The 57,036-nt window shown below is 65.4% G+C and carries 49 protein-coding genes (1 of these 49 only partly in view); 11 read left to right on the forward strand and 38 right to left on the reverse strand.

Going from position 1 to position 57,036, the window contains the following annotated elements; translation table 11 throughout:
• Positions 1 to 1,690, reverse strand: a 1,690-nt coding sequence (locus tag HMPREF3014_RS05230) for a methyl-accepting chemotaxis protein (RefSeq protein WP_070753824.1), incomplete at its 3' end; no start/stop codon positions are given.
• 258 nt (positions 1,691 to 1,948) lie between these two features.
• On the opposite strand from HMPREF3014_RS05230, the gene HMPREF3014_RS05235 reads away from it, so the two are divergent.
• From HMPREF3014_RS05235 to HMPREF3014_RS05245, 3 genes are all read left to right on the forward strand, one after another.
• Positions 1,949 to 3,274 (forward strand): Na+/H+ antiporter family protein, encoded by a 1,326-nt coding sequence (locus tag HMPREF3014_RS05235; protein ID WP_003113382.1) that lies wholly within the window; start codon positions 1,949 to 1,951, stop codon positions 3,272 to 3,274.
• Positions 3,275 to 3,387: 113 nt separating this feature from the next.
• Positions 3,388 to 5,073, forward strand: coding sequence for a methyl-accepting chemotaxis protein (locus tag HMPREF3014_RS05240; RefSeq protein ID WP_010895628.1), 1,686 nt, complete (start codon positions 3,388 to 3,390; stop codon positions 5,071 to 5,073).
• Positions 5,074 to 5,232: 159 nt separating this feature from the next.
• Positions 5,233 to 6,291 (forward strand): AI-2E family transporter, encoded by a 1,059-nt coding sequence (locus HMPREF3014_RS05245; RefSeq protein ID WP_003113380.1) that lies wholly within the window; start codon positions 5,233 to 5,235, stop codon positions 6,289 to 6,291.
• Between the two features lie 47 nt (positions 6,292 to 6,338).
• On the opposite strand, the gene HMPREF3014_RS05250 is transcribed toward HMPREF3014_RS05245, so the two are convergent.
• From HMPREF3014_RS05250 to HMPREF3014_RS05385, 28 genes are all read right to left on the reverse strand, one after another.
• Complete coding sequence (locus tag HMPREF3014_RS05250; RefSeq protein ID WP_003116715.1) at positions 6,339 to 7,742, reverse strand: RtcB family protein; 1,404 nt, start codon at positions 7,740 to 7,742, stop codon at positions 6,339 to 6,341.
• Between the two features lie 119 nt (positions 7,743 to 7,861).
• Positions 7,862 to 8,671, reverse strand: a complete 810-nt coding sequence (locus HMPREF3014_RS05255) for a class I SAM-dependent methyltransferase (protein WP_023087240.1) — start codon at positions 8,669 to 8,671, stop codon at positions 7,862 to 7,864.
• Between the two features lie 114 nt (positions 8,672 to 8,785).
• Entirely contained in the window at positions 8,786 to 10,246 is a 1,461-nt protein-coding gene (gene nuoN, locus HMPREF3014_RS05260) for an NADH-quinone oxidoreductase subunit NuoN (protein WP_023087241.1), read from the reverse strand.
• Between the two features lie 7 nt (positions 10,247 to 10,253).
• Positions 10,254 to 11,783 carry an NADH-quinone oxidoreductase subunit M gene (nuoM, locus tag HMPREF3014_RS05265; RefSeq protein WP_003097684.1) on the reverse strand — a complete coding sequence of 510 codons (1,530 nt, stop codon included), beginning with the start codon at positions 11,781 to 11,783 and terminating at the stop codon, positions 10,254 to 10,256.
• Positions 11,784 to 11,810: 27 nt separating this feature from the next.
• Entirely contained in the window at positions 11,811 to 13,658 is a 1,848-nt protein-coding gene (gene nuoL, locus HMPREF3014_RS05270; RefSeq protein ID WP_003097681.1) for an NADH-quinone oxidoreductase subunit L, read from the reverse strand.
• The gene (gene nuoK / locus HMPREF3014_RS05275; RefSeq protein ID WP_003090475.1) at positions 13,655 to 13,963 is read right to left on the reverse strand and encodes an NADH-quinone oxidoreductase subunit NuoK; all 309 of its coding nucleotides are present in this window, start codon (positions 13,961 to 13,963) and stop codon (positions 13,655 to 13,657) included. The genes nuoL and nuoK overlap by 4 nt, the downstream gene beginning before the upstream one ends.
• A gap of 45 nt (positions 13,964 to 14,008) precedes the next feature.
• On the reverse strand, positions 14,009 to 14,509 hold the full coding sequence (nuoJ, locus tag HMPREF3014_RS05280; protein WP_003090473.1) for an NADH-quinone oxidoreductase subunit J: 501 nt from the start codon (positions 14,507 to 14,509) through the stop codon (positions 14,009 to 14,011).
• A gap of 11 nt (positions 14,510 to 14,520) precedes the next feature.
• Positions 14,521 to 15,069, reverse strand: coding sequence for an NADH-quinone oxidoreductase subunit NuoI (gene nuoI, locus HMPREF3014_RS05285; protein WP_003090467.1), 549 nt, complete (start codon positions 15,067 to 15,069; stop codon positions 14,521 to 14,523).
• A gap of 11 nt (positions 15,070 to 15,080) precedes the next feature.
• The gene (gene nuoH / locus HMPREF3014_RS05290; RefSeq protein ID WP_003090465.1) at positions 15,081 to 16,076 is read right to left on the reverse strand and encodes an NADH-quinone oxidoreductase subunit NuoH; all 996 of its coding nucleotides are present in this window, start codon (positions 16,074 to 16,076) and stop codon (positions 15,081 to 15,083) included.
• A complete protein-coding gene (nuoG, locus tag HMPREF3014_RS05295; RefSeq protein ID WP_023087242.1) occupies positions 16,073 to 18,790 on the reverse strand; it encodes an NADH-quinone oxidoreductase subunit NuoG in 2,718 nt (905 codons plus the stop codon). Before nuoG ends, nuoH begins: the two co-directional genes overlap by 4 nt.
• A 131-nt stretch (positions 18,791 to 18,921) precedes the next feature.
• Positions 18,922 to 20,268 carry an NADH-quinone oxidoreductase subunit NuoF gene (nuoF, locus tag HMPREF3014_RS05300; protein WP_003097674.1) on the reverse strand — a complete coding sequence of 449 codons (1,347 nt, stop codon included), beginning with the start codon at positions 20,266 to 20,268 and terminating at the stop codon, positions 18,922 to 18,924.
• A complete protein-coding gene (gene nuoE, locus HMPREF3014_RS05305; RefSeq protein WP_003090460.1) occupies positions 20,265 to 20,765 on the reverse strand; it encodes an NADH-quinone oxidoreductase subunit NuoE in 501 nt (166 codons plus the stop codon). Before nuoE ends, nuoF begins: the two co-directional genes overlap by 4 nt.
• A 1-nt stretch (position 20,766) precedes the next feature.
• The gene (gene nuoC, locus HMPREF3014_RS05310; protein WP_003090458.1) at positions 20,767 to 22,548 is read right to left on the reverse strand and encodes an NADH-quinone oxidoreductase subunit C/D; all 1,782 of its coding nucleotides are present in this window, start codon (positions 22,546 to 22,548) and stop codon (positions 20,767 to 20,769) included.
• An 80-nt stretch (positions 22,549 to 22,628) separates the two neighbouring features.
• A complete protein-coding gene (locus HMPREF3014_RS05315) occupies positions 22,629 to 23,306 on the reverse strand; it encodes a NuoB/complex I 20 kDa subunit family protein (protein WP_003090455.1) in 678 nt (225 codons plus the stop codon).
• A gap of 10 nt (positions 23,307 to 23,316) precedes the next feature.
• Positions 23,317 to 23,730: an NADH-quinone oxidoreductase subunit A gene (locus tag HMPREF3014_RS05320; RefSeq protein ID WP_003090452.1), complete on the reverse strand. Its 414-nt coding sequence runs from the start codon at positions 23,728 to 23,730 to the stop codon at positions 23,317 to 23,319.
• A gap of 599 nt (positions 23,731 to 24,329) precedes the next feature.
• Positions 24,330 to 24,884: a DUF4442 domain-containing protein gene (locus HMPREF3014_RS05325; RefSeq protein WP_003143818.1), complete on the reverse strand. Its 555-nt coding sequence runs from the start codon at positions 24,882 to 24,884 to the stop codon at positions 24,330 to 24,332.
• A gap of 78 nt (positions 24,885 to 24,962) precedes the next feature.
• Complete coding sequence (locus HMPREF3014_RS05330) at positions 24,963 to 26,981, reverse strand: PhoX family protein (RefSeq protein ID WP_003097668.1); 2,019 nt, start codon at positions 26,979 to 26,981, stop codon at positions 24,963 to 24,965.
• A gap of 178 nt (positions 26,982 to 27,159) precedes the next feature.
• Positions 27,160 to 28,755 (reverse strand): isocitrate lyase, encoded by a 1,596-nt coding sequence (locus HMPREF3014_RS05335; RefSeq protein ID WP_003090447.1) that lies wholly within the window; start codon positions 28,753 to 28,755, stop codon positions 27,160 to 27,162.
• Between the two features lie 594 nt (positions 28,756 to 29,349).
• Positions 29,350 to 30,171, reverse strand: a complete 822-nt coding sequence (locus tag HMPREF3014_RS05340) for a secretin N-terminal domain-containing protein (RefSeq protein ID WP_023087243.1) — start codon at positions 30,169 to 30,171, stop codon at positions 29,350 to 29,352.
• Positions 30,168 to 30,788, reverse strand: a complete 621-nt coding sequence (locus tag HMPREF3014_RS05345; RefSeq protein WP_003097664.1) for a DUF7931 domain-containing protein — start codon at positions 30,786 to 30,788, stop codon at positions 30,168 to 30,170. Before HMPREF3014_RS05345 ends, HMPREF3014_RS05340 begins: the two co-directional genes overlap by 4 nt.
• Positions 30,789 to 30,794: 6 nt before the next feature.
• Positions 30,795 to 31,220, reverse strand: coding sequence for a GNAT family N-acetyltransferase (locus HMPREF3014_RS05350; protein WP_003090444.1), 426 nt, complete (start codon positions 31,218 to 31,220; stop codon positions 30,795 to 30,797).
• A complete protein-coding gene (locus HMPREF3014_RS05355) occupies positions 31,213 to 32,382 on the reverse strand; it encodes a ribosomal protein uL16 3-hydroxylase (protein WP_023087244.1) in 1,170 nt (389 codons plus the stop codon). The genes HMPREF3014_RS05350 and HMPREF3014_RS05355 overlap by 8 nt, the downstream gene beginning before the upstream one ends.
• A 59-nt stretch (positions 32,383 to 32,441) precedes the next feature.
• The gene (purB, locus tag HMPREF3014_RS05360) at positions 32,442 to 33,812 is read right to left on the reverse strand and encodes an adenylosuccinate lyase (RefSeq protein ID WP_023087245.1); all 1,371 of its coding nucleotides are present in this window, start codon (positions 33,810 to 33,812) and stop codon (positions 32,442 to 32,444) included.
• Between the two features lie 75 nt (positions 33,813 to 33,887).
• Positions 33,888 to 34,778: a DMT family transporter gene (locus HMPREF3014_RS05365; protein ID WP_003097658.1), complete on the reverse strand. Its 891-nt coding sequence runs from the start codon at positions 34,776 to 34,778 to the stop codon at positions 33,888 to 33,890.
• 2 nt (positions 34,779 to 34,780) lie between these two features.
• The gene (gene hflD / locus HMPREF3014_RS05370) at positions 34,781 to 35,401 is read right to left on the reverse strand and encodes a high frequency lysogenization protein HflD (protein WP_003090440.1); all 621 of its coding nucleotides are present in this window, start codon (positions 35,399 to 35,401) and stop codon (positions 34,781 to 34,783) included.
• A complete protein-coding gene (gene mnmA / locus HMPREF3014_RS05375) occupies positions 35,398 to 36,525 on the reverse strand; it encodes a tRNA 2-thiouridine(34) synthase MnmA (RefSeq protein WP_020750350.1) in 1,128 nt (375 codons plus the stop codon). Before mnmA ends, hflD begins: the two co-directional genes overlap by 4 nt.
• Before the next feature lie 43 nt (positions 36,526 to 36,568).
• Positions 36,569 to 37,039, reverse strand: a complete 471-nt coding sequence (locus HMPREF3014_RS05380) for an NUDIX hydrolase (RefSeq protein WP_003097654.1) — start codon at positions 37,037 to 37,039, stop codon at positions 36,569 to 36,571.
• An 86-nt stretch (positions 37,040 to 37,125) separates the two neighbouring features.
• Positions 37,126 to 39,351 carry an NADP-dependent isocitrate dehydrogenase gene (locus tag HMPREF3014_RS05385; protein WP_003116719.1) on the reverse strand — a complete coding sequence of 742 codons (2,226 nt, stop codon included), beginning with the start codon at positions 39,349 to 39,351 and terminating at the stop codon, positions 37,126 to 37,128.
• A gap of 358 nt (positions 39,352 to 39,709) precedes the next feature.
• On the opposite strand from HMPREF3014_RS05385, the gene icd reads away from it, so the two are divergent.
• Positions 39,710 to 40,966 carry an NADP-dependent isocitrate dehydrogenase gene (gene icd / locus HMPREF3014_RS05390; RefSeq protein WP_003090436.1) on the forward strand — a complete coding sequence of 419 codons (1,257 nt, stop codon included), beginning with the start codon at positions 39,710 to 39,712 and terminating at the stop codon, positions 40,964 to 40,966.
• A gap of 72 nt (positions 40,967 to 41,038) precedes the next feature.
• On the opposite strand, the gene cspD is transcribed toward icd, so the two are convergent.
• Positions 41,039 to 41,311 carry a cold shock domain-containing protein CspD gene (gene cspD / locus HMPREF3014_RS05395; RefSeq protein WP_023087246.1) on the reverse strand — a complete coding sequence of 91 codons (273 nt, stop codon included), beginning with the start codon at positions 41,309 to 41,311 and terminating at the stop codon, positions 41,039 to 41,041.
• Between the two features lie 225 nt (positions 41,312 to 41,536).
• Between cspD and clpS the strand changes: the two genes are divergently transcribed.
• On the forward strand, positions 41,537 to 41,905 hold the full coding sequence (gene clpS / locus HMPREF3014_RS05400; RefSeq protein WP_003097649.1) for an ATP-dependent Clp protease adapter ClpS: 369 nt from the start codon (positions 41,537 to 41,539) through the stop codon (positions 41,903 to 41,905).
• A gap of 27 nt (positions 41,906 to 41,932) precedes the next feature.
• Positions 41,933 to 44,209 carry an ATP-dependent Clp protease ATP-binding subunit ClpA gene (clpA, locus tag HMPREF3014_RS05405; protein WP_003090432.1) on the forward strand — a complete coding sequence of 759 codons (2,277 nt, stop codon included), beginning with the start codon at positions 41,933 to 41,935 and terminating at the stop codon, positions 44,207 to 44,209.
• An 81-nt stretch (positions 44,210 to 44,290) separates the two neighbouring features.
• On the opposite strand, the gene infA is transcribed toward clpA, so the two are convergent.
• From infA to trxB, 4 genes are all read right to left on the reverse strand, one after another.
• On the reverse strand, positions 44,291 to 44,509 hold the full coding sequence (infA, locus tag HMPREF3014_RS05410; RefSeq protein WP_002553999.1) for a translation initiation factor IF-1: 219 nt from the start codon (positions 44,507 to 44,509) through the stop codon (positions 44,291 to 44,293).
• Between the two features lie 104 nt (positions 44,510 to 44,613).
• A complete protein-coding gene (locus HMPREF3014_RS05415) occupies positions 44,614 to 45,321 on the reverse strand; it encodes an arginyltransferase (protein WP_003097644.1) in 708 nt (235 codons plus the stop codon).
• Between the two features lie 54 nt (positions 45,322 to 45,375).
• Positions 45,376 to 46,056 carry a leucyl/phenylalanyl-tRNA--protein transferase gene (gene aat / locus HMPREF3014_RS05420; RefSeq protein WP_003113368.1) on the reverse strand — a complete coding sequence of 227 codons (681 nt, stop codon included), beginning with the start codon at positions 46,054 to 46,056 and terminating at the stop codon, positions 45,376 to 45,378.
• 37 nt (positions 46,057 to 46,093) lie between these two features.
• Complete coding sequence (gene trxB / locus HMPREF3014_RS05425) at positions 46,094 to 47,044, reverse strand: thioredoxin-disulfide reductase (protein ID WP_003090421.1); 951 nt, start codon at positions 47,042 to 47,044, stop codon at positions 46,094 to 46,096.
• A gap of 227 nt (positions 47,045 to 47,271) precedes the next feature.
• Between trxB and ftsK the strand changes: the two genes are divergently transcribed.
• From ftsK to cysG, 5 genes are all read left to right on the forward strand, one after another.
• Positions 47,272 to 49,707 carry a DNA translocase FtsK gene (gene ftsK, locus HMPREF3014_RS05430; protein ID WP_003119977.1) on the forward strand — a complete coding sequence of 812 codons (2,436 nt, stop codon included), beginning with the start codon at positions 47,272 to 47,274 and terminating at the stop codon, positions 49,705 to 49,707.
• Between the two features lie 25 nt (positions 49,708 to 49,732).
• The gene (lolA, locus tag HMPREF3014_RS05435) at positions 49,733 to 50,359 is read left to right on the forward strand and encodes an outer membrane lipoprotein periplasmic chaperone LolA (protein ID WP_003090414.1); all 627 of its coding nucleotides are present in this window, start codon (positions 49,733 to 49,735) and stop codon (positions 50,357 to 50,359) included.
• Between the two features lie 9 nt (positions 50,360 to 50,368).
• Positions 50,369 to 51,694 (forward strand): replication-associated recombination protein A, encoded by a 1,326-nt coding sequence (locus HMPREF3014_RS05440; RefSeq protein WP_003097632.1) that lies wholly within the window; start codon positions 50,369 to 50,371, stop codon positions 51,692 to 51,694.
• 121 nt (positions 51,695 to 51,815) lie between these two features.
• Positions 51,816 to 53,096: a serine--tRNA ligase gene (serS, locus tag HMPREF3014_RS05445; RefSeq protein ID WP_003097631.1), complete on the forward strand. Its 1,281-nt coding sequence runs from the start codon at positions 51,816 to 51,818 to the stop codon at positions 53,094 to 53,096.
• 1 nt (position 53,097) lies between these two features.
• Positions 53,098 to 54,495 carry a siroheme synthase CysG gene (gene cysG, locus HMPREF3014_RS05450; protein ID WP_003160439.1) on the forward strand — a complete coding sequence of 466 codons (1,398 nt, stop codon included), beginning with the start codon at positions 53,098 to 53,100 and terminating at the stop codon, positions 54,493 to 54,495.
• A 4-nt stretch (positions 54,496 to 54,499) separates the two neighbouring features.
• Here cysG and HMPREF3014_RS05455 read toward each other — a convergent pair whose 3' ends face one another.
• From HMPREF3014_RS05455 to tusB, 4 genes are all read right to left on the reverse strand, one after another.
• Positions 54,500 to 55,474 (reverse strand): glutathione S-transferase family protein, encoded by a 975-nt coding sequence (locus HMPREF3014_RS05455; RefSeq protein ID WP_003097628.1) that lies wholly within the window; start codon positions 55,472 to 55,474, stop codon positions 54,500 to 54,502.
• 87 nt (positions 55,475 to 55,561) lie between these two features.
• Positions 55,562 to 56,545, reverse strand: a complete 984-nt coding sequence (locus HMPREF3014_RS05460) for a glycosyl transferase family protein (protein ID WP_003160436.1) — start codon at positions 56,543 to 56,545, stop codon at positions 55,562 to 55,564.
• The gene (locus HMPREF3014_RS05465; protein ID WP_003119979.1) at positions 56,542 to 56,877 is read right to left on the reverse strand and encodes a TusE/DsrC/DsvC family sulfur relay protein; all 336 of its coding nucleotides are present in this window, start codon (positions 56,875 to 56,877) and stop codon (positions 56,542 to 56,544) included. Before HMPREF3014_RS05465 ends, HMPREF3014_RS05460 begins: the two co-directional genes overlap by 4 nt.
• Positions 56,874 to 57,036, reverse strand: the 3' portion of a protein-coding gene (tusB, locus tag HMPREF3014_RS05470; protein WP_003090391.1) for a sulfurtransferase complex subunit TusB. 143 nt of this gene lie beyond the right edge of the window; 163 of the gene's 306 nt are visible here — the last part of the coding sequence; its start codon lies beyond the right edge, outside the window — the gene reads right to left on this strand; it ends in the stop codon at positions 56,874 to 56,876. The genes HMPREF3014_RS05465 and tusB overlap by 4 nt, the downstream gene beginning before the upstream one ends.

Here is a 57,036-nt window from a genome sequence, read left to right on the forward strand (position 1 = left end):
TGAGCGCCAGCAGGTTGGTCTGCTCGGCGATGGCGCGGATCACTTCCAGCACCGAACCGATTTCCTCGCTGCTGCTGGCCAGTTGCTCGACCTGGCCCATGGCGCTGGTCAGGTTGGCGGCCAGGCTGTCGATGCTCTGGGTGGTGCGGTCGATCAGCGCCAGGCCGTCGCGGGTCGCCTGGTCGGCACCGCGCGCGGCGTCGGCGGCCTGGGCGGCGCTACGGGCGACGTCCTGGGCAGTGGCGGTCATCTCGTGGGATGCGGTGGCGACCTGGTCGATCTCGCGGAACTGCTGCTGCATGCCGGCGCTGGTCTGGCTGGAAATCGCCGCCGACTGGTCGGCGGTACTGCGCGCATCGCGCACCGAGACCTTCACGTCGCGGATGATCGGCTGCAGCTTGTCGAGAAAACGGTTGAACCAACCGGCCAGTTCGCCCAGCTCGTCGCGCCCGGTGTGCGGCAGACGCTGGGTCAGGTCGCCTTCGCCGCTGGCGATGTCGCGCAGCATGTGGGCGACGCCGAGGATCGGCCGGGTCACGCCGCGGGCGCTCAGCCACAGCACCAGCAGGCCGAGCACCGCGGCGCCGAGGCCGAGGCCCAGTTCGACCCAGGTGCCTTCGCGACGCATGTCGTCCAGTTGCCGCTCCAGCGCCAGGGCCGGGCCGAGCAGGGCGCTCTTCGGCACTTCGAGGAGCACGCCCCAGGGCTTGGCGCCGGGAATCGGCTGCAACGGTTGCAGCACCTTGAGGTCGTCGTTCTCGTTGAACAACCGGCTCTTGCCGGCGGCCAGCAGTTGCAGGAGTTCGCCGGCGTGCTGCGGATCCGCCTTGGCCAGGTTCTTGCCGAGCAGGCCGGCGTCGCGGCTGTTGCCGGCGAACAGCCCGGCCGGGCTGAGGATGCCGACCTGGCCGACGCCGTCGTAGAGTTCGCGGTTGCCCTGTTCGCTGAGCGCCTGCAGGTTGCTCAGGTTGATGTCCAGGCCCATCACGCCGATCACCTTGCCATCCAGTTCGAGGGGAAAGGCGATGCTGGTCATCAGCAGTTGGCGTTCGCCGACCTTGTCGAAGTAAGGATCGAGCACGCAGGGTTGCCCGCTTTCCTTCGGGCAGGTGTACCAGGCGTTGTAGGCCGCGCCGCTGGGCCCGCTGCTGGTGTCGGCGAGTTCGGACTCGATCATCGACTCGGATTCCAGCTGTCCCGGCGTGGCCTGCGCCCAGTACAGGGAGAAGCGTCCCTTGTCGTTGCTGCCCAGGGCGGGCTGGTCGACGAACAGTTCGTCCTTGCCGTCCAGCGCATTGGGTTCGAAGACCACGTACAGGCCGAGCACCTCGGGATTGGCGGCGAGCGCGGTGCGCACCTGGCGGGTCAGGTCTTCGCGCAGGTCGTAGGCATCGAGGAAGCGCTTCTGCGCCTGGTCGCGGAGGAACAGGATCTGCCGGGAGAAGCCCTTGCCGTACTGGAAGGCATCCATGAAATAGCGCTGGATGCGTAACGCCTGCAATTCCCCGCGGGCTTCCAGGCGCAGGCGCGCCGATTCGTCGAGCATCTGTGTACTGGCGCTTTTCACCAGCACGCTGCTGTGCTGCATGCGGTAGACCGAAAGGCCGACCAGCAAGGCGACCACGCCGAGCAGGCAGAGCCCTGCCAGCAGGGTGATCTTCCATTGGATGGACAGGCGGCGAAGGAACATGGGAGGGGTCCTTGTACGAAGAAACTGCGGGGGCCCAAGGCTTATCGGCAGGGCTCGCCCATTCTTGACGACGGTCCGGTCGCTGGCGCCGGATTGCCGTCGTTCGGCGAATCGCACGCAAGAACCGTGCACAACGGTTTATAGCCAGGCGACATTCGCGCATGCGCGGCTTTGACAGGCGGGGATGGCTGTAGCAGAGTACGCCCCTTTTTTCGGCCGCAGACGGTCGAGTTCGTTTCATTTGCAAGGAGTTCAACGATGAACGCAGTGGTGCTGGCGGTGGGGCTGATGCTCGTCCTCAGCCTTTGCCGTGTGCATGTCGTGCTGGCGCTGATCATCGGCGCGGTGGTCGGCGGACTGTTCGGTGGCCTAGGCCTGGAGGGGACTCTCAAGGCCTTCAACGGCGGCCTCGGCGGGGGTGCCACGGTGGCCCTGTCGTACGCCATGCTCGGCGCCTTCGCCGTGGCCATCGCCCGCTCCGGCGTGGCCCATGCGCTGGCCGACAAGGTCCTGGCGCTGCTCGGCCGGCACGACGAGCAGGGCAAGGGCGCCGGTGCGTTCAAGTGGATCCTGGTCGGCCTGCTGCTCTGCGTGGCGGTATCCTCGCAGAATATCCTGCCGATCCATATCGCCTTCATCCCGCTGCTGGTGCCGCCGCTGCTCTATGTGCTGAGCAAGCTGCAGATCGACCGGCGATTGATCGCCTGCGTCATCACCTTCGGCCTGATCACCCCGTACATGTTCCTGCCGGTGGGCTTCGGCAACATCTTCCTCAATGAAATCCTGCTGGCCAACGTGGCGCGCAACGGCGTCGACGTCAGCGGGATCAACGTCACCCACGCCATGTTCATCCCAGCCCTGGGCATGCTCGCCGGGTTGCTCATCGCGGTGCTGTTCAGCTACCGCCGCAAGCGCGTCTACGACTTGCAGCGGATCGAGCAGGCCGAACGCGTCGATGTCAGCTACAACCCGAAGAGCCTGGCGGTGGCCGGGGTATCCATCGTCGCCGCGTTCGTCGCACAGCTGTGGCTGGACTCGATGATCATCGGCGCGCTGGTCGGTTTCGTGGTCTTCTCGCTGTCCGGCGTGGTGCGCTGGAAGGAGACCGACGACCTGTTCACCGAAGGCATGAAGATGATGGCCACCATCGGTTTCATCATGATCGCCGCGGCCGGTTTCGCCGAGGTGATGAAGGCCACCGGCGAGGTGCAGAGCCTGGTCGACGCCTCGGTGGCCTGGATCGGCAACAGCAAGGCGGTCGGCGCCATGCTGATGCTGCTGGTCGGCCTGCTGGTCACCATGGGCATCGGCTCGTCGTTCTCCACCGTGCCGATCATCGCCGCGATCTTCGTCCCGCTGGCGGTGCAACTGGGCTTCAGCCCGCTGGCCATCGTCAGCATCGTCGGCACCGCCGGCGCGCTGGGGGATGCAGGTTCTCCGGCGTCGGACTCGACCCTTGGGCCGACCTCCGGGCTCAACGTCGACGGCCAGCACAATCACATCTGGGACACCGTGGTGCCGACCTTCCTGCACTACAACCTGCCGTTGCTGGTGTTCGGCTGGGCCGCCGCGATGTTGCTCTGAGTTCCATCTCGGGCGGTCGCCTGACGGAATGTCGGGCCGGCCGCTTAAGCTTCCGACGGGATTGCCGATGAAACGGGAATCCCGTTTTTTATTGGGCGTCATGCTAGGAGTTGATGATGCGTCTGACCCTGAAATCCAAAGTCCTCCTGCTGGCCATGGTGCCGGTGCTGCTCTTCGCCCTGGTGCTCAGCGGCGGAGCGGTGCTGATCCTGAAAAAACAGGCTGATGCCGAAGTCAAGGATACCCGCGAGCGCCTGCTCGGCGACCGTCGTGCCGAACTCGAGCACTACGTGCAGATCGCCATGGGCAGTATCCAGGCCGAGTACGACCGCTCGGCCAACGGCGACCTGAATGCCCGCGCCGAGGCCATCGCGCGCCTGTCGAAGATCAAGTACGGCAAGGACGGCTATATCTTCGGCTACGACTCCCAGGTGGTGCGCCTGTTTCGCGGCGACAGCCCGGTGGACGTCGGCAAGAGCTTCCGCGACCGCCGCGATCCCAGCGGCGTCTACCTCAACCGCGAACTGGTGGAGGCCGGCCGCAACGGCAGCCACTACGTGACCTATACCTCGCCGCTGCCGGGCAACGAGAGCGTCATGGTGCCCAAGCTGTCCTACACCCTGTACCTGCCGAAGTGGGACATGGTTATCGGCTCGGCGATCAACCTCGACGGCGTCGAGGCCCAGTTGGTGGAAATCAAGCAGGACATCGACGAGCGTATCGGCACCCTGATCGCCAGTATCGTGGGGATCGCCGGCGTCCTTCTGGTGGTCCTGCTGGTGATCGGCCTGGCGGTGGCCAACGCGATGCTGCGGCCGTTGCACCAGATCCGCCAGAACCTCGATGACATCGCCGCCGGCGAAGGCGACCTGACCCGTCGCCTACCGGTGACCAGCTACGACGAGCTGGGCGAGCTGGCCGGTTCCTTCAACCGCTTCGTCGAGAAGATCCACGGTCTGGTGCGGCAGATCGCCGGGATGACCGGCGACCTCAAGCAACTGGTGGAGCAGATGTCGGCCCAGGCCGAGCGTTCCGAGCAGGCCATGGAGCGCCAGCGCCACGAGACCGACCAGGTCGCCACCGCGATCAACGAGATGTCCGCCGCCGCCCATGAAGTGGCGCAGAGCGCCCAGCGCGCCGCCGAGGCCGCGCAGCAGACCGACCACGAAGGCCAGGCGGCCAAGCGCGTGGTGGACGGCAGCATCGAGCGCATCCACGCGCTGGTGGACGAGATCCGCGACAGCGGGACTTCTCTGGATAGCCTGCAGCAGGACGTGCAATCCATCGTCAGTGTGCTCGGGGTGATCCGCTCCATTGCCGAACAGACCAACCTGCTGGCGCTCAACGCGGCCATCGAGGCGGCCCGTGCCGGCGAGGCCGGACGTGGCTTTGCGGTGGTCGCCGACGAAGTGCGGGCGCTGGCCAGCCGCACCCAGCAGAGTACCCAGGAAATCCAGGGCATGATCGATCGCCTGCAGCAGGGCACCAACGCCGCGGTCGACGCCATGCGCCGTTCCGGCGAGGCCGGCGAGGGCACCAGCAACCAGGCCAACCAGGCCGGCGATTCGCTGGATGCCATCGCCCAGCTGATCGCCACCATCAACGCGATGAACGCGCAGATCGCCAGCGCCGCCGAGGAGCAGACCGCGGTGGCCGAGGAGATCAACCGCAGCGTGCACCAGATCGCCGGCGCGGTGGACAGCGTCGCCGACGAGGCCCAGCAGGGCGCGCAGACCGCCCGCAGCCTGGCGCAACTGGGCCAGGGCCTGGGCCGGCTGGTCGGTCAGTTCCGCATCTGACCCTTCCCCCGCGCGACCGCTGCCGGCAAAAGAGCCAGCCGGCAGTGGTGCGCCACAGAGCCTTCCTGTCATTATTCGGCGGAGTCGGCCGGCAGTCGTGAACGATCCACGTCCGCCGGCTGACTAATGCTTTGCTTCCCACTGCCAGATGGATTGGACATGCTCGACACGAAACTGGAATCCCGGACTTTTCTCCTGTTGCTGGCGGTGGTCACGCTCGCCTTCGGCTGGCTCTTGCTGCCGTTCTACGGCGCGGTGTTCTGGGGCACCATCCTGGCGATCATCTTCGCCCCGGTGCAACGCCGCCTGCAGGTGCGCCTGAGGGATCGGAAGAACCTCGCCGCGCTGATCACCCTGCTGATCTGCGTGCTGATCGTGATCATCCCGGTGATCTTCATCGCCGGTTCGCTGGTGCAGGAAGGCGCGAGCGTCTACCAGCGGGTCAAGTCCGGCGAACTGAACTTCGCCGCCTACCTGCAGCAGGCGGTGGCTGCCTTGCCGCCATCGGTGCACCAGTGGCTGGAGCGCTTCGACCTGGCCAATCTCTCGAGCCTGCAGGAGAAGCTCTCCTCGGTGGCGATGCAGGCCAGCCAGGTGGTGGCGACCAAGGCGTTCAGCATCGGCCAGAACACCCTCGACTTCGTCATCAGCTTCGGCATCATGCTCTACCTGCTGTTCTTCCTCCTCCGCGACGGTCGCGTGCTCGGCCGGCGGATCAAGCAGGCGGTGCCGCTGAGCCAGGAACACAAGCACCACCTGTTCGCCAAGTTCACCACGGTGATCCGCGCCACGGTGAAGGGCAACATCGCCGTGGCTGCCACCCAGGGCGCTCTCGGCGGCCTGATCTTCTGGCTGCTGGGCATCGAGGGCGCCTTGCTCTGGGGCACCCTGATGGCCTTCCTGTCGCTGCTGCCGGCCATCGGTGCGGCGCTGATCTGGGCGCCGGTGGCGGCCTACTTCCTGCTCACCGGGGCGATCTGGCAGGGTGTAGTGCTGATCCTGTTCTGCGTGGTGGTGATCGGCCTGGTGGACAACATCCTGCGCCCGATCCTGGTCGGCAAGGACACCAAGATGCCGGACTACGTGGTGCTGATCTCCACCCTCGGCGGCATGGCCCTGTTCGGTCTCAACGGCTTCGTCATCGGCCCGCTGATCGCTGCGCTGTTCATGGCCAGCTGGGACCTGTTCACTGGCCGCGAGGAAGAACCGCAGGCCTGAGTCGCGCCCGTGGCAGACAAGCCCCGCGAATGCGGGGCTTGTTCGTTTCAGGCCTTGAAGGTCAGCCACGGACGCAAGCGTGCCAGCGGCCGGATCAGCCCGGCACGCTCCTGGGCATCGATCACCGGCCCCACCGGCTTGTAGGCGCCCGGGGCCTCTTCGATGCGGCGCTCCTCACGGAGGGTCACGCAGTGCCAGGGCAGCGCGCTGTCGCCCGGGCCTTTCAGCGCTCGTAGCGCCTGCCGGCGGATGCTGCGGCCGGCCCCATGGCTGCAGGACCATAGCCAGTCCGGGTGTCCCAGGCCGCTGGCGATGTACGAGTAATCGCCCATCGAGCCGGGAATCAGCAGCAGATCGCCCTGGCGGGCCGGCGTGGCGCCCTTGCGGTGGAGATTCAGGCCCTGTTCCTGGAGCACCACGTTGTGCGGGACGTCCACCAGCAGGGCGCTGTCGTCGCGCTGGAAGGTCTCGCGCAAGACCTTGCGCACCAGCTCCGCCAGCACCACCCGGTTCAGCCAGGCATAGCGCGCAGCGCCACCCATGGCCTGGAGGTATTCTCCGGCCAGCTCGCCGCCCAGCGCGTAGAGGCCGGACGCGGGGTGGCGCCGGCCGCGCGGCCAGGCGGTGCGGGCACGGTCCATCCAGCGCTGGCCGACGTGGAAGCCGACATCGCGCGAGCCGCTGTGGATCATCACCACCAGTTCGTCGGCCCTGAGGCCCAGGGCGAAGGCCTGGTGGCGGTCGAGCAGGCGGTCCACCACCTGCAACTCGACGAAGTGATTGCCGGAACCGGTGGTACCCAGGCCGGGATCGCGGATCAGGCTGCGGCGGCGATCGCGCAAGGCCTCGGGGGCATACTCGAGACGCCCGCCGAATTCATCCAGGCCGATGCAGCCCTGTAACTCGCGGAACAGCCGCGCCTGGTCGACCTCGGCCCACAGGCCGTCTTCGCTGAGACGCTCCAGGCAGTGCCCGGGGCTTTCGGCGAACAGCGCTTCGAACGCCTGGACCCGCAATGGTACGTCGCGACCGTTACGCAGCAGGACGTGGGTCAGGCCGGCGACCAGGGCTTGCCTGTGCTCCTCGGCGCTGGACAGGGTCAGGCCGGTACGCAGCAGGCGCATGCCGCAATTGATGTCGGTGCCGATGGCAGCGGGAATGACGAAGTCCGCCGTACTGGCGACGATGGAGCCGACCGGGGCGATGCTGCCGGGATGGAAGTCCGGCGTGGCGCAGGCCTTGCAGACGTGCCCGGTGTCGCCGGGTGCCTGGACCGAGGCGAAGTCGAGCAACTGGCGCACGGCCTTTTCCTCCAGCGCGAAGCTGGCGGGCAGCAGGACCTGGGCCGAAGTACCGTCGTGACGACGGGTGAGGGTGACGATGTCCTGCTGGCGGTCGACGAGGATGCCGCTGCGCAGGAAGGCTTTTTCAAGCCGGGAATGTTTGGACATGACAGTGCCGCTCTACAGACAATGCGAAGCCGTCCGGTGGAAACCGGAGGCTGGCGTCTTTCCGCTCAGCAGCACAGGCGGGAAGGGAGCGCGGACTCTAAGGTCCGCGCGCGCCGCTGTCAACCGGCGGCGGACCTCGGCTTGAGCGCGCAGGTGGCGAGGAAGGTCGGCATGAAGCGGTCGATGACGAAGCGCGGGTGCGGTTGCCAGTCTTCGTAGAAATCCTGCAGCAGCAGGCCGGCGGCGAGCAGGCCGGCGATCTGCTGGGTCAGGCTATGGCCGAACACCAGGGCTTCGCCTTTCTCGCGCTTTGCCGCGAGGGCTTCGGCGGAGAGGCTTTCCAGGTCGGAGTAGGGCAGGCGATGTCGCGGCCGGATCAGGCCCTGCTCTGCCAGTTCCGGCGAGCGGTCCTCGATGAACAGCGCCGGGTTGTAGAAGCTCGCCAGCAGCTTGCCGCCCGGCCGCAGCACCCGCGCGCATTCGCGCCAGACCGGCAGGACATCGTCGACGTAGAGATTGGAGATGGGATTGAAGACCAGGTCGAAGGAGGCATCGGCGAAGGTCGAGAGGTCGCGCATGTCGCCCTGCACGCAGGCCAGTTCGAGGCGGTCGCGGGCGGCGACCTGGCGGTCCTTGTCCAGCTGTCCCGCCGAGGCGTCGAACAGCGTGACCCGTGCGCCGGCGGCGGCAAGGATCGGCGCCTGCTGGCCGCCGGCCGAGGCCAGGCAGAGGATCTCGCGGCCGCGTACGTCGCCCAGCCAGTGAGCGGGTAACGCGCCCGGGGTCAGCTTCACCGCCCAGTCGCCGCGGCGTGCGGCGGCGACCTCTTCGGCGCTGACCGGTCGCGACCATTCGCAGTCACGGGCGGCCTGGGCGTCCCAACTGGCGCTGTTGTGTCGCAGGACGTCGATATCGTGGAAGGTGGGCATGAGGCCTCCGGGTTCATCCATGGAGCGCGGAGCATGCCACGGTAGCGGGGCAGGGTGCGTGGGGCGGGCCAAAGAAAAACCCCGCCGAGGCGGGGTTTTCGTGGAGCGGGCGACTCAGCCGGCGAGGGCCAGGCCGGAATGCTGGAGGATTTCCAGCAGCGGCTGCGGGTAGACGCCGAGGAAGAACGCCAGCAGGGCGATGGCCACCAGCATGATGCCGCCGGCGCGCTGGCCCCAGTTGAACGGTGCGTCGTGCTGGCGGATGCCGGGCTCGACCAGGAACAGGGTGACCATGACCCGCAGGTAGTAGTACAGGCCGATGGCGCTGCCCAGCACCAGGGCGCCGATCAGCCACCACAGGTGCGACTCGACGCCGACCGCGATCACGTAGAACTTGCCGATGAAGCCGGCGGTCAGCGGGATGCCTGCCAGCGACAGCATCATCACGGTCATCACCGCGGTCAGCACCGGTCGGCGCCAGAACAGTCCGCGGTACTCGAACAGCGCATCGGCGTCGCGGCCGCTGTACGGGGTGGACATCAGGGTGATCACGCCGAACGCGCCGAGGGAGGTCAGTACGTAGGTGGCCAGGTAGACGCCGACCGCTTCCACGGCCATGCCCTTGCTGGCGATCAGGGCGACCAGCAGGTAGCCCAGGTGGGCGATGGACGAGTAGCCGAGCAGGCGCTTGATGTTGCTCTGGGTCAGTGCCAGCAGGTTGCCGAAGAGGATCGAGGCGACCGCGATGACGCTCAGGGAGATGTTCAGCAGTTGGTTGTCCAGGGCCGCCGGGGCGATCTGGAACAGCCGCAGCAGCACGGCGAACACCGCGACCTTGCTGGCGGTGGCGAGGAACGCCGAGACCGGCGCCGGGGCGCCTTCGTAGACATCCGGGGTCCACAGGTGGAAGGGCACCAGCGACAGCTTGAAGCCCAGGCCGACCAGCATCATGCCTACGCCAACGCTGACCAGCGGACCGCTCAGCACGTGCTCGGCAACCTTGGCGCCAAGGCCGGCGAAGCCCAGGGTACCGGACTCGGCGTAGAGCAGGGCCATGCCGAACAGCAGGAAGGTGGAGCCGGCGGCCGAGAGCACGGTGTACTTGATGCCGGCTTCCAGCGAGCGCTTGTTGAAGAAGGCGTAGGCGACCATCCCGTAGACCGGGACCGAGAGCAGCTCCAGGCCGATGAACAGGCTGGCCAGGTGCTGCGCGCTGACCAGCACCAGGCCGCCGGCGGTGGCCAGCAGCAGGAGCAGGTACAGCTCTTCGCGGTTACCCGGATAGCTTTCCATGTAGGCGTGGGCGAGGGTCACGCAGGCCAGGGCGGAGACCAGCACCAGGGCCATGTAGAAGCAGGCGTAGTTGTCCACCAGCACCAGCGGTGTCACCTCGATCGGGGTGACGCCGAGGACCGGCAGCAGCGACAGCAGGGCCAGGTTGAGGCCGATCACCGAGAGGGTGGCGGTGAACGAGTGATTGCGTTTCCAGGCTACCGCCAGCATCACCACCACCAGGGTGGCGCTGGTGATCAGCAGTGGCAGGAGCGCGATGAAGTGTTGAATCGTAAAGGTCATTTCGCGACTACCGTCCTGCAAGGGTGGAAAGGGCTGCGCCCAGCCATTGCTGCACGCCGTGCATGCTGGCCGCGGAGATGTCCAGCACTGGCTGCGGGTAGACCCCGAGCAGGACCAGCAGGACCGCCAGGCCGAGCACCATGCTCAGTTCGCGGGCATCGAGGCCGAGGATCGGCTCGTCGGACTGGCTGGGGCCGAAGTAGGCGCGGTGGATCATGATCAGCGAGTAGACCGAGGCGAAGACCAGGCCGAAGGTGGCGATCACGATGATCACCGGGACCACCTTGAAGGCGCCGATCAGGATCAGGAACTCCCCGACGAAGTTGCCGGTACCGGGCAGGCCCAGCGACGCCGAGGCGAAGAACAGGCTGATCGCCGGCAGGTAGGGCATGCGCGACCACAGGCCGCCCATCTTGCGCATGTCACGGGTATGCAGGCGCTCGTAGAGCTGGCCGCAGAGGATGAACAGCGCCGCGGCGGAGAGGCCGTGGGCGATCATCTGCACCACCACGCCCTGCAGCGCGACCTGGCTGCCGGAGTAGATGCCGATCATCACGAAGCCCATGTGCGAAACGCTGGAGTAGGCAACCAGGCGCTTGATGTCGGTCTGCGCGAAGGACAGCAGGGCACCGTAGAAGATGCCGATGATGCCGAGCCACATGGCGATCGGCGCGAATTCCGCCGAGGCGTTGGGGAACAGCGGCAGGGCGAAGCGGATCAGGCCGTAGGCGGCGGTCTTCAGGAGGATGCCGGCGAGGTCCACGGAGCCGGCGGTGGGCGCCTGGGCGTGGGCGTCCGGCAGCCAGGAATGCACCGGCACCACCGGCATCTTCACCGCGAAGGCGACGAAGAAGCCGAGCATCAGCAGCCATTCCACGTGGGGGCTCAGCTGGGTCTTCAGCAGGGTGGCGTAGTCGAAGGTGATCACGCCGGTGGCATTGAAGTTGACGAACACCAGGCCGAGGATCGCCACCAGCATCACCAGGCCGCTGGCCTGGGTGAAGATGAAGAACTTGGTGGCGGCGTAGATGCGGGTCTTCTTGCCGTCATCGGAACTGTGTCCCCACAGCGCGATGAGGAAGTACATCGGCACCAGCATCATTTCCCAGAAGAAGAAGAACAGGAACAGGTCGATGGCGAGGAACACGCCGATCACACCGCCCAGGATCCACAGCAGGTTCAGATGGAAGAAGCCGATGCGGCGCTGGATCTCGTTCCAGGAGCAGAGGACCGAGAGCACGCCGAGCAGGCCGGTGAGGGCGACCATCAGCAGCGACAGGCCATCCATCGCCAGGTGGATGCTGATGCCGAGACGCTCGATCCACAGCACCTTGAATTGCAGGGTCCATTCCGGCTCGCCGCCGGGCGCGGGCGCCAGCTGGAAGTCGCCGGTGGCCCAGATCCAAAGGCTCAGGATCAGGACCAGGGTCATCGAAAGCAGCGCGATCCAGCGGGGCAGGGTCTTGCTGCTGTGTTCGGCGATCCAGCAGAGGAAACCGCCGATGAAGGGGATCAGGATTAGCCAGGGCAGAATCATGACAGGCTCAGTCTCTCCGTGAATTCGTTAGGCCAGCAGCAGCGCGCCGAGCAGGATGGCGGCTCCACCCACCAGGGAAGCGGCGTACCAGCGCAGGCGGCCGTTCTCGGTGAGGCTGAGGAGGTTGTGTCCGCCGCGCACGCTGAACGGAACGACGCCCAGGGTACGGTCGATGGGGTCGCGCCCCAGCAATTGGCAGAGCAGCAGGTAGGGTTTCACGAACAGCTTGTCGTACAGCCAGTCGAAGCCCCAGGCGTGGTACCACCAGGTACCGAAGAAGCGACCCGGGGCGCTCTTCGCCAGGGCGCTGACGAAGCGGCGCTGGCCGAGGAAGAGCAGGGCGGCCAGCAGGATACCGGCGATGGCGATGGCACCCGAGGCCAGTTCCAGGCTGTGCTTGGCTTCGCCACCTGCGTGGCCGACGCTTTCCGGCAGGACGCCAGCCAGCGGCGGGGTGATCAGGGCGCCGACGAAGGTCGACAGGACGATCAGCACGCTGAGCGGCAACCAGTGGGAAATCCCGTGGCCGGCGTGGGCTTCGGTCTTCGGCTCGCCGTGGAAGGCGACGAAGATCAGGCGGAAGGTGTAGATCGAGGTCAGGAACGCACCCACCAGGCCGGCGATCAGCAGTTCGCGATGGCCGCTGGCGAAGGCCTCCCAGAGGATCTCGTCCTTGGAGTAGAAGCCCGCGGTGAGGAAGGGCAGGGCGGCCAGCGCCGCACCGCCGACCACGAAGCTGGCGTAGGCCAGCGGCAGCTTCTTCCACAAGCCGCCCATCTTGAAGATGTTCTGCTCGTGGTGGCAGGCGACGATCACCGCGCCCGAGGCAAGGAACAGCAGGGCCTTGAAGAAGGCGTGGGTCATCAGGTGGAAGATCGCCGCGTCCCAGGCGCCGACGCCGAGGGCGAGGAACATGTAGCCGATCTGGCTCATGGTCGAGTAGGCGAGGATGCGCTTGATATCGGTCTGTACCAGGGCGGCGAAGCCGGCCAGGACCAAGGTCACCGCGCCGACGATGCCGACCAGTTCGAGGATGTCCGGGGCCAGGGTGAACAGGCCGTGGCAACGGGCGATCAGGTAGACGCCGGCGGTCACCATGGTGGCGGCGTGGATCAGCGCGGAGACCGGGGTCGGGCCGGCCATGGCGTCGGCCAGCCAGGTCTGCAGCGGCAGCTGGGCGGACTTGCCGACCGCGCCGCCGAGCAGGGCCAGGGTCGCCAGGGTCAGCCAGAGGTTGCCTTCCGGGAACTTCTGCGGCGCCAGCACCAGCAGCTCCTGGATGTTCAGGGTGCCGAACTGCTGGAACAGGATGAACAGGCCGAAAGCCATGAACACGTCGCCGACGCGGGTGACGATGAATGCCTTGAGCGCCGCGTTACCGTTGTTGCGATTGCTGTAGTAGAAGCCGATCAGCAGGTAGCTGCACAGGCCCACGCCTTCCCAGCCGAAGTAGAGGAACAGCAGGTTGTCGCCCAGCACCAGGAACAGCATGCTGGCGATGAACAGGTTGGTGTAGGCGAAGAAGCGCGAATAGCCGGTTTCGCCACGCATGTACCAGGAGGCGAACAGGTGGATCAGGAAGCCGACGCCGGTAACCACGCCGAGCATGGTTACCGAGAGGCCGTCCAGGTACAGGGTGAAGTTGGTGCTGAAGTCGCCGGCCGCCATCCACTGCCACAGCACCAGGCTGTAGGCGCCGCCTTCCGGCGGACTGCTGTGGAAGCTGAAGATGGCCCAGGCCGCGCTCAGGGCGGAGAGGCCGACCGAGCCGACGCCGACCAGCGCCGAAAGGTTTTCCGACCACCTGCCGCGGGAGAACGACAGCAGCAGGAAGCCGACCAGGGGGAACAGGAAGGTAAGAGGTAGAAGGTTCATCCGCGCATCTCGCTGGCAGCGTCGATATCGAGGGTGTGGAAGCGGCGATACAGTTGCAGCAGGATCGCCAGGCCGATGCTCGCTTCGGCGGCCGCGAGGCTCAGCACCAGGATGAACATCACCTGGCCGTCGGGTTGGCCCCAGCGGCTGCCGGCGACCACGAAGGCGAGGGCGGCGGCGTTCATCATCACTTCCAGGCTCATCAGTACGAACAGGATGTTGCGTCGCACCATCAAGCCGACCAGTCCGAGGGCGAACAGGACGCTGGCGAGGGCCAGGCCGTGTTCCAGTGGTATTGCGTTCATAGCGTTACGTTCCCTTGGGGCGGGCGCAGGGCGCCCGCCGAACCTTTATTGTTTGGCGTCTTGACGACCCAGGTGATAGGCAGCGACCAGGGCCGCGAGCAACAGCATGGAGGCCAGTTCGACCACCAGCAGGTACGGGCCGTAGAGGCTGATGCCGACCGCCTTGGCGTCTACCGTGGTATGGCCGATGCCGGCACCGCTCGGGGTGCGGGCGAGGACCACCAGCAGTTCCACCAGCAGGACCAGGGCCAGGGCCGAAGGCCCGACCCAGATGCCGGGCGTGAGCCACTTGCGCTCCTGCTCGACCACGGCCGGGCCGAGGTTGAGCATCATCACCACGAAGACGAACAGAACCATGATGGCGCCAGCGTAGACGATGATCTCCAGGGCACCGGCGAAGGGTGCGCCGAGGCTGAAGAAGGTCATCGAGATGGCCAGCAGGGAAATGATCAGGTAGAGCAGGGCATGCACCGGGTTGCTGTTGGTGATGACCCGCAGCGTGGCCAGTACGGCGACGCCGGCAGCGAAATAGAAAGCGAATTCCACGCGACGTCTCCTTATGGCAGCAGGCTTTTCACGTTGATCGGTTCGGCTTCGTTCTGCGCGGCGCCTTTCGGCTTGCCGGCGATCGCCATCCCCGCAACGCGGTAGTAGTTGTAGTCCGGGTTCTTGCCCGGCCCGGAGATCAGCAGGTCGTGCTTCTCGTAGACCAGGTCCTGGCGCTTGAACTCGCCCATCTCGAAGTCCGGGGTGAGCTGGATCGCGGTGGTCGGGCAGGCTTCCTCGCACAGGCCGCAGAAGATGCAGCGCGAGAAGTTGATGCGGAAGAACTCCGGATACCAGCGACCGTCCTCGGTCTCGGCCTTCTGCAGGGAGATGCAGCCAACCGGACAGGCCACGGCGCACAGGTTGCAGGCTACGCAGCGTTCCTCGCCGTCGGGGTCGCGGGTCAGGACGATCCGGCCACGATAGCGCGGCGGCAGGTAGACCGGCTCTTCGGGGTATTGCAGGGTGTCGCGCTTGCGGAAGGCATGGCCGAAGATCATCACCAGGCTGCGAAGCTGGGTGAAGGTGCCATGCACGACGTTGATGATTTCTTTGATCACGGTGGTTCTCCTTACTGGGCCGCGGCCAGCACGAGCGCGCCGGTCACCAGCAGGTTGATCAGGGTCAGCGGCAGGCACACCTTCCAGCTGAACGCCATCACCTGGTCATAGCGCGGACGCGGCAGCGAGGCGCGGATCAGGATGAAGAGCATGATGAAGAAGCCGGTCTTGGCGGCGAAGTAGAAGAACGACAGCCAGGGCAGGGTGTCCAGGAACGGACCGTGCCAGCCGCCGAAGAACAGGGTCGCCAGCAGCGCCGAGACCAGTACGATGCCGATGTACTCGCCGACGAAGAACATGCCCCATTTCATCCCGGCGTACTCGATGTGGTAGCCGTCCGCCAGTTCCTGCTCCGCTTCCGGCTGGTCGAACGGGTGACGGTGGGTCACGGCGACGCCGGCGATGATGAAGGTGCAGAAGCCGAAGAACTGCGGAATGATGAACCAGACGTTGTCGATCTGGTACTGGACGATGTCGCGCATGTTGAACGAGCCGACCTGGGCGACGATGCCCATCAGCGACAGGGCCAGGAACACCTCGTAGGAGATGGTCTGGGCCGAGGCGCGCAGGCTGCCGAGCAGGGCGAACTTGTTGTTGCTCGACCAGCCGGCGAACAGCACGGCGTACACCGTCAGGCCGGCCATGGCGAAGAAGAACAGGATGCCGATGTTCAGGTCCGCCACGCCCCAGGTGGGGGTGATCGGCACGATGGCGAAGGCGACGAGCAGGGCGCCCATCGCGATCACCGGGGCCAGGGTGAAGATCATCTTGTCGGCGAACGGCGGGGTCCAGTCCTCCTTGAAGAACATCTTGACCATGTCCGCGCCGAGCTGGAACGCACCGAACGGACCGACCCGGTTGGGGCCGTAGCGGTCCTGCCAGAGGCCGAGCAGGCGGCGCTCGACCCAGCTGAGCAGGGCGCCGCAGATGACCACGGCGAGCAGCACCACGATGGCCTTGACCACGGTGAGGATGATGGTGACCAGAGCGGGAGTCAGCCAACTCATTGTGCAGCCTCCTGCAGACCTTCCACGGAGCAGCCGGCGATCGCCGCCGGGATGCCGGCGAAGCCGACCGGCAGGCCGATCAGGCCGGCGCCGAGTTGTTCATCGATGCGCAGCGGCAGGCGCAGGGCCTGGCCCTTGAGCTGGAAGCCGAGGGTCGCGCCGTCGTTGACGCCGAGGCGGTCCGCGTCTTCCTTGGACAGGGCGACGTAGGTCTCCGGGATGCGCTGCTGGATCGGCGCGGCCCGCGAGCTGTTTTCCTCGCTACCGAACAGGTGGTACAGAGGCACTACCTTCCAGCTGTCGGCCTTGGCGCTGAACGGCACCGGCACGGCCTGGAACCAGTCGAGGCCTTCGCCCTTCGGTTCGATCAGGCGCACGCCGGGGTCGCCGGCGCGCAGGTGGCCGCCGACCTCGTCCTGGAACTTGTTCCAGGCCTGCGGCGAGTTCCAGCCCGGCGACCAGGCGAACGGGATCTGCTGACGGTCTTCCTGGCTGCCGGAGTAGCCTTCCATGGAGAAGGCGAACGCCGAGTCGATGTCCTGCGGGGTGCGCGGCTCGTGCACGCTGATGTTGGCGCGCATGGCGGTGCGCCCGCTGTAGCGGTGCGGTTCGCGGGCCAGCTTGAGGCCCTTGATGCGGAACGAGGCGGCCGGTGCGGCGTCGCGGATACCGGCCAGGATCGGCTTGGCCTCGGCCACGGCTTCGGTGACGTGGTCCAGCTGGGTCCAGTCGACGCGCTTGCCTTGCAGGGTGCTGTGGATCGCATGCAGCCAGCGCCAGCCCTCGCGGACCATGTTCCTGGCGTCGTAGTAGGTCGGGTCGAACACCTGGAAGAAGCGCTGGGCGCGGCCTTCCTGGCTGACCAGGGTGCCGTCGCCTTCGGCGAAGCTGGCCGCCGGCAGCACCAGGTGCGCCTTGGCGGTGGTGGCGGTCTGCTGGTGATCGGCGACGATCACCACCCTGGCCGCCGCCAGGGCTGCGTCGACACGGGCGGCGTCGGTGCGGCGGTAGAGATCGTTCTCCAGCACCACCACGGCGTCGGCCTGTCCGGAGGTCAGTCGCTCGAGCGCGGCTTCCACGGAGTCGCCGCCGAAGAGCGCCAGGCCGAGGCTGTTGGCTTCGCCGACCACCAGGCTGATGGAACCGTTCTTCTCGCGCTGCTTGAGGGCCTTGGCGATGTTCGCCGCGGCTTCGATCAGTGCCTTGTTGCCCAGCGAGTTGCCGGACACCAGCAGCGGACGCTTGGCCGCCAGCAGGGCATCGGCGATGCGCTGGGCGAAGGCCTGGGCCTGCGGGTCGAGGTCGGCCACGGCTGGAGCGCTCGGGTCGATCGCGTGGGCCACGGCGAAGCCGAGGCGGGCGAGGTCGTCCGGTGCGGCGTGGACGGTTTCCTCGGCCACGTCGTCGAGGCGGGTCGCGCTGACGCTGGCGATGAACAGCGGGTTCTGCGCGTGCTGGGCGATGTTCTTCACCGCGGCGTCGAGCCACGGCTGGACCTTCATGTCGGCGGCCATCTCGACGGCCTTGCCCTTCACCGACTGGCGCAGGGCCAGGGCGATGCGGGCGGCGGTCTGGGTCAGGTCCTCGCCGAGGACGAAGACCGCGTCGTGGTCCTCGATGTCGCGGATGCTCGGCACCGGCAGCGGGCCTTCCTGCATGACCTGCAGGATCAGGCGCAGGCGGTCGAGCTCGCCTTCGTTGATGCCGCTGTAGAAGTTGCCTTCGCCAACCAGCTCGCGCAGGGCGAAGTTGCTTTCCAGGCTGGCGCGCGGCGAACCGATGCCGACCACCTTGCGCTCCTTCAGCAGGGCGGCGGCCTGGTCGAGGGCGCCGTCCAGGCTCAGCTTCTGCTTGCTCAGCACCAGCAGCGGCTGGCGCGGACGGTCTTCGCGGTTGACGTAGCCGTAGCCGAAGCGACCGCGGTCGCAGAGGAAGTAGTGGTTGACCGAGCCGTTGTAGCGGTTCTCGATGCGGCGGATCTCGCCGTAGCGCTCGCCGGGGCTGATGTTGCAGCCGCTGGAGCAGCCGTGGCAGATGCTCGGGGCGAACTGCATGTCCCACTTGCGGTTGTAGCGCTCGGAGTGGGTCTTGTCGGTGAACACGCCGGTGGGGCAGACCTCGGTGAGGTTGCCGGAGAACTCGCTTTCCAGCACGCCGTCCTCGACCCGTCCGAAGTAGACGTTGTCGTGGGCGCCGTAGACGCCGAGGTCGGTGCCGCCGGCGTAGTCCTTGTAGTAGCGCACGCAGCGGTAGCAGGCGATGCAGCGGTTCATCTCGTGGGCGATGAACGGGCCGAGTTCCTGGTTCTGGTGGGTGCGCTTGGTGAAGCGGTACCGGCGCTCGTTGTGGCCGGTCATCACCGTCATGTCCTGCAGGTGGCAGTGACCGCCTTCCTCGCACACCGGGCAGTCGTGCGGGTGGTTGGTCATCAGCCATTCGACGACGCTGGCGCGGAACTGCTTGGCCTCTTCGTCTTCGATGGAGATCCAGGTGTTGTCGGTGGCGGGGGTCATGCAGGACATGACGAGGCGACCACGCTTGTCGTTCTCGTCGGTGTACTGCTTCACCGCGCACTGGCGGCAGGCGCCGACGCTACCGAGCGCCGGGTGCCAGCAGAAGTAGGGAATGTCGAGACCGAGGGACAGACAGGCCTGCAGGAGGTTGTCTGCACCATCGACTTCGAGCGTCTTGCCGTCTACGTGGATAGTGGCCATGGTTCAAGTCTTCGTTGGCCCGTTGTCAGCGGGCGTGGCTAATAGAAACTCACGGTTCCGTCGGGCCTGCGGCCGGGCCGCGGCACGACGACGAAACATCGCCGGACGGCTGGCCGTCCGGCTGCAAAGCATCAGGCGCCGACCGTTGCCGGGCGCGGCGCGGCCGAAGGCTGGCGGGAGATGCCCGCCTCGAATTCGGCACGGAAATACTTGAGGGCGCTGCCCAGCGGCTCGACGGCTCCCGGCGCGTGGGCGCAGAAGGTCTTGCCTGGGCCGAGGAAGTTGACCAGCTGCTCGAGGGTCTCGAGGTCGCCGGGCTGGCCTTCGCCCCGCTCCAGGGCGCGCAGCAGCTTCACGCTCCACGGCAGGCCATCGCGGCAGGGGGTGCACCAGCCGCAGGACTCGCGGGCGAAGAACTCTTCCATGTTGCGCAGCAGGGAAACCATGTTGATGCTGTCGTCCACCGCCATGGCCAGGCCGGTGCCCATCCGGGTGCCGACCTTGGCGATGCCGCCGGCGAACATCTGCGCATCCAGGTGCTCCGGGAGCAGGAAGCCGGTACCGGCGCCGCCGGGCTGCCAGGCCTTGAGCTGGAAGCCGTCGCGCATGCCGCCGGCGTAGTCCTCGAACAGCTCGCGGGCGCTGACGCCGAACGGCAGTTCCCACAGGCCGGGGTTCTTCACCTTGCCGGAGAAGCCCATCAGCTTGGTGCCCATGTCTTCGCTGCCGGGGCGGGCCAGGGTCTTGTACCAGTCCACGCCGTTGCCGACGATGGCCGGCACGTTGCACAGCGTCTCCACGTTGTTCACGCAGGTCGGCTTGCCCCAGACGCCGACGGCGGCAGGGAAGGGCGGTTTGGAACGCGGGTTGGCGCGGCGGCCTTCCAGCGAGTTGATCAGCGCGGTCTCTTCGCCGCAGATGTAGCGGCCGGCACCGGTGTGGACGAACAGCTCGAAATCGAAGCCGCTGCCGAGGATGTTCTTGCCGAGCAGGCCGGCGGCCTTGGCTTCGTCGATGGCGCGGTTGAGGTTGCGCGCCGCGTCGACGTATTCGCCGCGCAGGAAGATGTAGCCGCGGTAGGCCTTCAGCGCGCGCGCGGAAATCAGCATGCCTTCCACCAGCAGGTGCGGCAGCTGCTCCATGAGCATGCGGTCCTTCCAGGTGTTCGGCTCCATCTCGTCCGCGTTGCACAGCAGGTAGCGGATGTTCAGCGACTCGTCCTTCGGCATCAGGCCCCACTTCACGCCGGTGGGGAAGCCCGCGCCGCCGCGGCCCTTGAGGCCGGAGTCCTTGACGGTCTGGACGATGTCGTCCTGGGCCATCTGGGTCAGCGCCTTGCGCGCCGCGGCATAGCCGTCCTTGCTCTGGTATTCCTCGAGCCAGACGGGCTGGGCGTCTTCGCGCAGGCGCCAGGTCAGCGGATGGGTTTCCGCCGAACGCGCCATGCGGTTGGCCGGACCAATGGAGGTAAGGGTCATACGTAGGCCTCCAGCAGTTTGGCGACACCGTCGGGACGCACGTCGCCATGGGTGTCGTCGTCGATCATCAGCGCCGGGGCCTTGTCGCAGTTGCCCAGGCAGCAGACCGGGAGCAGGGTGAAGCGTCCGTCGGCGGTAGTCTGGCCGAGACCGATGCCGAGTTGCTTCTGGATCTCGCCGACCACCGACTCGTGGCCGCCGATGTAGCAGACCATGCTGTCGCAGACGCGGATGATGTGGCGGCCCACCGGCTGGCGGAATATCTGACTATAGAAGGTGGCGACGCCTTCGACGTCGCTGGCCGGGATCCCCAGCACCTCGCCGATCGCCGGGATGGCGCCGTCCGGCACCCAGCCGCGCTGTTTCTGGACGATCTTCAGGGCTTCGATGGACGCCGCGCGCGGGTCCTCGTAGTGATGCATTTCATGCTCGATGGACGAGCGCTCGGTTTCGCTGAGGACGAAACGGTCGGTCTGAATCAGGTTGCTCTGGCTCATGTCAGCGGTCCACGTCAGCCATAACGAAATCGATGCTACCCAGGTAGGCGATCAGGTCCGCGATCATGCTGCCGTTGATCACCGAGGGGATCTGTTGCAGGTGCGCGAAGCTGGGCGTCCGGATACGCGTGCGGTAGCTCATGGTGCTGCCGTCGCTGGTCAGGTAGTAGCTGTTGATACCCTTGGTCGCCTCGATCATCTGGAAGGCTTCGTTGGCCGGCATGACCGGGCCCCAGGAAACCTGCAGGAAGTGGGTGATCAGGGTTTCGATGTGTTGCAGCGTGCGTTCTTTCGGCGGCGGCGTGGTCAGCGGATGGTCGGCCTTGTAAGGGCCTTCCGGCATGTTCTTCAGGCACTGTTCGATGATCCGCAGGCTCTGGCGCATCTCGCCCATCTTGACCATGCAGCGGTCGTAGGCGTCGCCGTTGTGGGCCAGCGGTACCTCGAACTCGAAGTTCTCGTAGCCGGAGTAGGGGCGGGCCTTGCGCAGGTCGAAGTCGCAACCGGTGGCGCGCAGGCCGGCGCCGGTGGTGCCCCACTCGAGGGCTTCCTTGGTGTTGTACTGGGCGACGCCGATGGTCCGGCCGCGCAGGATGCTGTTCTTCAGGGCCGCGGTCTCGTACTCGTCGAGGCGCTTGGGCATCCAGTCGAGGAACTCGCGGACCAGCTTGTCCCAGCCGCGCGGCAGGTCGTGGGCGACGCCGCCGATGCGGTACCAGGCCGGGTGCAGGCGGAAGCCGGTGATGGCCTCGACCACCTTGTAGGCGCGCTGGCGGTCGGTGAAGGTGAAGAACACCGGGGTCATGGCGCCGACGTCCTGGATATAGGTGCCCAGGTACAGCAGGTGGTTCAGGATACGGAAGAACTCTGCCATCATGATCCGGATCACGTCGACCCGCTGGGGCACCTTGATCCCGGCGAGCTTCTCCACCGAGAGTACGTAGGGCAGGTTGTTCATCACCCCGCCGAGGTAGTCGATGCGGTCGGTGTAGGGGATGAAACTGTGCCAGGACTGGCGCTCGGCCATCTTCTCGGCGCCGCGGTGGTGGTAGCCGATCTCCGGGACGCAGTCGATGATCTCCTCGCCGTCCAGTTGCAGGATGATGCGGAACGCGCCGTGGGCGGACGGGTGGTTCGGGCCGAGGTTGAGGAACATGTAGTCCTCGTTCTCGCCGTGGCGCTTCATGCCCCAGTCTTCCGGCTTGAAGCGCAGGGCTTCCTGCTCCAGGTCCTGCTTGGCGGCGGACAGGGAGTAGGGATCGAACTCGGTGGCGCGCGCCGGGTAGTCCTTGCGCAGCGGATGGCCCTGCCAGGTCGGCGGCATCAGCATGCGGGTCAGGTGCGGGTGGCCGGTGAAGGTGATGCCGTACATGTCCCACACTTCGCGCTCGTACCAGTTGGCGTTGGGCCAGATACGGGTGGCGGTGGGCAGGTTGAGGTCGCGCTCGGACAAGGCGACCTTGATCATCACGTCACTATTACGCTCCAGCGACATCAGGTGGTAGAACACGCTGAAGTCGGCGCTCGGCAGGCCGCGGCGATGGGTGCGCAGCCGCTCGTCGACGCCGTGCAGGTCGTAGAGCATCACGTAGGGCTTGGGTACCTGACGGAGGAAGGTCAGGACTTCGATCAGTCTTTCGCGCGGAACCCAGAGCACCGGCATGCCGGTACGGGTGGGCTGGACGGTGAAGGTCTCGGCGCCAAAGCGGGAATTCAGTTCGACGACGATATCCTGGTCGTCTGCCTTGTAAGGCGGGATGTACAGAGCGGAGTCTGCAGTCATGGTCTCGGTCGCTTTCGGTCAACGGTGGGGTGAACGCGGCTGGTCTCGGCCGGCCAGCGGGGCTGGCCGGGAGTTCCGGATCACACTTCGTCGGGGCTGCGCAGGTTGGTCACCTGGATGCGCTGCTCGCGTTTCAGGTCTTTCTGGGCCGGCATTTCGGCGCGGTAGACCCCCTGGTCGCCAACGACCCAGGACAGCGGGCGGCGCTCCTGGCCGATGGATTCCTGCAACAGCATCAGGCCTTGCAGGAACGCCTCCGGACGGGGCGGGCAGCCGGGGATGTAGACGTCCACGGGGAGGAACTTGTCGACCCCCTGGACCACCGAATAGATGTCGTACATGCCGCCGGAATTGGCGCACGAGCCCATGGAGATGACCCACTTGGGTTCGAGCATCTGCTCGTAGAGGCGCTGGATGACCGGGGCCATCTTGATGAAGCAGGTGCCGGCGATGACCATGAAGTCGGCCTGGCGCGGCGACGCCCGGATCACTTCGGCGCCGAAGCGGGCGATATCGTGCGGCGCGGTGAAGGCGGTGGTCATCTCCACGTAGCAGCACGACAGCCCGAAGTTATAGGGCCAGAGCGAGTTCTTGCGACCCCAGTTGACGGTGGAGTTCAGCACATCCTCGAGCTTGCCCATGAAGATGTTCTTGTGAACCTGGCCCTCGACCAGCGGGTCGGCTACGGTTTCCCGTTCGCCTATCGGGTATTGGTCGTTGGCCGCATCGGGATCGATCCGGGTAAGTTTGTATTGCATCGCCAAAGCCTCATTGTTTTAGCTTCGCCTGCCGCTTGCGACGGCTTTCGGGAGCCCAATCGAGCGCACCGATCCGCCAAAGATAGACAAGACCCGCCAACAGAATTGCTATGAAAATGGTTGCCTCGATCAGGCCGGCCCAGCCGCTTTCGCGAACCGACACCGACCAGGCGAAGAGGAAGAGGGCTTCGACGTCGAAGATCACGAAGAGCATCGCGACCAGATAGAATTTTGCCGAGAGACGCAGGCGTGCGCCTCCGGTGGGGACGATCCCGGATTCGAAGGGTTCGTTCTTGCTGCGACCAAATGCCTTGCTGCCAAGCAGGGACGAAACCCCTAGCATGAAGGCGAGAAGGCCAACGACCCCTAGAAGGAAGGCAGCGAATCCCCAGTGATGAGCTGCAAGTTCAGCTGGGTTTGGCATGCTGATACTCCTTCTGTACCGGATATATAAGATCGTGGGTTCTGGGCGCAATGCCCGACTTCTTGTGCAACCCGCTGCGTAGTGAGCTAAGGGTTGTATGTATCTTTCCGATTTTATGCCCAAAGCGCCGGACAAGTAAATTTTTCTAACACAAACAGACGCTTCTCTGCTTTTTCCAGCGCTTTGGTTAATCCCCGAAACCCTCGTGAATGCTGTCTTTGCGAGAAATGGCGCGGCCTGGCTGGCTTTTGGTCGTATTGCCGCGAAGCGTGGTGGAGGGCTCTTTGCAAGGCTTCAAACGATAATGAATATCGTTTGCAATGTCGCATCCGTATAACTTCGCTACATATATTCTTCGCCGCGTTACTATTGTTTACCCTTTTATTGGTAATTACTCTCGCCCAATCCGTTATTGCATTAAACCGGGAATATTCTCCGGGCCGGGCGCATGGCGGTTTTTCTTCTTTCCGCACCATGGCAACCCGGCTGCGGCGCCGCCTGGGGCTGCGCCCGCGGTTCTTCGTGACGGATGCGAAGGCGCTGGGCAAGGTTTGCGGCGGTTCGCGTCGCAGCGTAGATGTAGTCGCTCCGGAGGTGCGCTACCTGGGGGCTGCGGTAGCGACCCGGGGTTTCTTGCCGACCCAGGCCCAGACCATTTCGCAGGCGATCGGCTGGTTGCCGTTCTCGTCGCTGACCAACACCGCCACGCGGACCTCGCCCTTGTCCTGTTGCCGGATCTGCTCGATCTGTCCGGCCTCCAGCGTCGCGATGGCGGTCAGGTCGCCCTGGGCGCGCTTGAGATAGTCGATCTTCATGGTCTTGATCAGCGGCAGCTTGTCGTCCGGTACGTTCATTCCGACCAGGAAGCCGCTGGCCGACTCGGCGAGCAAGGCCATCGCCGCGGCATGGATACCTTTTATGTGGTTCTGCACCGGCCGACGGTTCTTCAGGCTGAGGATGGCGCGCTCCTGCCCCAGTTCATGGATGCGCACCCTGGCAGTGCCGGCGAAGCGCACCTGGGAGCCCAGCAGCAGCGTCAGGCTGCGGCTGCGCAGGCGGCGGGGGAGGAGGTTGATGGCGCCGACGGCGCGGCTGAGACGATTGCGCTTGGGCATGCTGGCGTCCTTCCATAGAGAGGGGAGCCTGCATTCCACCCGCTTTGCCCGGGCTTGCCCACGGCTGTAGCGGCGACCTGCGCCGGCATTCCGGCCAACGCAGGTCGTCGTGGCGCGTCAGAGCAGGCGTCGGCCGTCTTCGCGGGTGATCACCACGGTGGCCGAGCGTGGCCGGCGGCCCGGCCCGTCCGGCCAGGTGCTGAGGAGGTTATCGGCGGTCGAACCTTCCCCCGGGTGCTGGATGTTGATGAACAGCGTACGGAAGTCCGGCGTCGCGGCAATGCCGGTCACCTCGCAACCCAGCGGACCGGTGAGGAAGCGCTTCAGTTCGCCGGTGCGTGGGTCGGCCACCAGCATCTGGTTGTTGCCGAACGGGCCGCTGCTCAACTGGCTGCCGCTCATGTCGGTCTGGATCCACAGGCGGCCTTCCGGGTCGAACCAGAGGCCGTCGGGGCTGGCCAGGATATTGTCCTGGTTCAGCGGCTTGCCGTCCGGGCCGCGGCTGTCTTCGCCGGGACCGGCGAGCATGAACAGGTCCCAGGTGAAGCGTTGCCCGGCATAGTCGCGGCTGCGTTCGCGCCAGCGGATGATATGGCCGTAGGCGTTCTTCACCCGTGGGTTGGCCGCGTCGGCGACGGTGCGCGACGTGTTGTTGGTGAGGGTGAAGTAGACGTCGCCGTTGTCCGGGTTGACCGCGCCCCACTCCGGGCGATCCATCTTGGTCGCGCCGAGGACATCGGCGGCCAGGCGGGTGTTGATCAGCACTTCGCCCTGGTCGGCGAAGCTCACCCCGGCCTTGCGACAGGCCGCGCGGAAGTTGCCGTCGGCGATGTCCAGCGGCAGCCACTGGCCGCTGCCATCGGCGTTGAAGCGGGCGACGTAGAGGGTGCCTTCGTCGAGCAGGCGAGCGTTGCTGCGACCCGGACGGAACTTGTCGCGGCTGACGTACTTGTAGATGTACTCGTTCTGCGAGTCGTCGCCGGAGTAGCAGACTACCTGGCGGCCCGGCTTGACCGGGGCGAAGACCAGGCCTTCGTGGGCGAAGCGGCCGAGAGCGGTGCGCTTGACCGGCACCGATTGCGGGTCGAACGGGTCGATCTCGACGATCCAGCCGAAGTTGTTCGGTTCGTTGCGGTAGTCGTCCTGGGCCTGTTTGCCCTTGCGGGTGGCGTCGAAGCGTTCGAACTCGTCGCCCGCCAGGGTTTCCCAGCCGAAACGGCTGGTGTTGCGAATGCCGTAGCGGGTCAGTTCGCGCGGCAGTTCGCTGTCCTGGGTGGAGAAATAGCCGACCCAGTTCTCCTCGCAGGTGAGGTAGGTGCCCCAGGGGGTGAAACCGTTGGAACAGTTGTTATGGGTGCCGCGGGTGCGGGTGCCGTCCGGACTGTGGCGGGTGCGCAGCAGTTCGTGGCCGCGCGCCGGGCCGGCGATACGCATCGGCGTGGCGGCGGTGATCCGGCGATTTCGTTGCGACGGCACGACATTCCACTCGCCACGCACGTTGCGACGGATCTCCACGACGGAAACGCCATGGGCGTTGATTTCCTTGCGCACTTCATCGGCGACGGTGCGCTTGCCATCGACCACGGTCGGGCCATTGGTGTGCAGCAGCGGCGCGTCGATGTATTCATGGTTGAGCACCAGCAGGCCATGGTTGCTGATGTGTCCGCCGCCGAAGCCGAACTGCGCGTCGATCGGGAAGAAGTGCATGCCGTCGTGGTGCATGCCGATCTGTTCGGCCTGGTCCTGGGCGCTGTTGCTGGCGTCGTCGAGGAAGCCCGGATAACTGCCGCTGATCGGGGTACCCCAGGGTATGAAGGGCGTCGCCTTGTAGCCGGCGGGCACCCGGATGGTATCGGCACGGCCGCTGGCGATGGCTTCGAAGGGCAAGCGGTTGCGGCGTTTGAAAGGCAAGCCGCGCAGGCCTTCCGCGGCGGGCACCTGCGCTTCGGCGGGAGCGGCGCTGGCGGGGAGCGCGACGCCGAGGAAGGCGAGGGCGCCGAGCGCCGCGCCGCCGGCCAGGACCTGACGGCGGCCGAGGCCGGCGATCAGGTCGTTCATGTGCGGGTTGTTCGAATGGTTGCTGGGCAACTCGTCGCCATCACCGAACAGGATGGCATCTTTTTTCTCCAGGCTCACGGACGTGCTCCTTGTGGGCTGATCGACGGAGCATTGACGCTAACCGCTGAAAGCGACGGGACGATGACAGGCACTCGAGGCCTTTTGCCATGATCCGGAAATGAAAAACCCCGGCCGGAGCCGGGGTTTTCGCGAGGCGGGCCGGGCAGATCGTGGCTGCCCGGCTGGCCCCTGTTCCTTAGTGGAACTGGTTCATGGTGTTGTCTTTGCCGCTGGCCTTCAGAGCGGCTTCGCCAGCGAAGTACTCTTTATGGTTGTCGCCGATGTCGGAGCCCGCCATGTTCTGGTGCTTGACGCAGGCGATGCCCTGGCGCAGTTCCTGGCGCTGCACGCCCTTCACGTAGGCCAGCATGCCTTCGTCGGCGAAGTAGCCCTTGGCCAGGTTGTCGGTGGACAGCGCGGCGGTGTGGTAGGTCGGCAGGGTGATCAGGTGGTGGAAGATGCCGGCGTGGGCCGAGCCATCGCGCTGGAAGGTGCGGATCTTCTCGTCGGCGACCTTGGCCAGCTCGGTGTCGTCGTACTCGACGCTCATCAGCTTGTTGCGGTCGTAGGCGGAAACGTCCTTGCCTTCGGCGACGAACGCATCGAACACCTGCTGGCGGAAGTTCAGGGTCCAGTTGAAGGACGGGCTGTTGTTGTAGACCAGCTTGGCGTTCGGAATCACTTCGCGGATGCGATCGACCATTGCCTTGATCTGGCCGACGTGCGGCTTCTCGGTTTCGATCCAGAGCAGGTCGGCGCCGTTCTGCAGCGAGGTGATGCAGTCCAGGACGCAGCGATCTTCGCCGGTGCCCTTGCGGAACTGGAACAGGTTGGAAGCCAGGCGCTTCGGACGCAGCAGCTTGCCTTCGCGCTTGATCACGACGTCGCCGTTGCCCAGCTCGGCCTCGGAGATTTCTTCGCAATCCAGGAAGGAGTTGTACAGGTCGCCCAGGTCGCCCGGCTCGTTGGTCACGGCGATCTGCTTGGTCAGGCCGGCGCCCAGGGAGTCGGTACGGGCGACGATCACGCCATCGTCCACGCCCAGCTCGAGGAAGGCGTAGCGTACGGCATTGATCTTGGCGAGGAAGTCGATGTGCGGAACGGTGACCTTGCCGTCCTGGTGGCCGCACTGCTTCTCGTCGGACACCTGGTTCTCGATCTGGATGCAGCAGGCGCCGGCTTCGATCATCTTCTTGGCCAGCAGGTAGGTCGCCTCGGCGTTGCCGAAGCCGGCGTCGATGTCGGCGATGATCGGCACCACGTGGGTTTCGAAGTTGTCGATCTGGGCCAGCAGCTCGGCTTCCTTGGCCTTGTCGCCAGCGGCGCGGGCAGCGTCCAGGCCGGTGAACAGCAGGTCCAGCTCGCGGGCGTCAGCCTGGCGCAGGAAGGTGTACAGCTCTTCGATCAGGCCGGAAACCGCGGTTTTCTCGTGCATGGACTGGTCCGGCAGCGGGCCGAAGTCGGAGCGCAGCGCGGCGACCATCCAACCGGACAGGTAGAGGTAGCGCTTGTTGGTGGTCTTCAGGTGCTTCTTGATCGAGATCAGCTTCTGCTGCCCGATGAAGCCGTGCCAGCAACCCAGCGACTGGGTGTAGACGGAGGAGTCCGCATCGTATTCGGCCATGTCCTTGCGCATGATGGCCGCGGTGTACTTGGCGATATCCAGGCCGGTCTTGAAGCGGTTCTGGATACGCATGCGAGCTGCGTACTCGGGGTTGATCGCGCTCCAGCTGCTGCCGTTCTTCTCTTTCAGCGCGGCAACTGCCTTGATCTCGTTCTGATATGCGGACATGGTCAATCCTTCAAGAAATGTATTGGTTGAGCACCGACTGACCCACTCAAAACCTGCTGGTGAAGGTTGTCTTGCGGGTGGCTCACCGCTGCATGGCGAGAGAATGACCGTGGCGAAGAATGACGCCGAGGAGGGGGTGGAGACGAACAGTTCGCGGACCGTGCTTCTCGACTGGATCAAGTGCCGTTCGGCTCGTGGTTGCCGGTGGGCGACTCGCTGTCGAGTCTTTCGATCTGGCTGATACGTAAACGCTTCCCCGTCCCTCAGGACAACTTCGTTCCAGTCGCAATCTCGTCAAGCCGCCTTGTGGGCAGATCAACACGGTGGAGGCCGAGGGCGTATCGGCGCAGGCACCGGGAGCTCGTCGTTTCAGAGCCCCTGATTAGCGGGAGCGGGGCCATCATGCTCTGGAAAAAATCCGTCGTCAAACGTTTTGTAGTGTTTTTTCAAGACTACTACACGAAGGTCTAAGAGTGACCGGATGGTCTTGTCTGGTCGAGATGTTTCCGTTTGCATCGAAAATGCCCGCAAAAGCCCGCGCCCCGCGGCTTTGCCGGAGCGGGAGGCAATTCGCGCTGGAAAGAGCGCCGTCGGTCAGTCGAGGGTTTCGACTTTCAGGCGCAGGCTGGTGTCGTCGCGTCCCTGGGTCGAGTAGCGACGCACGAAGCCGTGCTGGTCGGCCTGGTTCTGTTCGCTGACGCCGCCCAGGGTGATCCACTCGCCGAGCTTGCCGCTGACCCGGGTGTCGGTGCTCTGGGTATCGATGACGCCGGGATGGCTCTGGCTGAGGCGGTTATTGCTGGAACTGATGGTGACGTGCACCAGGTTGCCGGTCAGCGTCGCGGTGACGTAGAAGCCGCGGTTGACGTTGCGGTATTCGGTCTGGCTGTAGATCTGCCCGTAGGGACCGGTGGCGGTGCTGGTGATGGGGACGCTCTGGCCGACCTGGATCAGCGCCGGGTAGCCCTCGGTGGCCTGGACCTGCTGGCTGCCGCCGGAACGGCTGTCGGTGGAGCGACGGATGATGCGGACTCGATCCTTGCCGTTGACCTCGCCGCGGCCGCTCTGGATCTCGATGTTGCCGGCGCTGGCCGAACCATCCACCGAATAGCCGCGGCTGTCCTGTTGCAGGTTCTCGCTGGTATCCACGGTGATCAGCAGGCGATGCGGGCGCGAGTCGATCTGCTGCAGGACCGATTGCAACTCGCGGATCTTCGCCGGCTCGGCATTGACGATCAACTGGTTGCCATAGGCGGTGACCTTGCCTTCGCTGCCGATGACCGACTGGGCCACCGCCATCACGTCGTCGGCGGTGCGGTAGTTGAGCGGGATCACTTCGGTGCGCGGGGCGGCCGAGGCGCCGAGAACGACTGTCGCCAACAGCGAGGAGAGCAGGGTGGTGCGCAACAGGGTCACAGGAGGAAGCTCCGCAGGTCCGGGTCGGAAAGACTGGTGTCCCAGGCCTGCTCGAAGCGGGCCTGGAGTTGACGCACCCGCCCGGCGGCACGGTAGCAGGCATAGCCCGCCGGTTGCGCCGGTTTCGGGCGCAGCAGCAGGCCCTGGTCGTCGGCCAGGAGGAAGGCGTCGTCCTCTTTAGGGTAGTCCGGGTTGAGGCGGCGGATCAGGCAGTTGCTCGACAGGCGGCGCGAAAGGTTGATCAGGCGGTGGCCGTTGCGCACGGCCTGGGCGCTGTCGCCAACGAGGATACGCAGGCGATTGCGTGGATTGGCCAGGAGAAAACGGGTGCAGGCTTCCTGGATGCTGCTGTGGTGATAGAGCCAGCTTTCCAGGTCGGGACTGTGCAGGCAGAGCGAGCGGCGGGCCTGCTGCAGGAGGGCCAGGGCATGGGCGCGGGCTTCCTGCGGATGCTCGAAGCGCTCCAGCGGCTCATGTTCGCCGAGGCGGAATGGCGCTGGTTCCCAGCGTTCCGCAGGCAGCGCGGCGCTGGCCGGGTTGCGTACCGCAAAGCACCCCGGAGAGCTGAATTCGATGGCCGGCAGGTCGGCCGGCGAGGTCTCCGGGGCGTCGCTCATCGGGCCTCAGTCGCTGTCGCGAACCATGTCGACATGGGGCAGGCCGGCGTCGAGGAACTCGCCGCTGTCGACCTTGAAGCCCAGTCGCTCGTAGAAGGGTATGGCATAGACCTGCGCGGTCAGCAGTTGGCGCTTCAGGCCGCGTCGCTCGGCTTCCTCGATGGCCGCGCGCATCAGCGCGTCGCCGACCTTCAGGCCGCGCCAGTCCTTGAGTACCGAGACCCTGCCGATGTGCCCGTCGCCCAGCAGGCGCGCGGTGCCGATCGCGTATTCGCCTTCATAGGCGAGAAAATGCACGGCTTCGTCGTCTTCGGCGTCCCACTCCAGTTCCGGCGGAACCGACTGTTCGGCAATGAAGACCGCTTCGCGGATGCGGCGCAGCTCGGCATTGTCCTTCTGCCAGTCGGCTACGCGTACGCGGATCTTATTCATCTGCAAACTCCAAACTGCCCTGTTTGACCAACTCCGCCAACAGCTTACGCGCATCGTCATCGGCCAGCCATTGGCCGAGGTTTTCCAGATGCAACGCATCGGCCGAGCAGACCAGCTTCAGCAGTTCCTTGAGCTGCCCGGGCAGGAGTACGCTCTGGCCGCTGGCGAACAGCACCAGGCCGATGTCGATCTCGCTCCAGGCCAGGCGGGCGCTGGGGTTGCGCACCAGCAGCGCGCCATCCTCGAGGGCGCCGAACAGCTCCTCCTCGGGGATCTCCTCGCCGGCAACCAGTTCGGGATAGCGCGGCTCGGTCATGAACTGGCCGAACCAAGTCAGCAGCAGGCGCTCGTCGCTCATGTGCTCCTGGATCAGGCCCTGCAGGCGCTCCAGAGCGTCGCGCTGGATCTGGTGCGGATCGTCGCCTACCGGTTGCAGGCCGGCATCGGTGTAGCGCTCCTCGTCGGAGAGGAACTGGCCGAGGAAGTCGGTGAAATGGGTCAGCACTTCGGCGGCGCTGGGCGCGCGGAAGCCGATCGAGTAGGTCATGCACTCGTCTTCGGCGATGCCGTAGTGGGCGAGGCGCGGGGGCAGGTAGAGCATGTCGCCGGGCTCCAGGACCCACTCGTCGCTCTGTTCGAAGCCGGCGAGGATGCGCAGGTCGGCGTGCTCGCGCAGCGGGCTGTCGCTGCTGCACATCTGTCCGACTTTCCAGCGCCGGCGTCCGTGGCCCTGAAGCAGGAATACGTCGTAGTTGTCGAAGTGCGGACCGACGCCGCCGCCGGGAGCGGCGTAGCTGATCATTACGTCGTCGATCCGCCAGCTGGGCAGGAAGCGGAATTGCTCCAGCAGTTGGGCGACTTCCGGGACGAACTGGTCGACCGCCTGCACCAGCAGGGTCCAGTCCTGTTCCGGCAGGTGCTGGTAGTCCTCCTCCTGGAACGGGCCACGGCGCATTTCCCACGGGGTTTTCCCGTGTTCGAGGACGATGCGCGATTCCACCGACTCCTCCAGCGACAACCCGGCCAGCTCGTCGGCGGACAGCGGGCTTTCGAAGTCCGGGATCGCCTGGCGGACCAGCAGCGGTTTGCGCTGCCAGTAGTCGCGGAGGAATTCGGCAGCGGTCAGTCCGCCCAGAAGTTGCAGGGGAGTATCAGCATTCATGGTTAAGTCCTTGAAACAAAAACGCCCGGCGCAGCCGGGCGTGCAAAAGGGTTGGGTGCTCAGATGCGCCTGGCCTGGGCGGCGGCATTGCCGACGTAGCCGGCCGGGGTCAGCTTCTTCAGCTCGACCTTGGCCTCGGCGGGAATCGCCAGCTCTTCGATGAAAGTCTGCAAGGCTTCGGCGCTGATGCCTTTGCCGCGGGTCAGTTCCTTCAGCTTCTCGTAGGGGTTTTCCACGCCATAGCGACGCATCACGGTCTGCACCGGCTCGGCAAGGACTTCCCAGCAGGCGTCCAGGTCCTCGGCGATGCGCTGGGCGTTCAGCTCCAGCTTGCCGATGCCCTTCAGGCTGGCCTCGTAGGCGATGACGCTGTGGGCGATGCCGACGCCGAGGTTGCGCAGCACGGTGGAGTCGGTCAGGTCGCGCTGCCAGCGCGAGATCGGCAGCTTGCTGGCCAGGTGCTGGAACAGCGCGTTGGCGATGCCGAGGTTGCCCTCGGAGTTCTCGAAGTCGATCGGGTTGACCTTGTGCGGCATGGTCGAGGAGCCGATCTCGCCGGCCACGGTCTTCTGCTTGAAATAGCCGAGGGAGATGTAGCCCCAGACGTCGCGGTCGAAGTCGATGAGGATGGTGTTGAAGCGGGCGATCGCATCGAACAGCTCGGCGATGTAGTCGTGCGGCTCGATCTGAGTGGTGTAGGGGTTGAAGGTCAGGCCGAGGTCGCCTTCGATGAACTGGCGCGCGTTGGCTTCCCAGTCGACTTCGGGATAGGCGGACAGGTGGGCGTTGTAGTTGCCCACGGCACCGTTGATCTTGCCCAGCAACTCGATGTCGGCGACCTGCTTGATCTGCCGCTCCAGGCGGTAGACGACGTTGGCCAGTTCCTTGCCCAGGGTGGTCGGCGAGGCAGGCTGGCCGTGGGTGCGGGACAGCATCGGCACGTCGGCGAGTTTCACCGCCAGTTCGCGGATGGCCTCGGCGATCTGGCGCATCAGCGGCAGCAGCACGCTGTCGCGACCCTCGCGGAGCATCAGGGCGTGGGACAGGTTGTTGATGTCCTCGGAGGTGCAGGCGAAGTGGATGAACTCGCTGACCGCGGCCAGCTCCGGAAGCTTGGCGGCCTGTTCCTTGAGCAGGTACTCCACGGCTTTCACGTCGTGGTTGGTGGTGCGCTCGATTTCCTTGATGCGTTCGGCGTGTTCCAGCTGGAAGTCGCTGGCCAGGCTGTCGAGCAGGGCGTTGGCTTCGGCGGAGAACGGCGCGACCTCGGGAATCCCGGCGTGGGCGGCGAGGCGCTGCAGCCAGCGGACTTCCACCATGACGCGGAAACGGATCAGGCCGTATTCGCTGAAGATCGGACGCAGGCTGCTGGTTTTGCCGGCATAGCGGCCATCGACGGGGGATACCGCGGTGAGCGAGGAAAGCTGCATGAGACGTTCTCGTGGCTGGAAGTCAACGAAAAAGGGGCGCATATCATACATGAAAGGTGCGCCCCGGTGGGGCATTCAGCGGGGCCTTTCGGCGGGGCGGTTGCCCAGCAGGGGGATCAGGCTGGCGGCGAAGATCAGGGCGGCGCCGAGCAGCGACGTGTGGCTGGGCAGTTCGTCCCAGCGCAGCCAGGCGATCACCCCGGCGAAAACGATGGCCATGTAGGCGATCGGTCCGATCACTCCCGGGGAGGCCAGGGCATAGGCCTGCGACATGGTCAGTTGGCCGAGGCTGGCGAACAGTCCGGCGCCGAGCAGCAGGAGCAGTTCCTGGCCGTTCAGCGGCTGCCAGGCCCAGGCCAGCGGCACGGCGGAGAACAGGGTGCCGAACAGGGCGAAGTAGAACACGATGCGATAGGCTGGCTCGCTGTCGCTCATTTCGCGGATCGAGACGAAGGCGCAGGCAGCCATCAGGCTGGAGGCGATGCCGACCAGGGCGATCGGCGCCACTACCGCGCCGCTGGGCCTGGCCACCAGCAGCACGCCGAGGAAGCCGACCAGGGTGGCGACCATCATGCGGCGGGTCAGCGGCTCCTTGATCCACAGGTGTGCGATCAGCGGCGTGAACACCGGCGCGGCATAGCTGAACAGCATGGCGTCGGTCAGCGGCAGGTGGGCGAGGGCGTAGAAGTAGCAGTACATGCCGCCCAGGCCGTAGGTGGTGCGCAGCAGGTGCGATAGCGGGCGGCGGGTGCGCAGCGGGCCGATGCCGCGAGTCAGCGCCAGGGGCAGGAAGAACAGCACGCCGACGAGGTTGCGGAAGAACACCACGGTTTCGTTGTTGACGGTGCTGGAGGCCTCGCGGATCAGGCCGCCCATCAGGGCGAAGAACAGCGCCGAAAGAGCCAGCATGGCGGCGCCCTGGGTCGGGCTGTTGCGCCGTTGCGGCTGGCTCCCGGCCATGGCCATGGCTAGCCGCGCAGCAGGGGATAGAGTTCGTTGAGCAGCCGGCGCCGGCTGAATACCATCTGCCAGCGGCTGCCGCCCAGTTGCCGCCAGAGCCGCGCCGAGCGGATGCCGGCGAGCAGCAGGGCGCGGATCCGCGCGGCGTTGCTGCTGACCTGCAGGTGGCGCATGTCGCCGTGTACCTGGATGCGCTGGCGGAAGGTGCTGAGGGTGTCCTGGTAGATGCTGGCGAACGAGGCGATGACGTTCTCGTGGACCAGGCCGAAGTGCTGGACCTGCTGTTCGACCTGGTCGAGGCGCTGGCCGATCAGGTCGAGCATATCGCCGCGCTTGTCCAGTTGCCGTTCCAGGGTCAGCATCGCCAGGGCGTAGCGCAGCGGTTCGCGCTGCAGGCTGCCGGGCTTGCGCTCCAGGGCGCTGGCCAGGGCCTTGAAGCCGTCGCGCAGGTTGAGGCTGTCGCCACCGTAGACGTCCAGGGTGCTGGCCGGGTTGCGCGCCAGCAGGCTGCCGAGCATGCAGCCCAGCGGGGCTTCGCTGATCTGTCCGGTGCGTGCCAGCTTGTCGACCAGGGCTGCGGATTCGAAGACGGCGCCGAGGGCAATCAGTTGCTGTCGCGGATCGCTCACGGGCGTCCTCCGAAATCCCAGGCTTCCGCCGTTTCGATCACGCCGCCGCCGAGGCAGGCGTCGCCGTCGTAGAACACCACCGATTGCCCCGGGGTCACTGCGCGCTGCGGTTCGTCGAACACCGCGCGGTAGCCTTCGGCGATTTTCTCCAGGACGCAGTCCTGGTCGCTCTGCCGGTAGCGCACCTTGGCCCGCAGGCGGCGCGGCCGCTCCAGTTCGACCGGGTTGACCCAGTAGATTCGCGAGGCCAGCAGGGCGCGGGAGAACAGCAGCGGGTGGTCGTTGCCCTGGCCGACCAGCAGCACGTTGCGTTGCAGGTCCTTGCCGAGCACGTACCAGGGATCGTCGCCGGCTTCCTTGAGACCGCCGATGCCGAGGCCCTGGCGCTGACCGATGGTGTGGTACATCAGGCCGCTGTGGCGACCGATGACCTTGCCTTCGGTGGTCTCGATGTCGCCCGGCTGGGCCGGCAGGTACTGCTTGAGGAAATCGGTGAAGCGTCGCTCGCCAATGAAGCAGATGCCCGTGGAGTCCTTCTTCTTCGCCGTGGCGAGGCCATGCTTCTCGGCGATGGCGCGGACTTCCGGCTTCTCCAGTTCGCCGACGGGGAACAGGCTGCGGGCGATCTGCTCGCCGCCCACCGCGTGCAGGAAGTAGCTCTGGTCCTTGTTCGGGTCCAGGCCCTTGAGCAGCTCGGTGCGCCCGTCGCGGTCGCGGCGCCGCACATAGTGGCCGGTGGCGATCAGGTCCGCGCCGAGCATCAGCGCGTAGTCGAGGAACGCCTTGAACTTGATTTCGCGGTTGCAGAGGATGTCCGGGTTCGGCGTACGGCCGGCCTTGTACTCGGCAAGGAAGTGCTCGAACACGTTATCCCAGTATTCCGCGGCGAAGTTCGCCGTGTGCAGCTTGATGCCGATCCGGTCGCAGACGGCCTGGGCGTCGGCCAGGTCCTCGCGGGCGGTACAGTATTCGGTGCCGTCGTCCTCGTCCCAGTTCTTCATGAACAGGCCTTCGACCTGATAGCCCTGCTGCAACAGGAGCAGGGCGGAGACGGACGAGTCGACGCCGCCGGACATGCCGACGATCACGCGCTCGCGGCGTGGGGTGGGGGCGGATTCAGACATAGCGATCAGGCGTCACGGGCGAATTCGTAAAACGCGGATTCTATCAGGCCTGGGGCAGGGAGGGCGACACGTGGGTGTCGCGGATCAGCGCCAGGGGATAGCGGCCGCCGGCCAGGTAGTCGTCGATGCAGCGCAGCACCAGGTGGCTGCGCCAGCGCTGCGGCTGGGCGGCCAGTTCGTCGCGGGTCAGCCAGCGCGGGCCGATGATGCCGTCGTCGAGGGCGCGTTCGGGGTGGTGGCGCACGGGGCGGGCGGCGAAGCATACGCGCTGATAGGTGACACCGTTGGACGGCGCGGTGTACAGGTAGATGCCGGTGACGGCGCTCAGCTCGACCTCCCAGCCGGTTTCCTCGAGGGTTTCGCGCAGGGCGGCCTCGAGCAGGCTTTCGGCGGGCTCCAGGTGCCCGGCGGGCTGGTTCAGCACCTCGCGGCCGTCGGCCTGTTCCTCGACCAGCAGGAAGCGGCCCTGGTCCTCGACGATGGTCGCTACGGTGACATGGGGATGCCAGCTCATGGATGTCTCCTCGGTACGGAAAAGGCCTCGATAAAAAGAAACCCCGAGCGTAGGCCCGGGGTTTCTGCTTCGTCAGCGTGACGCTATCAGGCCAGGCTGTCGATCGCCGCGTTGAAGGTGGCGCTGGGGCGCATCACCTTGCTGGTCAGCTCCGGGTTGGAGCGATAGTAGCCGCCGATCTCGGCCGGCTTGCCCTGGACCGCATTGAGTTCGGCGACGATGGTCGCTTCCTGCTCGGTCAGGGCCTTGGCCAGCGGTGCGAAGTGCGCTTTCAGTTCGGCGTCTTCGTCCTGGGCGGCCAGGGCCTGGGCCCAGTACATCGCCAGGTAGAAGTGGCTGCCGCGGTTGTCGATGTCGCCGACCTTGCGCGACGGCGACTTGTTGTTGTCCAGCAGCTTGCCGGTGGCTTCGTCCAGCGCCTTGCCGAGCAGCTTGGCCTTGGCGTTGCCGGTCTTGATCCCGGTTTCCTCCAGGGACACGGCCAGGGCCAGGAACTCGCCCAGGGAGTCCCAGCGCAGGTAGTTCTCTTCCACCAGTTGCTGGACGTGCTTGGGTGCCGAGCCGCCGGCGCCGGTTTCGTACATGCCGCCGCCCGCCATCAGCGGAACGATGGAGAGCATCTTGGCCGAGGTGCCCAGTTCCATGATCGGGAACAGGTCGGTCAGGTAGTCGCGCAGGACGTTGCCGGTCACCGAGATGGTGTCCTTGCCGCGGATCAGGCGTTCCATGCTGACGCGAATGGCCTCGTTGTAGCCCATGATGCTGATGTCGAGACCGGTCAGGTCGTGGTCCTTGAGGTACAGCTCGACCTTCTTGCGCAGTTCGCGGTCGTGGGCGCGCTCCGGGTCCAGCCAGAAGATCGCCGGGGTATCGGACTGGCGTGCGCGGGTGACGGCCAGCTTGACCCAGTCGCGGATCGGTGCGTCCTTGGTCTGGCAGGCGCGCCAGATGTCGCCGGTCTCCACGTCGTGCTGCATCAGCACGCTGCCGTCGGCCAGGACCACGCGCATGGTGCCGTCGGCGGTCATTTCGAAGGTCTTGTCGTGGGAGCCGTATTCCTCGGCCTTCTGCGCCATCAGGCCGACGTTCGGCACGCTGCCCATGGTGGTCGGGTCGAAGGCGCCGTTGGTCTTGCAGAAGTTGATCATCTCCTGGTAGATGCGGGCGTAGGTGCTTTCCGGCATTACCGCCTTGGTGTCTTTCTGCTTGCCGTCCTTGCCCCACATCTGGCCGGAGTTGCGGATCATCGCCGGCATCGAGGCGTCGACGATGACGTCGCTCGGAATGTGCAGGTTGGTGATGCCTTTCACGGAGTCGACCATCGCCATTTCCGGGCGGTGGCTGTACACCTCGTGGATGTCGTGGAGGATCTCTTCCTGCTGGGAGGCGGGCAGCGACTTGATCTTGTCGTAGACGCTGGAGATACCGTTGTTCGGGTTCACGCCGAGCTCTTCGAAGAGTTGGCCCCACTTGTCGAAGACGTCCTTGTAGTAGACGCTCACCGCATGTCCGAAGACGATCGGGTGGGAAATCTTCATCATGGTCGCCTTGACGTGCAGGGACCACATGACGCCGGTTTCCTTGCAGTCCTGCAGGGTCTTCTCGAAGAAGTCGCGCAGCTTGCCGCAGCTCATGAACATGCTGTCGAGCACTTCGCCTTCCTGCAGGCTCAGTTGCTTCTTGACCTCGACCTTGCCGTCCTTGCCGACGAATTCGATGCGCACGTCACCGGCCTTGGCCATGGTGATGGACTGTTCGCTGGAGAAGAAGTCGCCGCCGCGCATGTAGTCGGCGTGGGAGCGCGAGGCCATGCTCCACTTGCCCATGGAGTGCGGGTGCTTGCGGGCGTAGGCCTTCACTGCGGCAGGCGCGCGACGGTCGGAATTGCCTTCGCGCAGGACCGGGTTCACGGCGCTGCCGAGGATCTTCGCGTAGCGTGCGCGAACCTCTTTCTCTTCGTCGGTCTGCGGGTCTTCCGGGAAGTCGGGAACCTTGTAGCCCAGGCCCTGCAGCTCGGCGATCGCGCCTTTCAGCTGGGGCACCGAGGCGCTGATGTTGGGCAGCTTGATGATATTGGCGTCGGGCGAGGTGGCCAGGACCGCCAGGCGGGCGAGGTCGTCTTCGATACGCTGGTCGGCTTCGAGGCGGTCGGCGAAGTTGGCCAGGATGCGTCCTGCAAGAGAGATGTCGCTGGTCTCGACGTCGATGCCGGCGGAAGCGGCAAAGGCCTTGACGATGGGGAGGAGCGAGTAGGTGGCGAGCGCGGGTGCTTCGTCGGTGAAGGTGTAGGTGATCTTCGAGCGGATGGACATCTACGGTAACTCTCTTTTTTGCTGGGCGCGCACAGAGTCTCGATACGCGTTGGTGGACGCGATGCCTTCGCTCAACATCGGGTTGAATCGAAATCGAGATATGCCGCGGGATATAGGGGCGCCAGTAGAGCGTTGTACGGCGGGTTCATGGTGGCGAACCCGACGCTGCGAGGGGAGAGGGTCTGGTCCCAGACTGCTCGGACCTCGATGACTGCGAAGTCATGGCGCGCAGTATACCACCCTCTCGCCGGGCTGATGCGCTCGCCTGTTTAGACTAAGGAAGATGTGGTTTCCGGGCGGACAACTGGGCTACCCTAGAAGGCTGCAACAGGGTTTTAACCACAACACGGAGTTCAGCATGGGATACCAAAAGATCCAGGTGCCGGCGACCGGTGACAAAATCACTGTGAATGCCGACATGTCCTTGAGCGTACCGAAGAACCCGATCATCCCGTTCATCGAGGGTGATGGCATCGGCGTCGATATCAGCCCGGTCATGATCAAGGTTGTCGACGCTGCAGTGGAAAAAGCATACAAGGGCGAGCGCAAGATCGCCTGGATGGAAGTCTACGCCGGCGAGAAGGCCACCCAGGTCTATGACCAGGACACCTGGCTGCCCCAGGAAACCCTGGACGCCGTACGCGACTACGTGGTTTCCATCAAGGGCCCGCTGACCACCCCGGTCGGTGGCGGCATCCGCTCCCTGAACGTGGCCCTGCGCCAGCAACTCGATCTCTACGTCTGCCAGCGCCCGGTACGCTGGTTCGAAGGCGTGCCCAGCCCGGTGAAGAAGCCCGGCGACGTGGACATGGTGATCTTCCGCGAGAACTCCGAGGACATCTATGCCGGCGTCGAGTGGAAGGCCGGTTCGCCGGAAGCGGAGAAGGTCATCAAGTTCCTCACCGAGGAAATGGGCGTCAAGAAGATCCGCTTCACCGAGAACTGCGGCATCGGCATCAAGCCGGTTTCCCAGGAAGGCACCAAGCGCCTGGTGCGCAAGGCCCTGCAATACGCCGTCGACAACGACCGCAGTTCGGTGACCCTGGTGCACAAGGGCAACATCATGAAGTTCACCGAGGGTGCCTTCAAGGATTGGGGCTACGAAGTCGCGCGCGATGAATTCGGCGCCGAGCTGCTGGACGGCGGTCCGTGGATGCAGTTCAAGAATCCGAAGACCGGCAAGAACGTCGTGGTCAAGGACGTGATCGCCGACGCCATGTTGCAGCAGATCCTGCTGCGCCCCGCCGAGTACGACGTGATCGCCACCCTGAACCTGAACGGCGACTATCTCTCCGACGCCCTGGCGGCCGAGGTCGGCGGCATCGGCATCGCGCCCGGCGCCAACCTGTCCGATTCGGTGGCCATGTTCGAGGCGACCCACGGCACCGCGCCGAAGTACGCCGGCCAGGACAAGGTCAACCCGGGTTCGCTGATCCTCTCCGCGGAGATGATGCTGCGCCACATGGGTTGGACCGAGGCGGCCGACCTGATCATCAAGGGCACCAACGGGGCGATCGCCGCCAAGACCGTGACCTATGACTTCGAACGCCTGATGGACGGCGCGACCCTGCTGTCCTGCTCGGAGTTCGGCGACGCGATGATTGCCAAGATGTAGGAAGGGCTAGCGCCCGAACGAGAAAAAGGCCGGTTCGCACCGGCCTTTTTCATTTCCGCATCCGCGCTGGGGTCAGGCTTCGACGGGCGTCGCCTGCGGCTCTTCCTGCGGGGCGGGGGCGGAGGGTGCGGCGGTTGTCGCGGTGGCGGGGCTGATGTTGATGGCATGCAGTCCCTTCGGTCCCTGGATGATCTCGAAATTGACCGGCTGGCCCGCCTTGAGTGTCTTGTAACCGTCCATCTGAATGGCCGAGTAATGGGCGAACAGGTCCTCATCTCGGCCCTCGGCCAGGATGAACCCGTAGCCCTTGGCGTTGTTGAACCACTTGACCTTACCGCTGAGCATGCTCATATCCCTCTGCAAAGGACTCCAACGCTGGAGTATCATCCACTACGATCCCGCGTCCGACCTGGGTCGAGACGGGTGCGGAACCCCTGATACCCTGTAGGGGTATTCCATTGTTTGTAACACCCTTTTGCAGTTAGTCAAGGCGCTGAACCATACGCCTGAGAAACGGATCAACATCATGTCGGTCCATAACTTTCCAGAAAGGCAAAGCTTTTTTTCCTCATGCATGCACCTAGCCAGATTCGACTAACATTCAATCAGGACCATCCCGAGCCTCATGAGCACGAGGACGAAGGGGCGGGGCTCGCGGTACAGGAGTCGAAGCCTGTATTACAGCCGCCACCGTTGTATAAGGTGGTACTGTTCAACGACGATTACACGCCGATGGACTTTGTTGTTGAAGTGCTGGAAGTGTTCTTCAACATGGACCGGGAAAAAGCCACCAAGATCATGTTGACGGTACATACTCAGGGTAAAGCGGTCTGCGGCTTGTTTACCCGGGACGTGGCCGAAACCAAGGCGATGCAGGTCAATCAGTATGCACGGGAGAGCCAGCATCCATTGCTCTGCGAGATAGAGAAAGACAGTTGATCGGATGTTTGGGAGCGAGGTGAAGCCATGTTGAATCGAGAGCTCGAAGTCACCCTCAATCTCGCCTTCAAGGAGGCGAGGGCCAAACGCCATGAATTCATGACGGTTGAGCACCTGCTGCTGGCCTTGCTGGACAATGAGGCGGCGGCAACGGTATTGCGTGCGTGCGGTGCCAACCTGGACAAGCTGCGGCGCGACCTGCAGGAATTCATCGATTCCACCACGCCGCTGATCCCGCAGCACGACGACGAGCGCGAAACCCAGCCGACGCTGGGCTTCCAGCGCGTCCTGCAGCGTGCGGTGTTCCACGTGCAGAGTTCCGGCAAGCGCGAAGTGACCGGGGCCAATGTCCTGGTGGCGATCTTCAGCGAACAGGAAAGCCAGGCGGTGTTCCTGCTCAAGCAGCAGAGCATCGCGCGTATCGATGTGGTGAACTACATCGCCCATGGTATCTCCAAGGTGCCCGGGCATGCCGAACATCCGCAGGATGGGGAGCAGGATATGCAGGATGAGGAAGGTGGCGAGTCGGCCACGTCCAACCATCCGCTGGACGCCTATGCCAGCAACCTCAACGAGCTGGCTCGCCAGGGGCGGATCGACCCGCTGGTGGGGCGTGAGCATGAAGTCGAGCGGGTGGCGCAGATCCTTGCCCGCCGGCGCAAGAACAACCCGCTGCTGGTAGGCGAGGCGGGGGTCGGCAAGACGGCCATCGCCGAGGGCCTGGCCAAACGCATCGTCGATGGCCAGGTGCCGGACCTGCTGGCCGACAGCGTGGTCTACTCCCTCGACCTGGGTGCCTTGCTCGCGGGTACCAAGTACCGCGGCGACTTCGAGAAGCGCTTCAAGGCCTTGCTCAACGAGTTGCGCAAGCGCCCGCACGCGGTGCTGTTCATCGACGAGATCCATACCATCATCGGCGCCGGTGCGGCATCCGGCGGGGTAATGGACGCCTCCAACCTGCTCAAGCCGGTTCTGTCCTCGGGCGAGATCCGCTGCATCGGCTCGACCACCTTCCAGGAGTTCCGCGGCATCTTCGAGAAGGACCGGGCCTTGGCGCGGCGCTTCCAGAAGGTCGACGTGACCGAGCCGTCGGTGGAAGACACCTATGGCATCCTCAAGGGCCTCAAGGGGCGCTTCGAGCAGCATCACCACATCGAGTACAGCGACGAGGCGCTGCGCGCCGCGGCCGAGCTGGCGGCGCGCTACATCAACGACCGGCACATGCCGGACAAGGCCATCGACGTCATCGACGAGGCGGGCGCCTACCAGCGCCTGCAGCCGGAAGAGAAGCGCGTGAAGCGCATCGAGGTGGCGCAGGTCGAGGATATCGTGGCGAAGATTGCGCGGATCCCGCCGAAACACGTCACCACCTCCGACAAGGAGTTGCTGCGCAACCTCGAACGCGACCTCAAGCTGACCGTGTTCGGCCAGGACGACGCCATCGAGTCGCTGTCCACGGCGATCAAGCTGTCCCGGGCCGGGCTCAAGGCGCCGGACAAGCCGGTCGGCTCATTCCTCTTCGCCGGTCCCACCGGCGTGGGCAAGACCGAGGTGGCGCGGCAGTTGGCGAAGGCCTTGGGTGTGGAGCTGGTGCGCTTCGACATGTCCGAGTACATGGAGCGGCATACCGTGTCGCGGCTGATCGGTGCGCCTCCGGGCTACGTCGGCTTCGACCAGGGCGGCCTGCTCACCGAGGCGATCACCAAGACCCCGCACTGCGTGTTGCTGCTCGACGAGATCGAGAAGGCTCACCCGGAGGTCTTCAACCTGCTGCTGCAGGTGATGGACCACGGCACCCTGACCGACAACAACGGGCGCAAGGCGGACTTCCGCAACATCATCCTGATCATGACCACCAACGCCGGCGCGGAAGTGGCGGCGCGCGCGTCGATCGGCTTCAACCAGCAGGATCACACCACCGATGCGATGGAAGTGATCAAGAAGAGCTTCACCCCGGAGTTCCGCAACCGCCTGGATACCATCATCCAGTTCGGCCGCCTGAGCACCGAGACGATCAAGAGCGTGGTCGACAAGTTCCTCACCGAGCTGCAGGCGCAGCTGGAGGACAAGCGCGTCCAGCTCGAGGTCAGCGATGCGGCGCGCGGCTGGCTGGCGGAGAAGGGCTACGACGTGCAGATGGGTGCGCGACCGATGGCGCGGCTTATCCAGGACAAGATCAAGCGGCCGTTGGCCGAGGAGATCCTGTTCGGCGAGCTGGCCGAGCATGGCGGCCTGGTGCATGTCGACCTGAAGGGCGACGAGCTGGCCTTCGAGTTCGAGATCACGGCGGCGGAGCCCGCCTGATCCGGGCGCGGCAACGAAAACGCCCGGCAGATGCCGGGCGTTTTCTTTTGCAATCGGCGAGCCGCAGCGGCTCGTGTCGACTCAGCGGGCGCGGTAGGTGATGCGGCCCTTGCTCAGGTCGTAGGGCGTCAGTTCCACGCGGACCTTGTCGCCGGTGAGGATGCGGATGTAGTTCTTGCGCATTTTGCCGGAGATGTGCGCGGTGACGACGTGCCCATTTTCCAACTCCACACGGAACATGGTGTTGGGCAGGGTGTCGACGACAGTACCTTCCATTTCGAAGCTGTCTTCTTTCGACATGCAGTAGAGCCCTCGGTATCTGTGGGTGGCCCTTTCAATGAGAGGTGGGCCGTGAAAAGCGGCGTGCATTGTGCCAGAAAATCGACAATAGCGCCACACGGCTATCAGGTGAGGGCGACCCAGCGCTGGTTGACGAACAGTTCGATGGGGCGGTACTGGGTCTTGTAGTTCATCTTGCGGCAATTCTTGATCCAGTAGCCCAGGTAGACGGCCTGCAGGCCCAGGCGTTCGGTCTCGGCGATCTGCCAGAGGATCGCGTAGCGTCCCAGGCTGCGCTGCTCTTCGTCGGGATCGTAGAAGGTATAGACGGCCGAGAGTCCGTTCGGCAGCACGTCCGTCACGGCTATGGCCAGCAGGCGGCCATGCAGGCGGAACTCGAAGAAGCAGCAGAAGGGCAGGTCGCGAACCAGGAAGGTGGCGAACTGGTCGCGGCTGGGCGGATACATGTCGCCGTCGGCGTGGCGTTGCTCGATGTAGCGCCGATAGAGGTCGTAGTACTCCTCGTTGAAGCTCGGTCGCTTGCGGATCACCTGCAGTTCCGCATTGCGCTTGAGGATGCGCCGCTGCTGGCGGTTCGGGCTGAAGCCGGCGACCGGTATGCGCGCGGCGATGCAGGCGGTGCAATGCTGGCAGTGCGGACGATAGAGATGGTCGCCGCTGCGGCGGAAGCCGACCTCCGACAGCGAGGCGTACAGCTGCGTGTCCATGGGCTGGCTGGGATCGAGGAACAGGGTGGTTGCCTGCTCCTCGGGCAGGTAGCTGCACGGGTGCGGTTGCGTCGCGTAGAACTTCAGTCGGGCGAGTTCGGTCATGGTGAACTCCAGCAGGGACCCATAAGCAAGTTTATGCCAGGCACGGAAACTCGCCTAAAAATCCAGGTCGCCGGTAGGAGGCTGGTCGCGATAGCGTTGCAGGTAGTCGGCGAATTCCCCCCGGCTGATGGCGCGGGCGCCCAGGCTGTGCAGGTGGCGGGTCGGCATCTGGCAGTCGATGAGGACGAAGCCGGCGTCGCGCAGATGGCGGACCAGCGTGACGAAGCCGACCTTGGAAGCGTTGTCGGCGCGGCTGAACATCGATTCGCCGAAGAACAGCCTGCCCATGGCCAGGCCGTAGAGGCCGCCGACCAGTTGTCGCTCCTGCCAGACTTCCACGGAGTGGGCGATGCCGCGCAGGTGCAGCTCCTGGTAGGCCAGTTGCATCGGCGTGGTGATCCAGGTGCCGTCGGCGTAGTTACGCGGCGCGGCACAAGCCTGGATCACCGCCCGGAAGTCACGGTTGAAAGTGACTTCGAAGCGTTGCTGGCGCAGGCACTTGGCCAGGCTGCGGGAAACGTGCAGTTCGTCGGGGAACAGGACGGTGCGCGGGTCGGGCGACCACCAGAGGATCGGCTGGCCATCCTGGTACCAGGGGAAGCAGCCGTGGCGATAGGCTGCGACCAGGCGTTGCGGATTGAGGTCGCCGCCGGCCGCGAGCAGCCCGTTGGGCTCCTGCAGGGCCTTGTCGAGGGGTGGAAAGTCGAAGTCGGTGCGGGAAAGCCAGGTCAGCATGGCGGGGTAGGGGAGGGCGGGCCTCCCCCGGGTCCGATCAATGGTCGTCGAGGTATTTTTCGGCATCCAGCGCGGCCATGCAGCCGGCGCCGGCGGAAGTGATGGCCTGGCGGTAGACGTGATCGGCCACGTCGCCGGCGGCGAACACGCCTTCGATGCTGGTCTGGGTGGCATTGCCTTCGCTGCCGCCGTGGATCCGCAGGTAGCCGTCGCGCATTTCCAGTTGGCCCTGGAACAGGTCGGTGTTCGGCTTGTGGCCGATGGCGATGAACACGCCGGCCAGCGATAGCTCGCTGGTGCTGCCGTCGATGGTGCTCTTCAGGCGTACGCCGGTGACGCCGCTGGCGTCGCCCAGCACCTCGTCCAGGGTGGTGTTCCAGTGCAGGCGCACGTTGCCGTTCTCGGCCTTGTCGAACAGCTTGTCCTGGAGGATCTTCTCCGAGCGCAGCTTGTCGCGACGGTGGATCAGGTGGACTTCCTTGGCGATGTTGGCCAGATACAGCGCTTCCTCGACGGCGGTATTGCCGCCGCCGACCACGCAGACCACCTGGTTGCGGTAGAAGAAGCCGTCGCAGGTGGCGCAGGCGGAAACGCCCTTGCCCATGAAGGCTTCTTCCGACGACATGCCCAGGTATTGCGCGGAGGCACCGGTGGCAATGATCAATGCATCGCAGGTATAAGTGCCACTATCGCCCTTCAGTGTGAAGGGGCGCTGTTGCAACTCGGCGGTGTGGATGTGGTCGTAGACGATCTCGGTGTCGAAACGCTCGGCGTGCTGCTGCATGCGGGTCATCAGCGCCGGGCCGGTAAGGCCTTCGACGTCGCCCGGCCAGTTGTCGACTTCGGTGGTGGTGGTCAGCTGGCCGCCTGGCTGGATGCCGGTGATCACCACTGGCTTGAGATTGGCGCGTGCGGCGTACACGGCGGCGGTATAGCCGGCCGGACCGGAGCCCAGGATGATGAGGCGCGAATGCTTGACTTCACTCATAAAAAGACTCCATAAGCCTTTGTCACATAAGAAAATGCGTGCTCCAATGGAGCCGCCTGAAGAGTTCTGCCGGCTATGCTACACCTATCCGCAAAAGGCCGGCAAAACCCCGGGGCCGGGATCAGCCACGCACGGATTGCCGCTGATTTCGGGTGTGATTTTTCAGAGTTTCCCTAAAGCCGTACAATAGGCGCGTTTTGACCAAGACAGCTTCTAAAGCACCAGCCGTGCGCAGGAAAAATAGCGATTTGAAGGATTCGACCACCGCGAGCCATGCCGCCGCATGGCGTCAGCAACTGCATTCCCGCCTGAAGGAAGGGGTCCTGATCGCGCTGGGCGCGCTCTGCCTCTACTTGTGGATGGCTCTGCTCACCTATGACCCGGCCGATCCGAGCTGGAGTCACTCGAGCCAGGTTGACCAGGTGCAGAATGCCGCCGGTCGGCTCGGTGCGGTATCCGCCGATATCCTGTTCATGACGCTCGGCTACTTCGCCTACCTCTTTCCGCTGTTGCTGGGCATCAAGACCTGGCAGGTATTCCGCCGCCGCAACCTGCCGTGGGAATGGAACACCTGGCTGTTTTCCTGGCGCCTGGTCGGGCTGATCTTCCTGATCCTGGCCGGCTCGGCACTGGCCTACATCCATTTCCACGCCAGCGGCCACATGCCGGCCAGCGCCTCGGCCGGCGGCGCCATCGGCCAGAGCCTGGGCCGCGTCGCGGTGGATGCGCTGAACGTGCAGGGCAGCACGCTGGTGTTCTTCGCCCTGTTCCTCTTCGGCCTGACGGTGTTCGCCGACCTCTCCTGGTTCAAGGTGATGGATGTCACCGGCAAGATCACCCTGGACTTCTTCGAACTGATCCAGAACGCCTTCAATCGCTGGATGGGCGCGCGCGCCGAGCGCAAGCAACTGGTCGCGCAACTGCGCGAGGTCGACGAGCGCGTCGCCGAGGTGGTGGCGCCGAGCGTGCCGGACCGCCGCGAACAGTCCAAGGCCAAGGAGCGCCTGCTGGAACGCGAAGAGGCCCTGGCCAAGCACATGAGCGAGCGGGAGAAGCGCCCGCCGCCGAAGATCGATCCGCCACCGCCGCCGAAGGCCCCGGAGCCGAGCAAGCGCGTGCTGAAAGAGAAGCAGGCGCCGCTGTTCGTCGATACGGCGGTGGAGGGCACCCTGCCGCCGCTGTCGCTGCTCGATCCGGCGGAAGTGAAGCAGAAGAGCTACTCGCCCGAGTCGCTGGAGGCGATGTCGCGCCTGCTGGAGATCAAGCTGAAGGAGTTCGGCGTCGAGGTCAGCGTGGATTCGGTGCATCCGGGCCCCGTGATCACCCGTTTCGAGATCCAGCCCGCGGCGGGGGTCAAGGTCAGCCGCATTTCCAACCTGGCCAAGGACCTGGCGCGCTCGCTGGCGGTGATCAGCGTGCGGGTGGTGGAAGTGATTCCCGGCAAGACCACCGTCGGCATCGAGATTCCCAACGAAGACCGGCAGATGGTGCGCTTCTCCGAAGTGCTGTCGTCGCCGGAGTACGACGAGCACAAGTCCACCGTGCCGCTGGCCCTGGGCCACGACATCGGCGGTCGGCCGATCATCACCGACCTGGCGAAGATGCCGCACCTGCTGGTGGCCGGTACCACCGGCTCCGGTAAGTCGGTGGGGGTCAACGCCATGCTCCTGTCGATCCTGTTCAAGTCCACGCCGAGCGAGGCGCGACTGATCATGATCGACCCGAAGATGCTCGAACTGTCGATCTACGAAGGGATCCCGCACCTGCTCTGCCCGGTGGTCACCGACATGAAGGAAGCCGCCAACGCCCTGCGCTGGAGCGTGGCGGAGATGGAGCGGCGCTACCGCCTGATGGCGGCCATGGGTGTGCGCAACCTGGCTGGCTTCAACCGCAAGGTGAAGGACGCCGAGGAGGCTGGCACGCCGCTGACCGACCCGCTGTTCCGTCGCGAAAGCCCGGACGACGAGCCGCCGCAGCTGAGCACCCTGCCGACCATCGTGGTGGTGGTCGACGAATTCGCCGACATGATGATGATCGTCGGCAAGAAGGTCGAGGAGCTTATCGCCCGTATCGCGCAGAAGGCGCGGGCGGCCGGTATCCACCTGATCCTGGCGACCCAGCGGCCGTCGGTGGACGTGATCACCGGCCTGATCAAGGCCAACATCCCGACCCGGATCGCCTTCCAGGTCTCCAGCAAGATCGACTCGCGCACCATCCTCGACCAGGGTGGCGCCGAACAGCTTCTCGGCCACGGCGACATGCTCTACCTGCCGCCGGGCACAGGCCTGCCGATTCGCGTGCACGGCGCCTTCGTTTCCGACGACGAGGTGCACCGGGTGGTCGAGGCCTGGAAGCTGCGCGGCGCGCCCGACTACATCGAGGACATCCTCGCTGGCGTCGACGAAGGCGGCAGCGGTGGCGGTTCCTTCGATGGCGGCGACGGCTCCGGCGAAGGCAGCGAGGACGACCCGCTCTACGACGAGGCGGTACGTTTCGTCACCGAGAGTCGCCGGGCATCGATCTCCGCCGTGCAACGCAAGCTGAAGATCGGCTACAACCGCGCCGCGCGGATGATCGAGGCGATGGAGATGGCCGGCGTGGTCACCCCGATGAATACCAACGGCTCCCGCGAAGTCATCGCGCCGGCGCCGGTTCGTGATTGAACCCGACAGGTTTTAGAGGATTCCGATGCGACTGATCCGCACGTTGTTCGTTGCCGCCCTGGCCATGGGCGCTTCGCTGGCCCATGCCGACGACAGCGCCGCTGTCCAGCGCCTGACCGGCCTGCTGAACAAGGCCCAGACCCTGACCGCGCGTTTTTCCCAACTGACCCTGGACGGTAGCGGCACGCGCCTGCAGGAAACCGCCGGCCAACTGAGCCTGAAGCGGCCGGGACTGTTCCGCTGGCATACCGATGCGCCGAACGAGCAATTGCTCATTTCCAACGGCGAGAAGGTCTGGCTGTACGACCCGGACCTGGAGCAGGTGACCATCCAGAAGCTCGATCAGCGCCTGACCCAGACGCCGGCGCTGCTGCTCTCCGGCGACATCTCGAAGATCAGCGAAAGCTTCGCCATCACCTACAAGGAGGGCGGCAACGTAGTCGATTTCGTGCTCAAGCCGAAGACCAAGGACACCCTCTTCGACACCTTGCGCCTGTCGTTCCGCAGCGGCAAGGTGAACGACATGCAGATGATCGATGGCGTCGGCCAGCGCACCAACATCCTGTTCTTCGACGTGAAGATGAACGAGGCGCTGGATGCCAAGCAATTCACCTTCGACGTTCCGCCGGGCGTCGACGTGATCCAGGAGTAAGCGCAAGCCGTGGATCTGTTCCGCAGCGAGCCCGTCGCGCAGCCCCTGGCGGCACGGCTGAGGCCCGCAAACCTGGACGAGTACGTGGGGCAGGAACACCTGCTGGCCCGCGGCAAGCCCTTGCGCGAGGCGCTGGAGCAGGGCGCGCTGCACTCGATGATCTTCTGGGGCCCGCCGGGAGTCGGCAAGACTACCCTGGCGCGGCTGCTGGCGCAGGTGTCGGACGCCCATTTCGAGACCATTTCCGCGGTGCTGTCCGGGGTCAAGGAGATCCGCCAGGCGGTCGAGGTGGCCAAGCAGCACGCGGCGCAATACGGGCGCCGGACCATCCTGTTCGTCGATGAGGTGCACCGCTTCAACAAGAGCCAGCAGGATGCCTTCCTGCCCTATGTGGAAGACGGCACGCTGATCTTCATTGGCGCGACCACCGAGAACCCGTCCTTCGAGTTGAACAATGCGCTGCTCTCGCGGGCTCGCGTGTATGTCCTCAAGAGCCTCGACGAAGCCGCCCTGCGCAAGCTGGTGGGCCGCGCGCTGAACGAGGACAAGGGCCTCGGCAAGCGCAAGCTGAGGCTGCCGGAGGAGAGCTTCCAGGTTCTCCTGGCCGCCGCCGACGGCGATGGGCGGCGCCTGCTGAACCTGCTGGAGAACGCTGCCGACCTCGCCGAGGACGGCAGCGAGATCAGCCCCGAGCTGCTGCAGAATCTGCTCGGCGATACCCGCCGACGTTTCGACAAGGGCGGCGAGGCGTTCTACGACCAGATCAGCGCGCTGCACAAGTCGGTGCGCGGCTCCAATCCCGACGCGGCACTCTATTGGTTCGCGCGTATGCTCGACGGCGGCTGCGATCCCCTGTACATCGCCCGGCGGGTGGTGCGCATGGCCAGCGAGGAGGTTGGCAACGCCGATCCTCGCGCCCTCGGCCTATGCCTGTCGGCCTGGGACGTGCAGGAGCGCCTGGGCAGCCCCGAAGGCGAGCTGGCGGTGGCCCAGGCCATCGTCTACCTGGCCTGTGCGCCGAAGAGCAATGCGGTGTACAGCGCGTTCAACGCGGCGATGCGCGACGTCGCCGAAAGCGGCTCGCGGGAAGTGCCATTGCACTTGCGCAACGCGCCGACCAAATTGATGAAGAGCCTCGGCTATGGCGAGGAATACCGCTACGCCCACGACGAGCCGGATGCCTATGCCGCCGGAGAGGATTATTTCCCCGAGGATCTGGAGCCGCGGCGTTACTATCAACCGGTGCCGAGGGGCCTGGAACTGAAGATCCGCGACAAGCTGGAACACCTGGCCGAGCTGGATCGCACCAGTCCCCGCCAACGCAGAAAATCCTGAGCGGTATGGGCTCGGCGGAGCTAGCCAGGCTTCCGCGACGGCGTCGATGACGTCGCCGGGGCCGGCGAAGCGCCAACCGGGCCACGAACCGCCGATAACCGACACGAGACGAGAAAAGAGCATGCTCGATCCCAAACTGGTACGCACCCAGCCGCAAGAAGTGGCTGCCCGCCTGGCCACCCGTGGCTTCCAACTGGATGTCGCACGCATCGAAGCGCTGGAAGAGCAGCGCAAGTCGGTACAGACCCGTACCGAGCAGCTGCAAGCCGAGCGCAACGCGCGTTCCAAGGCGATCGGCCAGGCCAAGCAGCGTGGCGAGGATATCGCGCCGCTGCTGGCCGATGTCGATCGCATGGGCTCCGAGCTGGAGGAAGGCAAGCGCCAGCTGGACGCCATCCAGGGCGAACTGGATGCCATGCTGCTGGGCATTCCCAACCTGCCGCACGAGTCGGTGCCGGTCGGTGCCGACGAGGACGCCAACGTCGAAGTGCGTCGCTGGGGCACGCCGAAGACCTTCGATTTCGAGGTCAAGGACCATGTCGCCCTCGGTGAACGGCACGGCTGGCTGGATTTCGAGACCGCCGCCAAGCTTTCCGGCGCGCGCTTCGCCCTCATGCGCGGCCCGATCGCCCGCCTGCATCGCGCCCTGGCGCAGTTCATGATCAACCTGCATACCGCCGAGCATGGCTACGAGGAGGCCTACACCCCCTATCTCGTCCAGGCTCCGGCGCTGCAAGGCACCGGCCAGTTGCCGAAGTTCGAGGAGGACCTGTTCAAGATCGGCCGCGACGGCGAAGCCGACCTCTACCTGATCCCGACCGCCGAGGTTTCGCTGACCAACATCGTCTCCGGGCAGATCCTCGACGCCAAGCAATTGCCGCTGAAGTTCGTCGCCCATACCCCGTGCTTCCGCAGCGAGGCCGGTGCCTCCGGGCGCGATACCCGCGGCATGATCCGTCAGCATCAGTTCGACAAGGTGGAGATGGTGCAGATCGTCGATCCGGCCACTTCCTACGAGGCGCTGGAAGGCCTGACCGCCAACGCCGAGCGCGTCCTGCAACTGCTCGAGTTGCCGTATCGGGTGCTGGCGCTGTGCACCGGCGACATGGGCTTCGGTGCGACCAAGACCTACGACCTGGAAGTCTGGGTTCCCAGCCAGGACAAGTACCGCGAGATTTCCTCCTGCTCCAACTGCGGCGACTTCCAGGCCCGGCGCATGCAGGCCCGCTACCGCAATCCGGAAACCGGCAAGCCCGAGCTGGTGCACACCCTCAACGGCTCCGGCCTGGCCGTCGGCCGCACCTTGGTGGCGGTACTGGAGAACTACCAGCAGGCGGACGGCTCGATCCGTGTGCCGGAAGTCCTCAAGCCCTACATGGCTGGCATCGAGGTGATCGGCTGACATGGATTTCCTGCCGCTGTTCCACTCCTTGCAAGGGCGCCTCGCGCTGGTGGTCGGTGGCGGCGAAGTCGCCCTGCGCAAGGCGCGCCTGCTGGCCGACGCCGGCGCGCGCCTGCGCGTGGTCGCGCCGCAGATCCACATCGAACTGCGGCATCTGGTGGAGCAGGGCGGCGGCGAGCTGCTCGAACGCGACTACCAGGACGGCGACCAGCCCGGCTGCGTCCTGATCATCGCCGCCACCGACGACGAACCGCTGAACGCCGAGGTGTCGCGAGCGGCCAATGCGCGCGGGATACCGGTCAACGTGGTGGACGCGCCGGCCCTGTGCAGCGTGATCTTCCCGGCCATCGTCGACCGTTCGCCGCTGGTGGTGGCGGTCTCCAGCGGCGGCGATGCGCCCGTGCTGGCGCGGCTGATCCGGGCCAAACTGGAAACCTGGATTCCCTCGACCTACGGGCAACTGGCCGGACTCGCCAGCCGCTTCCGCCACCGGGTCAAGGAATTGCTACCCGACCTGCAGCAGCGCCGGGTGTTCTGGGAAAACCTGTTCCAGGGCGAGATCGCCGAGCGTGTCCTGGCCGGCCGTCCGGCGGAAGCCGAGCGTCTCCTGGAGGAGCACCTGGCCGGCGGCCTCGCGCACATAGCCACGGGCGAGGTATATCTGGTCGGGGCCGGGCCGGGGGATCCGGACCTGCTGACGTTCCGTGCCCTGCGCCTGATGCAGCAGGCCGACGTGGTGCTCTACGATCGCCTGGTGGCGCCGTCGATCCTCGAATTATGCCGCCGCGATGCCGAACGCCTGTACGTCGGCAAGCGCCGCGCCGAACATGCGGTGCCGCAGGATCGGATCAACCGCCTGCTGGTGGAGCTGGCCAGCCAGGGCAAGCGCGTGCTGCGCCTGAAGGGTGGCGACCCGTTCATCTTCGGCCGCGGCGGTGAGGAAATCGACGAACTGGCTGCCCACGGCATACCTTTCCAGGTCGTGCCGGGAATCACCGCGGCCAGCGGCTGCGCGGCCTACGCCGGGATTCCACTGACTCATCGCGATCATGCGCAATCGGTTCGTTTCGTCACCGGTCATCTGAAGGACGGCACCACCGACCTGCCGTGGCAGGACCTGGTAGCGCCTGGCCAGACCCTGGTGTTCTACATGGGCCTGGTGGGATTGCCGGTGATCTGCGAGCAACTGGTCGCCCACGGTCGCTCCGCACAGACCCCGGCGGCGCTGATCCAGCAGGGGACCACCGCCCAGCAGCGGGTATTCACCGGAACCCTGGAAAACCTGCCGCAACTGGTGGCTGAGCACGAAGTGCATGCGCCGACCCTGGTGATCGTCGGCGAAGTCGTGCAACTGCGCGACAAGCTGGCCTGGTTCGAAGGCGCCCGCGAGGACGCCTGAGCCTTCAGCCTTCTCCCCAGATGCCCTTGCCGGGAAGTCGTTCCCGGCCTGGCGCGCGCGCCAGGTCGAGACGCGGGCCCAGCGGTACTATCCCGGTCGGGTTGATGGTGCGGTGGCTGGCGTAGTAGTGCCCCTTGATATGTTCGAAGTCCACTGTCTCGCCGATGCCCGGGCGTTGGTACAGCTCGCGCAACCAGCCGGAGAGATTCGGGTAGTCTTCGATGCGCCGCAGGTTGCACTTGAAGTGTCCGTGGTACACCGCATCGAAGCGCACCAGGGTGGTGAACAGGCGGATATCGGCCTCGGTCAGGTATTCGCCGGCCAGGTAGCGGCGTTCGCCGAGCAAGCCTTCCAGGTAGTCCAGCTCCTCGAACAACTGGACGAAGGCCTCCTCGTAGGCGTCCTGGCGAGTGGCGAAGCCAGCACGGTACACGCCGTTGTTGACCGCAGGATAGATGCGTCCGTTGAGGCGTTCGATCTCCTCGCGCAGCGGCTCCGGGTAGAAGTCCAGCGCGTTGGCGCCGATGGCGTCGAAGGCGCTGTTGAAGATGCGGACGATATCGGCTGATTCGTTGTTGACGATCTTCTGCGCCTGCTTGTCCCACAGCAGCGGCACCGTGACCCGGCCGCTGTAGTGCGGGTCGTCGCGGGTGTAGCGCTGGTGCAGAAAGGCCAGGCCGTCGAGGCGATCGCCGGTGGAGCCGTGGGCGGGGTCGAAGGTCCAGCCGTTCTCGCGCATCAGCCAACTGACCACCGAAACATCGACCAGCGACTCCAGCCCCTTCAGCTTGCGCACGATCAGGGTCCGATGGGCCCAGGGGCAGGCCAGCGAGACATAGAGATGGTAGCGCCCGCCCTCGGCGGGGAACGCCGGCTCGCCCAGCCAATGGCGGCGCTGGGCGTTTTCGCGCTGGAAGCGGCCGTCTTTCTGTGTGTCATACCACTGGTCGTGCCAGCGGCCATCGATCAACTGTCCCATGAGCGGGTTCCTCCATACGTCGTTGGAGGAACAGTCTAGTGTCGGGTGATCGATAAATTTATATAAATAAAGGGCTATTCGTATCGATCAGATCGATTCGTTTCGGGTCGCCCAGTAGTGTGCGGCTTCCTTGAAGGCTTCTTCGCGATTCTTGCCAAGGGCCCGTAGCGCCAGGGCCATGCTGGAGAGCACCGCCAGGTGGCCATAGGCGTCGCCTTCGCGGCCGTCCCAGACGGCCCGAAGGAAACCCGGGTCGAGCTGTTCCGGCTTCATGTGCCGGTGCGTCGACAATGCCGGCCATTCCTCGTCCCAGGCTTCGCCCTGGTCGCAACCATACAGGTGGGCGACGACGTCCGGGTTGACTTCGATCTCGCCGCCTTCGCCCTTGATGACGATGGCCCGGTCGCCGAGCAGGCGGCTGGCCTCGCGGTGGGTTTCCTGGTAACCGGGGTGGAAGATGCTCTGCAGGATGCAATCCGCATTCAGGGGGTTGAGCAGGCGAACCAGCGAATGGATCGGCGAGCGCAGGCCGAGGGTATTGCGCAGATCGATCATGCGTTGCAGCACCGGCATCCAGGCGCCGAGCGGAATGAACGCCAGGTGGCCGCGCTCCAGGGCCTGTTCTACCTGCAGCCAGTCGTGGCAGAGCGGGATCTCCAGCGCCGCCAGCAACTGTTCGCTGTACAGGCGTCCGGCGGTATGCGTGCCGCCGCCGTGCATGAGGATGCGCACGCCATGGCCGGCCAGGCACTTGGCGGCCAGCAGGTACCAGGGCAGGTGGCGCTTCTTGCCGGCGTAACTGGGCCAGTCGAGGTCGACGCGCAAGGACGGGACTTGCAGGCGTTCGCGCACCGCCTCGGTGAAACCGGCCAGTTCCTCGCTGCTTTCCTCCTTGTGCCGCAGGAGCATGAGGAAGGCGCCCAGCTGGGTGTCCTCGACCCTGCCGTCGAGGATCATGCCGAGGGCCTCGCGGGCTTCCTCCCGGGTCAGGCTGCGCGCTCCGCGCTTGCCTTTGCCGAGGATGCGGACGAACTGGGCGAACGGATGTTCGGCGGGAGTCGAGAGAGTCATAGACAGTTGCTCGGTTTCGGCAGGCCGGCCAGCTTCGCGCCAAGCTTGGCCGGGGCGCCCTTGAACAGGTGGTTGAGGTGCAGGCTGTTGCCCTTGTCCGGACCCAGTCGCTGGGCGACGTACTTGATCAGCGGGCGGTTGGCCGGAGACAGCTGGAACTCCGCATAGAACTCGCGGAGCAGTTGGAGAATCTCCCAGTGCTCGGCGGTCAGAGCCAGCTCCTCGCGGGCGGCCAGGGCTTCCGCCACCGGCTCCGACCAATCGTCGAGGGCGGCGAGGTAGCCGTCCTTGTCCAGCCGGATTTCCCGGCCTTCCAGCATAAGGAGCGTCATAGCCAACTGTTGACCTTGTCGAAGCGGGTGGCGAGTTCGACGAAGCCGGGGTAGTCCACCGCCACCAGGCGAGCGGGGACGTCCTCGATACCGCGCGCCTGGAGGTCTTCCAGCAGGGCGAACAGTTCGATTTCCGCCGGCATCAGTTCCAGGGCCTGG

It is taken from the genome of Pseudomonas sp. HMSC065H01, assembly GCF_001815235.1.
Taxonomy (GTDB): domain Bacteria; phylum Pseudomonadota; class Gammaproteobacteria; order Pseudomonadales; family Pseudomonadaceae; genus Pseudomonas; species Pseudomonas aeruginosa.

Excerpts from the sequence above, each read along its gene's own strand:
- HMPREF3014_RS05235 (WP_003113382.1), top strand. The coding sequence starts at position 1,949 with ATGAACGCAGTGGTGCTGGCGGTGGGGCTGATGCTCGTCCTCAGCCTT.
- HMPREF3014_RS05240 (WP_010895628.1), top strand. The coding sequence starts at position 3,388 with ATGATGCGTCTGACCCTGAAATCCAAAGTCCTCCTGCTGGCCATGGTG.
- HMPREF3014_RS05245 (WP_003113380.1), top strand. The coding sequence starts at position 5,233 with ATGCTCGACACGAAACTGGAATCCCGGACTTTTCTCCTGTTGCTGGCG.
- HMPREF3014_RS05250 (WP_003116715.1), bottom strand. The coding sequence starts at position 7,742 with ATGTCCAAACATTCCCGGCTTGAAAAAGCCTTCCTGCGCAGCGGCATC.
- HMPREF3014_RS05255 (WP_023087240.1), bottom strand. The coding sequence starts at position 8,671 with ATGCCCACCTTCCACGATATCGACGTCCTGCGACACAACAGCGCCAGT.
- nuoN (WP_023087241.1), bottom strand. The coding sequence starts at position 10,246 with ATGACCTTTACGATTCAACACTTCATCGCGCTCCTGCCACTGCTGATC.
- nuoM (WP_003097684.1), bottom strand. The coding sequence starts at position 11,783 with ATGATTCTGCCCTGGCTAATCCTGATCCCCTTCATCGGCGGTTTCCTC.
- nuoL (WP_003097681.1), bottom strand. The coding sequence starts at position 13,658 with ATGAACCTTCTACCTCTTACCTTCCTGTTCCCCCTGGTCGGCTTCCTG.
- nuoK (WP_003090475.1), bottom strand. The coding sequence starts at position 13,963 with ATGAACGCAATACCACTGGAACACGGCCTGGCCCTCGCCAGCGTCCTG.
- nuoH (WP_003090465.1), bottom strand. The coding sequence starts at position 16,076 with ATGAGTTGGCTGACTCCCGCTCTGGTCACCATCATCCTCACCGTGGTC.
- nuoG (WP_023087242.1), bottom strand. The coding sequence starts at position 18,790 with ATGGCCACTATCCACGTAGACGGCAAGACGCTCGAAGTCGATGGTGCA.
- nuoF (WP_003097674.1), bottom strand. The coding sequence starts at position 20,268 with ATGACCCTTACCTCCATTGGTCCGGCCAACCGCATGGCGCGTTCGGCG.
- nuoE (WP_003090460.1), bottom strand. The coding sequence starts at position 20,765 with ATGAGCCAGAGCAACCTGATTCAGACCGACCGTTTCGTCCTCAGCGAA.
- nuoC (WP_003090458.1), bottom strand. The coding sequence starts at position 22,548 with ATGACTGCAGACTCCGCTCTGTACATCCCGCCTTACAAGGCAGACGAC.
- HMPREF3014_RS05315 (WP_003090455.1), bottom strand. The coding sequence starts at position 23,306 with ATGCAATACAAACTTACCCGGATCGATCCCGATGCGGCCAACGACCAA.
- HMPREF3014_RS05320 (WP_003090452.1), bottom strand. The coding sequence starts at position 23,730 with ATGCCAAACCCAGCTGAACTTGCAGCTCATCACTGGGGATTCGCTGCC.
- HMPREF3014_RS05335 (WP_003090447.1), bottom strand. The coding sequence starts at position 28,755 with ATGTCCGCATATCAGAACGAGATCAAGGCAGTTGCCGCGCTGAAAGAG.
- HMPREF3014_RS05345 (WP_003097664.1), bottom strand. The coding sequence starts at position 30,788 with ATGAGCGACGCCCCGGAGACCTCGCCGGCCGACCTGCCGGCCATCGAA.
- HMPREF3014_RS05350 (WP_003090444.1), bottom strand. The coding sequence starts at position 31,220 with ATGAATAAGATCCGCGTACGCGTAGCCGACTGGCAGAAGGACAATGCC.
- HMPREF3014_RS05355 (WP_023087244.1), bottom strand. The coding sequence starts at position 32,382 with ATGAATGCTGATACTCCCCTGCAACTTCTGGGCGGACTGACCGCTGCC.
- purB (WP_023087245.1), bottom strand. The coding sequence starts at position 33,812 with ATGCAGCTTTCCTCGCTCACCGCGGTATCCCCCGTCGATGGCCGCTAT.
- HMPREF3014_RS05365 (WP_003097658.1), bottom strand. The coding sequence starts at position 34,778 with ATGGCCATGGCCGGGAGCCAGCCGCAACGGCGCAACAGCCCGACCCAG.
- mnmA (WP_020750350.1), bottom strand. The coding sequence starts at position 36,525 with ATGTCTGAATCCGCCCCCACCCCACGCCGCGAGCGCGTGATCGTCGGC.
- HMPREF3014_RS05380 (WP_003097654.1), bottom strand. The coding sequence starts at position 37,039 with ATGAGCTGGCATCCCCATGTCACCGTAGCGACCATCGTCGAGGACCAG.
- HMPREF3014_RS05385 (WP_003116719.1), bottom strand. The coding sequence starts at position 39,351 with ATGTCCATCCGCTCGAAGATCACCTACACCTTCACCGACGAAGCACCC.
- icd (WP_003090436.1), top strand. The coding sequence starts at position 39,710 with ATGGGATACCAAAAGATCCAGGTGCCGGCGACCGGTGACAAAATCACT.
- cspD (WP_023087246.1), bottom strand. The coding sequence starts at position 41,311 with ATGCTCAGCGGTAAGGTCAAGTGGTTCAACAACGCCAAGGGCTACGGG.
- clpS (WP_003097649.1), top strand. The coding sequence starts at position 41,537 with ATGCATGCACCTAGCCAGATTCGACTAACATTCAATCAGGACCATCCC.
- clpA (WP_003090432.1), top strand. The coding sequence starts at position 41,933 with ATGTTGAATCGAGAGCTCGAAGTCACCCTCAATCTCGCCTTCAAGGAG.
- infA (WP_002553999.1), bottom strand. The coding sequence starts at position 44,509 with ATGTCGAAAGAAGACAGCTTCGAAATGGAAGGTACTGTCGTCGACACC.
- HMPREF3014_RS05415 (WP_003097644.1), bottom strand. The coding sequence starts at position 45,321 with ATGACCGAACTCGCCCGACTGAAGTTCTACGCGACGCAACCGCACCCG.
- aat (WP_003113368.1), bottom strand. The coding sequence starts at position 46,056 with ATGCTGACCTGGCTTTCCCGCACCGACTTCGACTTTCCACCCCTCGAC.
- trxB (WP_003090421.1), bottom strand. The coding sequence starts at position 47,044 with ATGAGTGAAGTCAAGCATTCGCGCCTCATCATCCTGGGCTCCGGTCCG.
- lolA (WP_003090414.1), top strand. The coding sequence starts at position 49,733 with ATGCGACTGATCCGCACGTTGTTCGTTGCCGCCCTGGCCATGGGCGCT.
- serS (WP_003097631.1), top strand. The coding sequence starts at position 51,816 with ATGCTCGATCCCAAACTGGTACGCACCCAGCCGCAAGAAGTGGCTGCC.
- cysG (WP_003160439.1), top strand. The coding sequence starts at position 53,098 with ATGGATTTCCTGCCGCTGTTCCACTCCTTGCAAGGGCGCCTCGCGCTG.
- HMPREF3014_RS05455 (WP_003097628.1), bottom strand. The coding sequence starts at position 55,474 with ATGGGACAGTTGATCGATGGCCGCTGGCACGACCAGTGGTATGACACA.
- HMPREF3014_RS05460 (WP_003160436.1), bottom strand. The coding sequence starts at position 56,545 with ATGACTCTCTCGACTCCCGCCGAACATCCGTTCGCCCAGTTCGTCCGC.
- HMPREF3014_RS05465 (WP_003119979.1), bottom strand. The coding sequence starts at position 56,877 with ATGACGCTCCTTATGCTGGAAGGCCGGGAAATCCGGCTGGACAAGGAC.